Below are 56356 nucleotides of genomic sequence, written 5' to 3' on the forward strand. Positions count from 1 at the left end.
AATGTGGACTGTATAAGAGAATTTATCAGACTTAACAATTAAGAAAAGGATTTCTATGTGAAATTTTCTTGAGATGAGATTAAATATCTCTTTAACAGGCCCTTTCCAATCTTTCATTGCCTCTGATGAAGAGATGAGTTTTTCCATAAATTCAAGTTTTTTAAGTATTTCATTTTCTTTTTCTTCTACAAGATTCTGTAGATCTGTTAGTGATGATTTCTCTATACGGTCCTCTAAAATTTTGATAATTAATTTCTTTAGTTTTTTCTCATTTCCACCTGATATGCCTAACAGTTTGTAGTATAGAGCTTCAGGAAGTTTAAGGTTGAAGACCATTTCTCCCTCTTTATGAATAAGGAGTAAGGATTTCTACGAAATGAGGACATTATATCATAAAGGATATTTTATTAAGAATTCCTGAATAGGGAGTCCGGATATACTTGAGTTTGTTGGTAAAAATATTTAAACTAAAGCTATATTTTCAAATCGTTTTGTCTACTTTCTCTGTTAATGTCCTTTCCTGATTTTGCTGTTAAATACTTGAATTTTGCAATAAAATAAGGTATTCTTTATATAAGAAAATAGCCAGAAGGCGAGGTAAGGAATGAGCGTTCAAGAGCTCCTTTTAACCGGTGGAAGGGCCATTCTGGGATTGACAGTTTTACTGCTTGTTTTTGAACTTCTTTTGTTCTCCGTTATGAACAACTCTGCAAAGTAGCTCTCCTGCTCTTTTCCTTTGAATCTTAAAGAAATCTTCTGTTGAAAGGAGGATAAGTTGACTATTCGGAAGAGGCTGTTTGTGATAAATACTTTAATAGCTATTCTTTCATTGATTCTGATAGTATTTACGCTTAAATCATCGTATACTAATCTTAAGAATTTAAATAGGAATGAACTATTAACCAGATTGTCTGTAAGAATTAGTAATTTAATCCATGAACTTCAGAAGGAAAGAGGGGCAAGTGCCGGTTATCTTGGAAGTAGAGGGACAAAGTTTGTGAATATTCTTTCAAATCAGAGGCAAAACACTGATATTAAATATCAAAATTTGCTAAAGTTTATGGAAGATAGAAATGTGCTTGAGAGATTACCTCTTCCAATAAAACAAGAGTTAAGGCAGGCATTGGAAATGTTGAACGAATTAAGTAATAAGAGAAGACAGATTTCTTCTCTAAATATAACACCTGCAGAGGAGATAAGATTTTACTCTGAACTTAATAAACATCTGCTTAATGCAATAGCTTTAACAGCTAAATATGCTAATAAAGCTCAACTGGTTAAGCATCTAAAGGCTTATTCCTGTTTTCTTAAGGCTAAAGAAAGGTTGGGAATTGAGAGAGCTGTCCTAAGTAATGTGTTTTCAAGCAACCAGTTTTCTCCTCTTATGTATAGGTTGTGGCTTAAACTGTTAGCAGAACAGAGAGCTTACTTGGATTCTTTTTATCACATAGCAGATAAAAGGACACTGGATCTTTATCAACAGGTTCTTTCCTCTGATACTTACAGAGAAGTTGAAAGAATGAGAAAGATTGCCTTAGAAAAAGCAACTACCGGTGATTTTGGTGTGGATCCTGTTTTTTGGTTCAAGACAATGACAGACTTTATAAATAAGATGAAAAATGTAGAGAACTTTATGAGTAATGATAATTTAGCTTTAATAAGAAAATATAAACGTGAAATTTTGGTGGGATCAACTGTATCAATCGTATCACTTTTTGTTTTCTCAGTTGCAGTATTTGGAATACTTTACTCAATTAATAGATCTTTGGTAAGTAAGCTTGAGTTTTTTAAGGGAAGAATATCTCAACTGTCTTCTTTGAACTTTCATATAGATGTTAAACCTAAGGAAATTAAAGATGAAATTGATGAGATGCTTAATGATATCAGCTATTTTCTCTCTAATTTAAAAGATACTCTGATTACATCTAAGAATTTTTTAGAGTCAAATATTGAAAATAGTAAGAATTTAAAAGAATCTGTTGATGAGTTAAATAGTATTTCTTCTCAACTTTTGAATGTATATGAACGTGTAGAAAACCTTGCTACGGAGACAAAATTGGAAGCAGAAGATAATAAAGAAATATCTACTTCCATAAAGAATACCCTTTCTACTGTTGCTTTACTAATGGAAGAGCTTATTAGACAGGCTGAAAGTTTTAAGAAATTGCTGATTAAGAGTTCTAAAAGACAGTCTGAACTTAAGGAAATTTCTGATTTGACTTCTGAGAGAGTGAAAGAAATCACAAAAATTGTTGATATTATATCTGAAATAGCTGAACAGACCAATCTTTTAGCTTTAAATGCTGCTATAGAAGCTGCCAGAGCTGGTGAAGCTGGAAGGGGATTTGCTGTTGTTGCAGATGAAGTTAGAAAGCTTGCTGATAAGATACAAAAATCGTTGGAAGAAATACGATTGTCCGTTGAAAATATTTCTGAAGCTATGATGACCATATCTGAAAGTGCTGTTCAGTTTACAGGTGATCTTGAGAATATGAATGCTTCTTTTGAAGAGCTGGCTAAAAAGACACAAAATAGTAAACAAGACATTGATGATGCGTCTAAAAAAGCAGTTACTTTATACAGGAATCAGGAGGAGTTGGTTAATAGAATGGATGATTTAGAGAGAGAGGTATCACATCTCCACTCAAGCTTATCAGAACAGAGTAAAATTCTAAATTTACTTAACGGGATTGCTACAAATCTTCAAAAAGAGGCATTTAATTTGAAGTCTATAATTGATAAATTCAAATTTTAATGAAATAAAGCAGGAAGCCCCTACAGGGGCTTTCTTAATTTGCTCTATCGTTGTTGATTTCTTTACAGATTCCTCTGTAGCATATTTTTAATTTGTCCATGCTTTCGTTTGGTTTTGTTAATCTGTAGGGTCTAAATGGCAGACTTTTAAGTTTTTCTTCTTTCCCCTCTAATATCTGGAATTCCTGATAAATGATAAGACTTTCAAGACTTGAGGGAATGGCAGATGGGTGTTTTCTTAGAAGGTTTGATAGGCTCCTGAGGCTCTTTTCAAGGGTTTTCTTAAAACGAATTTCTCCTGTAAGGTGGTAGAGGAATGAGAGGTTCTGGAGCATAACGCTGTTTCCACAAGGGTAGGCGCCGTCTAAGAGTTCCTTCTGTTTTATGGGGAGCTCCCTTCCCGTAGAGATAAAAAAGTTTCCTGAAGTTTCGTCGTAGAAGAGCTTTACCGCCTTCTCGGTCAGCTCAACAGCTTTTTCAAGGAGCTCCCCTTCACCTGTTGCACAGTAGAGTTCCAAAATCCCCCTCACTGTAAAGGCGTAGTCGTCTAATATTCCCTTTTCTGTTGGTTGGCCGTTGTAAACTGTATGGTGGAGCTCCCCGTTTCTGTAGTGGTTTTTCAGAAGCTCAGAGTAAATTTTCACTCCAGATGCGAAGAATTCCCTGTTTCCAGTATTCCTGTATGCAGAAGTAAATCCCCATAGGAGATATCCGTTCCAGTCTGTCAAAATTTTCTCGTCCCTTGCCGGTTTAACCCGCTTTTCCCTTCTTAAAAGGAGTTTCCTGTCAACCTCTCTCTTCCTCTTGAGGAGCTCTTCAATTTCCATTCCAAGCTCATCTGCTACTCTTTCAAAATCCCTTCCGACAAATGGGAAGTTGTAGCCGTTCTCGTAGTTCCCTTCTGGCGAGAGGTTGTAGAGGTGCTTTGCAAATTCAAGCTCTTCTGGGCTTAGAACCTCTTTTAGCTCTTTCCATTTCCACAGGTAGTATTTCCCTTCTACTCCTTCAGAGTCTGCATCCTGTGCAGAGTAGAAAGTTCCGTAAGAGCTTTTCATCTCCCTTTTTAGATATTCAAATATCCCGTTTACAGTTTCCTCAAAGAGCCAATACTTACTGTAGCCAAAGGCTGTTGAGTAAGCTATGAGAAGCCCTGCCTGGTCGTATAACATCTTTTCAAAGTGGGGGACAAACCACATGCCGTCTACAGAGTACCTGTGGAAACCCCCACCAATCTGATCGTATATTCCGCCCAACCTCATTGCTTTCAGCGTGTATGCTGCCATTTCAAAGGCTTTTGTTTTGCCGTAGAGAGCTGAGATGTTTGTAAGGAGCCACAGGTTGTGGGGTTGGGGGAACTTTGGAGGAGGGGAGAAACCACCGTTGATTTCGTCAAAACGCCCTTCCATATCTGAAACGTAAAATTCTACTACCTCTTCAACCTCAGGAATCTCCCCCTGAGACTCTAAAGAGAAGCTCTTTAAATGTTTGACAACCTCTTCTCCTGCAGAAAGGAGTTTATCTCTTTCTTCTCTCCACATTCTTGCTATTTCGCTGAGAATTCTTAAAAGCCTACTTTTTGGAATGTAGGTTCCTGCAAAAAAGGGTTTTCCATCTGGAGTTGCAACAACGGTTAACGGCCAGCCTCCGCTACCTGTCATTGCCTGACAGGCTTCCATGTAGAACCTATCAACGTCTGGTTTCTCTTCCCTGTCAACCTTTACGGGAATAAAGCTTTCGTTTAGAACCCTTGCAACCTCTTCATCTTCAAAGCTTTCCTTTTCCATAACGTGGCACCAGTGACACGATGAGTAACCTATTGAGATAAAGAGAGGTTTGTTCTCTTTCTGTGCTTTTTTAAAGGCTTCCTCTCCCCACGGAAACCAGTCAACGGGGTTGTGGGCATGTTGCCTCAGGTATAAACTCTTCTCGTTTATCAGCCTGTTTGTTTTCTTCATAGCTTAACTCCTTCTTATCAGGAATGATTATCAATTTAGCATCATCTTTCAGAAATGTCTATAATCATTTCGTCAAATTTAGAAAAGGAGGTTGCTATGACTTTTGATGAGTATCTGAGGAACTTTGACTACGAAGAGAGAAAGAGAATGAAGATTGGAACGGAGGAGCTCCTTGAGCTCTACGCCAGAGGTGAAGCGGAAATTGTTGATATCAGGTTTCCTGAAGAGTATGAGGCGTGGCATTTTGGATTTGGAAAGCACATACCATTAAACGAACTTCCTGACAGGCTCAATGAACTTGATAAGGACAAAGTAATAATTACCGTCTGCCCCCACAAGGACAGGGCTGAGATTGCAAGGCTCTACCTGACTTTTAAGGGCTTTAGGGCAAGGTACTACACAGAGGGACTTTTAAAGCTTGCAGACTACCTGAGAGGAGACAGAGCTAAGAAGTTTATAGAGAGGATAAAGAAGGGTTAACGGTCTTCCATCACAAACCACTTACCGTTGAAGCTTTCAAACAGGTATTTTCCGTTTTCCACTCTGAACCTGTGGGGGAGGAGGGGAACTTTCCCGTATCCCCCAGGGCCGTCTACCGCGTAGTAGGGGATTGCAAGGGGAGAGAGCCTTTTAAAGAGCTCTTTGAGAATCTCAAGCCCTCTTGTTATAGAGGTTGAGAAGTGGATCACTCCCTTAACGGGGTCACAGTGGAAGAGGTAGTAAGGCCGAACTTTTATTTTCTGGAGGTTTCTGAAAAGTTTTTCAAGGGTTTCAACAGAGTCGTTTATTCCTTTTAGAAGAACCGTCTGGTTGTTTACGGGAGCTCCACACTTTAAGAGTGCCCTAACAGCCTCTTTTGCCTCTGGTGTTATCTCATCTGGATGGTTGAAATGGGTGTTTACCCATACCTTTTCTGACCTTTCAATGAGGAAAAGGAGATCTCTCCTTAGAACCCTCTCAGGGTCAACGACGGGAACCCTTGTTCCTATCCTTACAACCTCAACGTGGGGGAGCTTTTTTAGTTCTAAAAGGACTTTTTCAAGAAGATCTAAGGGTAGAGTTAACGGATCTCCCCCGGATATGAGAACGTCCCGAACCTGTGGATTTGACCTGATGTAGGAGAGAGCTCCCTCAACTTCATCTTCAGAGATCGTGAATGTAGGTCTTTTCCAGTTCCTCTTTCTCATACAGTATCGGCACAGAACGGGGCAGTAGTTTGTTGTTATTAGTAGAACTCTGTCGGGATACCTGTGGGTAAGATTGGGAACCTTTGAGTCCCTTTCCTCGTTTAAAGGGTCGTCCTCTCCGGCAGACTGAACATCCTCATCAATCTCTTCTAAAGAGGGTAAAACCATTTTCCTAACAGCTTCAGATTTTCTTGCCAGCCTTATGTAGTATTCGCTTGATGAGAATGGATAGACGGAAGAAACGCGCTCAAAAGCCTCTTTCTCTTCAGGAGAAAGAGGGAGGAGCTCCTCAAGTTCTGAGAGGGTTTTTATCACTCTACTCAAGCTTCCACCCGCAGGTCTCAAGCTCTCCGTATATGGAATCCCTCTGGCCAAACCTCACAAACTTAATCGTATCTCCCTCCATCTTCAGGTAGATAGCCCTGTACTCCCCATAAGGAGAAGTAACCCTTATTCTGTAGATGTCGTGTTTTGAATCTCTCTTAATTAGTTTTGACGTTGTATCTATTCGTGAGAGGGCAGAGATAAAGCTGTCAAATAGGAAAGGGCGGACGGATACCTCTTTAACCATATCTTTTCTAAATCTCTTTGAAAAGAGTACCTTTAACCTGTTTTTTCCTGCTGCAAGACCGGAAACGGAATTCAGAGCAACCTCTATGAAAAGTTCAACTTTTGGCTTTGGTACTTCCTGAGCTTTCAGGTTTTCTATCTGCCTTTCTTTTTCTGCAATTTCCCCTTTCAGTTTTGCTATTTCAGTTTGAAGGTTCTCAATCTTTTCCTTGTAGGTAGTTATCTGTTTAAATTCTTCTTCTTTTCTCTCAATCTCTTTCTGTCTCTTTCTGAAGCGGGAGAGTTCGCTTCGGAGCTCCCCTATTTCCCTGTAGAGCTCCTTAATCTTCCTATCCTTTCCCTTCAGCTTTTCATTCAGGTTTTTAATCTGGTTTATGAGGTTTTCTCTCCTTGGTAGCTGTTTCTGGTTCTTCTCCTTCTTTTCTCTTATCTCCTTTAGCCTCTTCTCCTCTGCCTCAAGGAAAAACTGTTCTATATCGCTAAAGCCCTTTTTCATTTCTCTTCTCCTTTGATGGGGTAAAATCAGAAACATGGCAGTACAGATAAAAAATTTAGGACACTCAACCTACCTGGTAAAGTTGGAGAGTTTGGAAATCCTAACAGATCCTTTTCTCACCACTTCTGCCGGCGGAATTCCAAGGGTCGTTCCTCCGGCCTGCAGGCCAGAGGATGTCTCACCACAACTCGTTCTCATCTCCCATGCCCACTACGACCACCTGGATTTAAAAACCTTGAGGAGGATTCCCGCTGATTTCATAACGGTTACCCCGGAAAACTGTTCACAAATCCTTAGAGAATGGGAAGTTGTTGAACTTAAGACCTTTAGCTCTTTCAACTACGGCGGCGTGAGAATAACCCTTGTTCCTGCAAGGCACAGCAGAGGAAGGAATCTTCTCTATCCCAGTACAGGGGTTGGAGGTTTCGTTATAGAATATGGCGGGATAACTCTCTACTTTGCAGGGGATACAGCTTTTTCGGAACACCTCTACGTCTCTATTGCAGAGCGTTTTAACGTTGATGTTGCCCTTCTCCCTATTGGCGGTTTTAAACCCTTCTTTCGGAAGTTTCACCAGACTCCAGAAGAGGCAGTTAAGGGGTTTAAGATACTGAAGGCTAAATGGCTAATTCCCATCCACTACGGGAGCTGGCACGTTGTTCCCTTCCTTGTAAAGAGGGAGAAAGCACTTGAAAGACTCCTCTCCTACAGCTATATTTCAAACGTTAGCGATAAGGTTGTTCCACTTAAAATTGGAGACTCTGTAAGTTTAGAGGTTTGATGAAGCTTAAAAAGCTTTTCATAGGTGTTCTTCTCATAACAGCAGTTGTCTGCGGAGGAGTAGAGTTTTCTTCCTTTAGCCACGGTTTTACAAGCCCCGTTGCAGCCGTTTCCATTTCAGTTTCCCACCACAGAGAAGCTGTTTCCACTGAAACCTCAGATTCCCTTGATAGAGAAGTTGAGACGGAGCTCCACTACAGGTTCACAGAAAAAATCTCCCACCGATTCAACTCTTCACCACCAAGGGCTTCACCTTTAGCCTGACTCTAATTCATTTTCTCCTGCACTTTAAACCAAAACTGGAGGTGAAGCCGTGATTAACGCTATTCTCACCAAAATACTTGGAAGTAAGAACGAAAGGGAAATAAAGAAATTAAGACCCATTGTTGACAGAATTAACGCTTTAGAGAAAGAGTTTGAGAAGAAGAGCAAGGAGGAGCTCCAGTCTTTAACTGCAAAGTGGCGCTCTGAACTTGAGAAGATAGGAGAGGCTGAAGAGCAGTTCAGATACATGGACAGGATACTCCCTGAAGCCTTCGCGGCAGTTAGGGAGGCTGCAAAGAGAACCCTCGGAATGCGCCACTACGACGTCCAGCTCATTGGTGGAATCGTTCTCCATCAGGGGAAGATTGCAGAGATGAAGACAGGTGAAGGTAAAACCCTTGTTGCCACGCTTCCCGTTTATCTTAACGCCCTTGCCGGTAGGGGTGTCCACGTTGTTACAGTAAACGACTACCTTGCAAAGCGTGACGCAGAGTGGATGAGTCCCGTTTACAACTACTTGGGGATAAGTGTTGGCTACCTCCAGAACCAGATGGAGAAAGATGAGCGAAAGGAGATGTACTCAAGGGACGTCACCTACGGAACAAACTCAGAGTTTGGATTTGACTACCTGAGAGACAACATGGTCTTTTCAAAAGAGGATAAAGTTCAAAGGGAGCTCTTCTACGCAATCGTTGACGAGGCAGACTCTGTTCTCATTGATGAAGCCAGAACTCCGCTTATTATCTCAGGGCCATCTGAGGAGAGCGTTGACGTCTACTACATTGCCGATGGAATAGTGAGACAGCTCCAGAAAGGGAAACACTTTAAGGTTGAAGAGAAGACAAAGACTGCAACCCTTACGGACGAGGGGATAAGAAAGGTTGAGGAGATAGTTAAGCAGATTACAGGAATGAAAGAGTTTAACCTTTACGACCCCAAGTTCTCAGACCTACTCCACGCAATAATCCAGTCCTTAAGGGCTCACCATCTCTTTCATAAAGATATTGACTACGTTGTGAAAGACGGCAAAGTGATAATCGTTGACGAGTTTACAGGCCGTATCATGCCGGGAAGGAGGTGGAGCGACGGCCTTCACCAGGCAGTAGAGGCAAAAGAGGGAGTAAAGATAGAGGCTGAAAACCAGACCCTTGCAACGATAACGATTCAGAACTACTTCAGACTTTACAAAAAACTTGCGGGAATGACGGGAACTGCAGAGACCGAAGCTGCAGAACTCAAAGAAATTTACGGCCTTGACGTTGTTGTAATTCCAACAAACAAGCCCGTTATAAGAAAAGACCATCCGGACCTGATATACAAGACGAAAAAGGCCAAGTTCAACGCCGTTATAAAGGAGATTGAGAAGAACTACAGAATTGGAAGGCCTGTTCTTGTCGGAACCAACTCCATTGAGGACTCTGAATACCTGTCAAGGCTCCTTAAGAGAAAGGGCATTCCCCATCAGGTTCTAAATGCAAAGCACCACGAGAGGGAAGCTGAAATTGTTGCTCAGGCTGGAAGGCTTGGAGCTGTAACGATTGCTACCAACATGGCGGGTAGGGGAACCGATATTCTCCTTGGTGGAAATCCTGAATTCCTTGCTAAGAGGGAACTTAAAGAGAAGGGAATAACCCCTGAAAAAGTTGGAGAGGAGAAGTATCAGGAGATTTACCAGGAAACCCTGAAAAAGTATAAAGAGATAACAGAGAAGGAGAAAGAGAAGGTTAAGGAGCTCGGCGGTCTCTACATCATTGGAACTGAGAGGAACGAGTCAAGGAGGGTTGACAATCAGCTGAGGGGAAGGGCCGGAAGACAGGGTGACCCTGGTGAGTCAAGGTTCTTCCTCTCTTTAGAGGACAACCTCTTGAGGCTTTTCGGTTCAGACAGAATTAAGAAGATGATGGAGATGATGAACGTTCCGGAAGACGAGCCCATAACCCACAAGATGGTAAGTAAAGCCCTTGAAAACGCCCAGAGGAGAGTTGAGGAGCAGAACTTTCAGATAAGGAAGAGGCTCCTTGAATACGATGAGGTTTACAACGTTCAGAGGAAGGTTGTTTACGAGCAGAGGAACAGGATTTTAGAGGGTGAGAGTGTTAAGGATGAGATTTTAGGTTTCTTTGAGGACGTTGCCTGGGAGCTTGTTGACTCCTTTGCTCCTGAGACCGTTCTTCCCGACGAGTGGAACCTTGAGGAGCTCAAGAAAACCCTTGAAGCAAGGTTTGGTTTTGAGTTTCCCATACCTACAAGATATGAAGAGCTGATGAACCTGCAGGTTGAGGGAGCTCCCACCGACCGGGAAAAACTGGCAAAACTCATCTACGACACCCTGGTAGAAAAGTACAAAGAGCTTGAAAAGTTGGTTGGAGAGGGTCAACTGAGAGAGATTGAGAGGATGATACTCCTTGACAGGCTTGATCACTATTGGAGAGAACACTTAAGAGCCCTTGACCACATAAAAGAGAGTATCGGCTGGAGAGGTTACGGCCAAAGGGATCCGGTAGTTGAGTTTAAAAAGGAAGCTTACCAACTCTTTGAGGAGCTCCTTTCAAACGTTGAAAACGGTGTTGTAGATTCCCTTATGAACTACTATAGGTACGTTAAGGAGCAGGTTGAAACAGAAGGAGCTTTGGCTTAAGTGTGTTAAAATGGTAGTTCACCGTATAGGGGAGAGACTGGAGTGAGGAAGCTGATTTTCGCCGTTGTTTTCTTCTTGGCCTTTTCTGTCCCCGCTTTTTCACAGATTTACATAGTCAAAAGGGGAGATTCTCTCTACAAAATAGCTAAGAGGTTCCACACAACTGTTTCAAAGATAAAGAGAGCTAACCATTTAAGGAGTTCCCGCATAAGAATAGGTCAGAGGCTCTACATTCCCCCTAAGTTTCACTCCGTTAGCTGGTACCGCCGGTTTAAACCAAAAAAGAGCCTTGAGACCATAGAGTTTTTAGAGGAGAAGTCGGAACAGGTAAAGTCAAAAGTAGTTTCTGAGGAGATCTACCCCATAACAGACGTGGTTTACAGAGAATCTGAAGCCCTTTCAGACGTTCTTTCAACTCCTTTGAACGTTAAGTACGATAACTGGAGTCTCTCAATACTTAATGATCCCCAATACAAGGGAACCTTTTTCCAGATACTGGCAGACATTTTTAAAACCTTGAAGAATACCCCTTACGTTTTTGGGGGGAGCTCCCCGAAGCTCGGCTTAGACTGTTCTTCCTTTACGATGTACGTTTATAGGAAGTTAGGGATAAACCTACCAAGAACTGCAAGAGCACAGTTTAACGTTGGGATGCCTGTAGATAGAAACCACCTAAAAGTAGGAGACCTTGTCTTCTTCAGAACTTACGCCAGCTACCCTTCCCACGTTGGGATTTACATTGGGAACGGTAAGTTTATCCACTTCTCTTCAATGTACCACGGCCTTGCTATTTCCTCTCTTAGTGACCACTACTTCAGGCGCAGGTTTATTGGAGCAAAGAGAGTTTTGAGTGAGAAAAAGGTAAAAGAGCTTATAGAGAAACTCTATGCTGAGAAAGGCAACTAAAAATAACAGAAAAGGAGGTAGTGCGATGAACACAAGACAGCTTCTAAAGTGTGCCCTAACAGTTGTTACAACGCTTTCACTTACCACCTCATCAGTTTTTGCCTCTGTTCAAGCTACTGAGAAGGATTACTCTGTAGCTGAGTCTCTCCAGCGGGTTTTTGAGACCGTTGCAGAGAAGGTAAAGCCTGCTGTTGTAAACATCAGTACAGTTTCTGAAGTAAAGATAAACCACCCACCTATTCCCCCTGAGTTTAGAGACTTCTTCCATCAGTTCGGTTTTCCGTTTCCTGAAATTCCCGACCATTTCCAGATGAGGGCCCTTGGTTCAGGTTTTATCGTTAAAGAGGAAAAGGGTTGGGCTTACATCCTTACAAATAATCACGTTGTTTCCCGGGCTAAGGTGATAAAGGTAAAGCTCAGCGACGGTTCAGTTTACAGGGCTAAAGTTGTTGGTAGAGATCCAAAAACAGACGTTGCCCTGATAAAGATCAAAGTTGGTAATAAGAAAGTTCCTACAGTTGAGTTGGGAGATTCTGACAAGATTAAAGTGGGAGAGTTCGTTATTGCTGTGGGCAACCCTTATGGTCTTAACTGGACAGTTACCCACGGGATAATTTCTGCTAAAGGAAGACACGGTTTAGGCCTTAACCCTATTGAAGACTTTATTCAAACAGACGCTGCCATTAACCCCGGAAACAGTGGTGGTCCTTTATGTGATATCCACGGCAGGGTAATAGGTATAAACACAGCGATAGTGAGAAACGCTCAAGGGTTAGGTTTTGCAGTTCCCATAAACATAGCAAAGAAGGTTATGAACGATCTTCTTAAGTATGGAAAGGTTATCAGGGGATGGCTTGGTGTTTACATTGAGGACGTTTCCCCTGAACTTGCCCAGAAGTTTGGAGTGAAACACGGGGTTCTTATTACCAAAGTTATGCCCGGTTCTCCTGCAGAGAAGGGTGGTTTAAAGAGCGGAGACATTATTGTTGAGTTTAACGGTGAACCTGTTAAAAACGTTACGGATCTTCAGCTCAAAGTTATAAATACTCCACCCGGAGAAAGGGTTAAAGTTACGGTTATCAGAGACGGTAAAAGGAAGGTTCTTACCGTTAAGATTGGACAGATGCCGGGAGGAACGAGCGTAGCTTCCGTAGATCTAATGGGCAAGTACGGTCTGTCTGTTCAGAAGCTTACACCAGAGCTCCGCAAGAAACTCGGCGTTCCGGACTGGATTAAACATGGCCTTCTGGTAACTTCCGTTAAGCCGGGATCTCCTGCAGATGATGCCGGTTTACGTGAGGGTGACATCATCGTTGAGGCCGGAATAACTCCGAGGACGATGAAACCTGTGAGGAGCATTGACGACCTTGTGAAAGCTCTCAGTCAGGCCGGTGATTCTGGAGTTCTCCTTAAGGTTATTAGAGGAGAAGGGGTTATCTATGTAGTTCTTAAGCCGGAGGAGTAGAATGGAAGAGAAAGAGTTCTTCTTGGAAGATGAGGAAAATCAGCTTTTTGACGATAACGTGGGAGTTCCTTCTGAAGAGGGGGAGCTCCCCCTTTTTGATCAGGAGATAGACCCTTCACTTATTGAATCTTTCGTTCCCGATAAAGACTCCTTAGACGCCTTTTTAAAGGCCATATCAAAAATTCCTCTCCTCTCACGGGAAGAGGAGATTGAGCTTGCAAAGAGGGCGAAAGCCGGAGATAAAGAGGCACTGAAAAAGTTAGTTGAATCTAACCTCAGGTTTGTTGTAAGCGTTGCAAAGAAGTATTTGGGATGTGGTCTTCCACTCCACGACCTTATAGCAGAAGGGATTTTAGGGCTTATAGAGGCTGCAAGGCGTTTTGACCCGGATAAGGGAGTAAAGTTTATCTCCTACGCCGTCTGGTGGATAAGACAGTCTATCATGCAGGCTTTAGCCCAGCAGACGGGAGCTGTGAAAATACCTGTAAAGCAGGCTGTTCTGGTTAATAAGATTACCCGATCTTACGGGGAGCTCCTCAAGAAACTGGGCCGTGAACCCACAACCGAAGAGCTTGCCGAGTACGTGGGTATGGATCCAAAAGAGATTGAGAGACTTCTTTCAATCTGTCAGGTTCCCCTATCCTTAGATACCCCGATTGGAGACGAAGAAGACACGACCTTTAAGGATTTCCTCAAAGGAGAGGGGACTGCAGAAGTTGAAGAAAAGGTTGTTCAGGAAGAATTGAAACAGAGCATTCAAGAGATGTTAGAGCAGTTAACTCCTCAGGAGAAGAAGATAATAATTATGCGGTTCGGTTTAGACGGGAATGAACCGAAAACGTTAAGGGAAATCGGCGAGAAGCTGGGTATCAGCCGCGAAAGGGTGCGCCAGCTTGAGACCAGGGCAAAGAAAAAGATGAAGGAGTATGCTTTAAGAAAAAAACTCAACGTTTTTTTGAATTAGTTCTTTCCTGCCCTTTTCCGGGCAGTTTCTCCTCTCTTTTCATCTCTATCTTGTTTTCCCTTTCCTCCTTTGGAACGGCGACCTTTATGTATATCTCAACTCTCCTGTTCCTCGCCTGAAGTATCGGATTATTCCAGGTATAAAGTGGACGTGTTGTGTCATATCCAACGGCTTCCAATTTTGACGGGTCAACACCTCTTGATACTAAGTACCTTACAACTGCAGTTGCTCTCCTTATTGATAGATCCCAGCTATCTTGAATATTTGGCATTGGAACGGAAGGTTCCCCTTTACTTGTATGGCCTTCAACAACAACCTGATAGTTTCCTTTCAACCCTTTTATCACTTCAGCTATTTTATTTAGAGCTTTTTTTGCCTGGGGTGTTAGTTCAAGGGAGTTTTCTTTGAATAAAATTCTGTTGAAAAGCCTCACCATTACGTAGTTCTTCGTTACAACTATCTGGTATCCCGAAATGGGTAATATCCTTTTAAGTATCTTTTTTATCTTCTTCGCAAGGTCTGTTGTGTATATCTGAATTGGTTTAACAACTGAAACCTGTTTAAACGCTTTTGCCTTTTCCCCCTGAAAGTACGACAAGAACTTCATGGCTTTTGTTATGTCTAAAGTAGACATAGAATAGAGGAGAATAAAGAAAGTGAGTAAAAGTGACATCAGGTCGCTGAAGCTTGTAAGCCACGCTGGAACCGACTTACACTCTTCCTGCTTCTTCCTTGCCATGGTTTTCTCACATCGGTAAGTGGATTACGATTTCTATTCTCCTGTTCTTAGCCCTACCTTCAGGAGTTGTATTTGGAGCTATTGGCCTGTAAGGACCACAACCTGCTGCCGAGAGTTTTTTTGGGTCGTATCCACACTGAATAAAAAGCCTCAAAATACTCGTTGCCCGTGCTGCAGAGAGCTCCCAGTTTGAAGGGAACCTCTTGCTCTTTATAGGTGTGTTATCTGTATGGCCTTCTATGGTTATTGGTAAGTCAAGTTCCTTTAGTTTTCGGCATATCTCCATAATTATCGGTATCGCCTGAGGATAGGGTTTATCGCTTCCCGGTGGAAAGAGCTTGTCTGTGTTAATCCTCAGCCTTATGCATGTTCCAAATTTTGCAACGTCCGACTTAATCCCCAGCTGCTTAAGTGTTTCTCTTATTTCGTGGAGTTTCTCTTCTATCTTCTTCCTGCTCCTCATTTTGGGGTACATATTTGGCATTTGAACAGGAACGTTCTTTCCCTGAATTACCTTCTCCTCGTAGATTACGTAGTGGCCTCCAAAAGCCTCAATAATTCCCTTTATAGCCTGCTGGAACTTTTCAAGGGAGATTGTTGACATTGAGTAGAGGAGAATAAAAAAAGTAAGGAGGAGGGACATCAGATCACCAAAACTTGTAAGCCAGGCTGGAGGAGCTTTGCACTCCTCCTTTTTTTTCCTTGCCATTACTGACCCTCTTTCAGTTCAACTCCAAAAAGACCGGCAAGTTTCTGACGGAGTATGTTGGGGTTTATTCCCTTCTCTATTGCCTCTGCGGTGAGTATGTATGCTTCAAGGAAGAGCATTTTGAGGTCTTTGTAGTATTTGAGTTTCTTTGCTACAGGAATGCAGAGGGTGTTTGCAAGTATTGCACCGTAGAGTGTTGTAATCATGGCAACGGCCATCCCGGGACCTAACGCTGAGGGGTCTGACAGGTTCTGGAGCATCTGGATGAGACCTATAAGCGTTCCTATCATACCGAAGGCCGGGAATAGATCTCCTAGGGATTCCCAGACCGATGCCTCTGTTGAGAGTTTTTGGTCTATCTGTGCCATGGAGCTCTCTGCGGTGCTCTTTATCTCTTCAACTTCAAGGCCGTCTATCAACATCCTCATAATGTTTCCCAAAAATGGATCTTTTGCGTAGAACTGATCTATGTCTGATTCAAGTGCCAGTATCCCTTCCTTTCTTGCCTTTTTGGCTATTTCTGTTAAGAACTCAACGGTCTCTATTGGATCTCCTACTTCGGGTTTTATGGCTTTTAGAATCGCTTTAAGGGCTCCTATGAATTCTCCCAATGGATAGCCCGCCATTCCTGCAGCAAGGCCACCACCAACAGTGATTAGGAGAGAGGGAACGTTTATGAAGGCTCCAGGGCTTCCACCAATGATTATTGAACCGATAATCAGTAGGTATGCTGCAGCAATACCGATTATCGTTGCTATGTCCATGTTTCACCGCCGTGTTTTTGGTTTTGGCCTTTAAGTGTCTCTATCCATTTTCGGCTTTATTTTAACGGTTTTTAGCCCCATTTGTGTCAAATTGTGTCTTAAAAGGGCGATAATATTTTTTAAAGCAGGGACTCTTTCCCTGATGCCCCACAAATAGCCGTCCCCTCGGCTGCGGAGCAGCCTGAAAGCCCCTCCTTCCGGAGGGGTTCCTTTAAGCTGTATAATTTCCCTATGGTTTTCTTAGTTATTTTCCTCCTTTTGATACCTTCCCTTTCTTGGGCTCTGACTTTAAAGAACGCTGAGCTTTTTGTCCATTCGGTTAAAAGGGGTAGTTTCTGTTCTGAGAGCTTTAAAGAACTTTTCAAAACGGATCTTAAAGAACCTGCCATCCTCCTTTATCTTGACAACTGTTCTATTTCTGAGCGTGTTCCTGAGCCTAAAAGCCTTTATGGAAAGCTCAAGTTGGCTTCTATTTTGAGAGAAAGGGGAAAAGAGAAGGAAGCGAGGGAGCTCTACCTGAAGGTTTTTTCACTTACCAACGACCTTGACGAGGACATTCTTACAGCCAACAGGAGAAATGTTTCTTTTCTGCTTAGACCTGAAGTTTTGAGGCAAAAGGTCTGGCTTGCTGCAAAAAATGGAAATACAGATACAGCCCTTTTTTACCTCTCTTTCTTAAGGGAGGACCCTCACTACACGTACCTCCTTGCCTATATTTTTTTGAAAGAAAAAAAAAGAGCTATTGCCAGAGAGCTCTTTTCTGCCTCTCTCCCCAATGAGCGTTACTTCTTCCTTATGTTTCTTTCCTCCGACCCAGTAGAGAAGTTTGACTTTTATACTAAGCTTATGAGAAGTTCTGATAGGGTTTCCTTTAAGAAAACGGCAACTATCTATATACTGGATAGGTTTTTCAGCAGAGATCTGGGCCTTTTCAGGAGAGCTCTCCCGTACGCCAAAGTTTTCCCGGAAATTTATAACTATTACCTTGCCCGCTACTATGCTTTAACTGGAAACTGTAGAGGTTTGAAATCTCTATCCAGCAGAAGCGAAACGGCAAGAGCTCTTTACTCTACTTGCTCTGGAAAGAGGTGGCGAGGTTCATCTATTGATTTCTACACTCTTCTCCTATCCCCTCTCCGGAAGTTTCCTTACAGTAAAAAGAGAGCTTTCTCAGGACTTAGGCTGAAAAATAAGGGATTGGAATTCCTATACAAGCAGGGTTTTTGTAGTGCAATTTCCTTTATAGACGAACCTTCTCCTCAAAACGCCCTTGCTCAGTATTTGTGTGGTAATTACACTGAAGGGATAAAGTTGGCAGCACCTTTTAAGAAAGAACTTAAGAAATATCCCTATCTCCTTCCCGTTCTCTATCCAAAACCTGCTGTTTTTGGAAACGATATCTTTTCTCTGGCCATAGCCCGTCAGGAGAGCCTCTTTGACGGGAGGGCCCTCTCAAGGAGCGGCGCCATTGGCCTTATGCAGATAATGCCATTTACGGGAAAGTACATAGCTAAAAAACTCAGAGTGAAAAATTTTAAAATTCATCACCTCTACAGGCCGGAAGTTAACTACAAGTTTGGTTCATTCTACATCCATTCTTTGATAAAGCAGTTCCGACTCTTTCCTCTGGCAGCTGCTGCTTACAACTGTGGCCCTACAAGGGTTAAAAAGTCTTTGGAAAGGTTCGGAAAAGTAAAAACCCCTGAAGACCTCATCATCTTTACAGACATTTACCTTCCCTTTCAGGAGACAAGGGATTACGTTAAAAGAACGTATGTTAACCTATATTACTACTCAAACCTGTATGGAAAAGGGACGGAGTGGAAGATTTTCTCTCATCGCTGATAGAGGATGGGTATAAAAAGAACACTATAGACACCTACAGGCGGGTTCTCAGGTATTTCAGGACGTTTTTAGACCTCTACGGCTACGACCTTACAGACTTTGACGAAGACAAACTCTACGGCTACTTCTCTTCCCGCTACAGGACTGAAAAGAGCTTCAGGACTGCAATGTCTGCAATTCAGCACTACCTGAAATTTAAAGGGATAAAGAGAAGGCTGAAGTTCGTTCCGCCGGAATCGGGGGAGTTTCAGGAGTTCAGACCTGTTAAAAAGGAAGAGTTTGACGCCCTTTACAGCCAGCTCTCAAGGTTAAAGTCTGAAGACCTCCAGACCGCACTACTTATGATTTTCAGGCTTGGCCTTTCTCCTGCAGAAATAGGGAAGCTGAAGGTAAGTTCTTACGGCTACTTTATGGGAATTCCTGTCCTTACTGAAAAAAAGATAAAAAGGTTTATTATTGATAATGAGTTAAAGGAAAGGCTTGAGTCAATAAGGCAGGAGAAGTTGCCTATAGCTCCGCTTTTAAACGTTAGGCCTGCCACTGTTAAGGTTACGTTTCACAGAATAATGAAACAGTTAGGCTTCAACCTTACGGTTGCCGACTTTAAGGATAACTACGTGGCGGAGCTCCTCAAAATCGGCCTTCCCATAGACATTGTTGTTGAATACTCAGGGAGGAGTTTAGAACGGGTTTCGTACATAAACAGGGTTTTAAACCTTCGGAGTAAGGCCGAAGTAATTGAGAAGAAACTTAAAAAGAGAGATTAAGCAGAAGCTACTGTGAGTTTGACGCTTCTGTTAAGTGGGAAGACCCTTGAGATGAAAATTTCCTCTCCGTCTGTAAAGGTCGCTATTTCTCCCTGTTTTGTGAGCTCTAAAATGGCCAGGAAATAGGTTATTGCCTCAAGTTTACAGGAGCTCTTTTTCAAAAGCTCAGAAAAGGGAACGAGGTAATTTTCCCTCATAAGGTTCTTTATCTCTTCCACTTTATCCGAGACTTTAAAGCTTTCTGAGGATAGAGTAAGGCCAATTTTCAGCTTTTTGGGCTTTTTCCTTTCAAAAATTCCAATAAGTGCTTCCTTTAAATCTTCTACCGTGTTTGCTATTTTGATCTTGTCCTGAAACTGGAAGATCAGATCTGAAGGGTCGTGCTTTAAGTATTTCGCCGCCTCTTCCTCTAACTTCTCAAGCTCCTGGGCGGCTTTCTTTGACTTTAGATACTCCTCAATAATCTGAACCAGATCTTTCCGTGGGTCTTCCTCTTCTTCCCTTGGAATCAGGTATTCAGACTTTATCCTTGCAAGGGTCGCCGCCATAAGGAGGAACTCTGAGGCCAAGGGGATGTTTAGCTCCTGCATTCTGTAGATGTAGTTGAGGAACTCCTCTGTAATTTCGGCTATGGGGATGTCGTATATGCTGACTTCCCTTTTCTTTATCAGGTATATCAGCAGGTCTAAAGGCCCTTCAAAGACCGGCGTTTCAACCTTTATAGCCAAACCTATCCCCTTATGGCAGCTATCAGGTTTGCAAATTCGGTTGTGAGGAGCTCCATCACGTCGTCTATTGAGATAAGCCCTACCAGTTTTCCGTCTTTATCAACAACTATTAACCGCCTTACTGCTGCGTCCCTGAAAGTTTTTGTAAGCTCAAAGAATGTGGCATCTTCGTTAATAGTTATCGGATCCTTTGTCATCACTTCCCTTACGGGAGTATCCGGGGATTTCTCGTTTCCAACAACCCTGAGGGCTATGTCCCTGTCAGTTATTATCCCAACAGGCCTGTCTCCCTCAATTACAACCAGGCTCCCCACCATCTTGTCTTCCATTCTCTTTGCCGCCAGCTTAACAGGGTCATCTGGTTCAATAACAACAACTTTCCTCTTTATCAGGTCTTTAACAGGCATCTCTCCCTCCTAAAGCCGTTCTACTCTTAATATTAAATCAGAGGGAGAGATGGTGTAAAGGAGGGCAGGGAAACCCTACCCTTTGGAAATTCCCTTCAGGATGAGAACGTAGCGTGGATGGTTGATGTTGTACATTGCAGGGAACTTCTGGTAGATGGGACCTGCGTAGATTGTTTTCCCGTTCTCCTTAACCTCAACTAAGATTGCAGGGTTCTGGGGCTCGTTTGAGCCGGAAGTGTACCCGTTGTCAAGAACTAAGTGGGGAACGATGTAGAGAACCTTAATCTCAAGGCCGCCATACTTAACGGTCTCTCCGTTGTGAACTTTAAACTCTTTAACAACCTTCCCTGAGGCCTTGTCTACAACGTCAACAGTTGCAGTCTTCCACGTTTTTGTAACCTCTTCAGGAATCCTTATAGGCCTGTCAAACTTTGTCATGTTCTTGCTTGAGTGCATTGACATCAGGTCTTTGTTGACCGGCGGGTGACCTGGAGGCATTTTTCCGTTGAGTGGTGGGTGGCCTGGAGGGAGTTTAGGGTGCCCCGGAGGAAGATTTGAGTTCTGGCTCTCAAGTGATGTTAGGGGTTTTGGCATGGGAGCTCCCTTTTCAGCCTTTGGAGCTTCACCCTTCTTAACCTCTTCCTTCTTCCCGCATGAAGAGACGGCGGCGGTTGACAGCCCGACTAAAAGGGCAAGAACTGCTGCTCTCAGTTTCATCGCACTCTCCTTTGAGCTTTGATTTAGGAAACAATTCTATCAAACGCGGAATCTAAACTTATAGTTATTTTCTATTCCAGCTATTGATTAGTAAAATTCGCTAATAAAGTGTTTCTGGAGGAGGTATGGAGAGGAGAGAGTTCTTAAAGATTGCCGGATTGACCGTTCTGATTGGTGCCGGCCTGAAAGTTAAAGACTCTTCCGGCAGAGAGGAGGTATTCAAGCCCGTTCTCATATTTGACCAGGGAAAGTGTATGAGCTGTAAGGCCTGCATGGCCGCCTGCCAGCTTGAGCACGGCCTCAACGAAACACCAGAGATTAACCTCTTCTGGATAAAAGAGAAGGAGATTGGGGAGTATCCGAAGGCAAAGCTGGTCTTCAGTCAAGAGAAGATCTGCGTTCAGTGTTTTGACCACCCCTGTGTCTCTGCCTGCCCCTTTGGAGCCATTTCCGTTAAAGACGGCGGAGTTGTCGTTATAGATGAGAAAAAGTGCACGGGTTGTGAGAAGTGCGTTCCTGCCTGCCCCTTTGACGGCATAGTTATGGATAAGGGGAATAAGGCAAGGAAATGCGACCTCTGTTTTGAGAGGGCTGTTAAGGGAGGAGACATCCCAAGGTGCGTCTCTGTGTGCCCCAGCGGAGCTCTCGTCTTCGGAAACCTCTACAGACCTACAGGGCCTCTGGCACAGCTCCTTAAAGCAAGGCCGGAGGTGAAGAGAGTTCTCCTTAAAAGCCACCACGCAGAGATAGTTCCAGAAGTTGAGAAGGTTGACCCCTACGCCTACCCTGAAACTAAGAAACCGAAAGGAGACAGGATTGTTAATACCGTTTGCCTTGCCTGCAACGCCCGCTGCGGATTAAGGGTAACCGTTAAAGACGGAAAGCTCGTTCAGGTTGACGGAAACCCCTACCACCCCTACAACCGCTCAGGAAAGGAGATTCCGTACAACACCCCTGTAGAGAAAAGCTTTAAAGCCGTTGCAACAACCTGCGCAAAACCACAGATGGACAACGACTACCTCTACAACCCTTACAGGATTACACAGCCTCTTAAAAGGGTTGGAAAGAGGGGAGAGGGCAGGTTCAAGCCCATAAGCTGGGAGCAGCTCATAAGGGAGGTTTCTGAAGGAGGATACCTCTTTAAAGAGATTGGAGACAACCGTTACTACCCGGGAATAAAGGACGTCCTCTCAGACGAACTTGTTGATCCGGGAGCTCCAGAGCTCGGCCCAAAGAGGAACCAGCTTGTCTGGTTTACAGGCCGCTCTCAGGGTGGAAGGAGCCACTTCATAAAGAGGTGGGTTTTCAACGCCATAGGCTCAAAGAACTACATGGCCCATACAGACATCTGTGGAATCGGATTCAGGATGGGTAACTACGCCCTATCAGATGGAAAGCAGGTTGAGTTCAAGGCAGACTACTGGAACAGCAAGTATATGCTGGTCTTTGGTTCAAACATCTACTCTGCACAGCAGCCGGGAGTTAACACCTCTGGAGCAGTAATTGCAAGGAGGATTGCGGCAGGAGAGCTGAAACTTGTTCTCATAGACCCGAGAGCTCCAAAGGCCGTTGCCCACGCCCACAGGTGGCTCCCCGTCAAGCCCACAAAAGACGGAGCCCTCGCAATGGGCTTCATAAGGGTGATGCTTGAAAACGGCTGGTACGATAAAGACTTCCTCTCTATTCCATCTATGAAAGCTGCCAGAAAGGCCGGGAGGAACGTCTACACAAACGCCACCCACCTTGTAATCGTTGATGAAAACCACCCTGAAGCCGGAAGGGTTTTGAGGGTTAAAGACGTTAAGGGACTTAAAGGAAAGCCGGGCGAAGAGGTTGTTATAGACCCTGAAACGAAGAAGCCTGTTTCGGCGGGGAGTGTTGAGAGAGCTCTCCTTGAGTGGGAGGGAGAGGTAAACGGCATTAAGGTGAAAACCGCTTTTTCTCTTATGAAAGAGAGCGTAATGAAACACCCCCTCTCTTTCTACGCTGAAGAGTCTGGAATTGATGAGAAAACAATTAAGGAGGTTGCAAAGGAGTTCTGGGAGCACTCCCCTTATGCTGTTGCCTTTGCATACCACGGAGGTGGGAACTACGTTGGGGGAACCTACGCAAGCTACGCCCTTGCGATGATGAACGCCCTTGTTGGAAATATAAACAGGAAGGGAGGATACCTGTGCAGGGGTAAAGGAGCGGCCAGCTGGCAGAATGGCCTCTATGACCTCAAACACTTTCCCGGAATGAAAAAGCCGAAAGGAGTGAAAATTTCAAGGGAGAAAGCCCGCTACGAGGACTCAACGGAGTTCAAGAAGAAGGGATACCCCTCAAAACTTCCCTGGTTCCCGTTTACTAAAGGCGGCCTTTCTGTCTCCGCAATCTCCGGAATTGACCAGAAATACCCCTACCCTGTTAAGGTTGTTATCACCTACTTCTCAGACCTCATCTACAGTATGCCCGGTGGAAGGCGATTCATTGAAACCTTAAGCAACCACGATAAAGTTCCCCTCTACATCTCAATAGACACAACCATAAACGAGACCAACATCTACGCCGACTACATAGTCCCAGACGTTACCTACTTAGAAGGGCACTACGGTTTCCTGACTCCACATGCGCCCGGCTGCTGGTTTACTGCAGTTAGAACCCCTGTTGTTGAGCCTTTAACAGGAAGAACCAGAGACGGAAGGTCATTCTGTATGGAGACTTTCCTTATAGACGTTGCCCGCTACCTGAAACTTCCCGGATACGGAGAAAGAGCAATTCCCGGAAAAGACGGAAAACTCTACCCCCTCATTACTCCTGAAGACTACTACCTGAGGGGAATTGCAAACCTTGCCGAGAACGCGAAAGTGAGGAGAGCTCCCAAAAGCGAAATCAGATACGTTGAGGAGAACTACTACGTTGCAAAGTTCAAGGGAATCCTTCCAAAGGAGCAGTGGGAGAAAGTCTGCACAGTTCTTTCAAGGGGCGGAGTCTTCAGGCCTTACGAGGAGACCTTTGATAGGAACGGAAACTTCAGGTTTGGCATTCCAAAGGTCTGCATCTGGAACGAGAAGTTAGGAACTACCAGGAACTCTCTAACCGGAGAGAAACTTTGGGGAACGCTCCGCTACTACCCATCAACCACATACTTTGGAAAGCCCGTTGAGGAGGTTGATAGAGACTATCCGTTCAACATCATTACCTACAAGTCTGCACTCCATACCCAGTCAAGGACTATTGTTTACAACCAGGCCCTCGTTTACGACCCCGACTTTGAGCTGAAGATAAACCCGAAAGACGCTGAGGAGTTGGGCCTTAAGGAAGGTGATAAAGTTAGACTCTACTCAAGGAGCAACCCGAAAGGGGTTATCACGAAGGTTAAGATTACAAACCTTGTCCGCCCCGGGACTGTTGCCTACTCCCATCACTTCGGCCACTGGCAGCACGGGGCTTCTCCCGTCTATATAGAAAATGCTGAAAAGGTTCTTGTTGGCGGCAAAAAGGTTGCGAACGGCAACTGGACAAAGGTTGACCCAAGGCGCGGCGTCGGCGTTACGATGAACAGGCTCACAAGGAGGGACGAGGAGCTCTTCAACCTTCCATTGGTTGAACCTATCGGCGGAATTCCAGACTTCAGCAGCACGAGGGTTAGGATTGAGAAGATTGAGGAGGGTTAGTATGAAGAAACTCTTGACTGTAGTTGCCACTGTTCTGATTTCAAACTCAGCTTTTGGAGCAACCTACCAGCTTATAGAAACCGTTGACGTTAAGCCCCAGCCCAATGCAAAACTCGTTGAGATATGGATACCCGTTCCTTACGAAAACAGGTGGCAGAAAATAGAGAAGATAGAGGTTGACTCTCCTTACTCATTTACTCTTCAGAAAGAGGGCGAGTATGGTAACCGATTTATCTACATAAGGAAGGAGGGGGGAGTAAAGGAGCCCTTTAGAGTAAAAGTGAAAGTGGTTGTTGACAGAAAAGAGGTTTCACCCACTAAGAGAAACTGTCCCGTTCCACTTCGCTACTACCTTTCAGACAGGTTGGTTCCCGTAGAGAAGTTCAAAAAGCTTGCTGAAACGATAACCGCAGGGAAGAAGACAGACCTTGAGAAGATGAGGGCGATTTACGATTACGTTGTCTCCCACATGAAGTATTTAAAGGTTGGAAAAGGCTGGGGAAGGGGAGACGCCATCTGGGCCTGCTCTGCAAAGCACGGAAACTGCACAGACTTCCACTCCCTCTTCATAGCCCTCTGCAGGGCTGCCGGCATTCCTGCCCTCTTTGAAATAGGAATTCCCGTTAACGGAGATGGAACTGTTAAGGGATACCACTGCTGGGTTCTTGCATTCCCTAAAGGCTACACCTACGGTATAGACGCCTCTGAAGCTGCCAAGCACCCTGAAAAGAGAGAATACTACTTCGGACACCTCTGCGACCACAGGATCGGTATAACCAGAGGTAGAGACCTTCTACTCTCACCGGCCCAGCACGGAGACAGAATAAACTTCCTCTACAAGGCCTACGAAGAGGTTGACCTTCAGCCCGTAAACGGCGTTTCAACCACCTATACAGTTAAGAGGCTTAAGTAGTTTTCGGGGGAGCTCCATCTCCCCCTTCAACTTTCATCTTCCTTTTTAAGAATTTCAGGAACCGGCGGCAAAATGCCATTTCTTTTCCACAAATTCCCTCTCTAACCCCTTGACAACACTCTGCCTTTCCATATCTTTATTACCAGCAATTAGCACTCTCTTTAGGTGAGTGCTAACAAAACTAAGGGAAGAGGAGGGCGAGATGAAGCTGAAGCCGCTCTACGACAGGGTTGTTGTTAAGAAGATAGAGATGGAGCAAAAAACTGCCGGTGGAATCATTCTTCCAGACACAGCAAAGGAAGAGTCTCAGATTGGAGAGGTTATCGCCGTAGGAGAGGGAAGGCTCCTTGAGAACGGTGAAATCAGGCCCCTCAAGGTAAAAGAGGGAGACAAAGTTCTCTTCAGCAAGTATGCAGGAAACGAAGTGAAGATTGACGGCGAGGAGCTCCTTGTAATCAGAGAAGAGGACATCCTCGCAATTGTTGAGGAGTAATCAAAACTAAGAGAGGGAGGTGAGAGATGGCTGGAAAGGAAATAATCTTCAGCAACGAGGCAAGGCAGAAGATAAAGGCAGGTGTAGATAAACTTGCAAACGCCGTTAAGGCTACAATGGGTCCTGGCGGTAGGAACGTTGTTCTTGAGAGGAAGTTTGGCTCTCCACTCGTTACAAAAGACGGTGTTACCGTTGCCAAGGAAATTGAACTTCCAGATCCTGTTGAGAACATCGGTGCTCAGCTTGTTAAAGAGGTAGCTCAGAAAACTGCTGACAAGGCAGGCGACGGAACAACAACTGCTACAGTTCTCGCTCAGGCTATCTACAGCGACGGCCTCAAGTTCGTAACGGCAGGCGAGAACGCAATTGAGATTAAGAGGGGAATTGACGAGGCCGTTAAGGTTATCGTTGACGAGCTCAAGAAGATTGCGAAGCCTGTTGAGACCAAAGAGCAGATTGCTCAGGTAGCCACAATTTCTGCGAACTACGACCGTGAAATCGGTGAGCTCATCGCCGAGGCTATGGACAAAGTAGGTAAGGAAGGCGTTATCACCGTTGAAGAGGCTAAGGGTCTTGAGACAACCCTTGAAGTTGTTGAGGGTATGCAGTTTGACAGGGGTTACCTCTCTCCATACTTCGTAACAGACCCTGAGAAGATGGAGTGTGTTCTTGAGAATCCATACATCCTCATCTACGGTAAGAAGATCAGCAACATCAGGGAGCTCCTTCCAGTCCTTGAGCAGGTAGCAAGGGAAGGAAGACCGCTCCTCATCATTGCTGAGGATGTAGAGGGTGAAGCTCTTGCAACACTCGTAGTCAACAAGCTTCGTGGAACACTTCAAGTATGTGCAGTTAAGGCTCCTGGATTTGGCGAGAGAAGAAAGGCTATGCTCCAGGACATTGCAGTTCTCACAGGCGGAACTGCAATCCTTGAAGACCTTGGAATCAAGCTTGAAAACGTTACTCTTGACATGCTTGGTCAGGCCGACAAGGTTGTTGTTGACAAAGAGCACACAACAATCATCGGCGGTAAGGGTAAGCCAGAAGACATTGAGGCAAGGATCAAGCAGATTAAGGCTGAGCTTGAGAAAGCAACATCTGAGTACGATAAGGAGAAACTCCAGGAAAGGCTTGCCAAGCTTGCAGGCGGCGTAGCAATCATCAAAGTTGGTGCCGCAACAGAGGCTGAGCTCAAGGAGAAGAAGGCAAGGGTTGAAGACGCTCTCCACGCTACAAGGGCTGCAGTTGAGGAAGGTATCGTTCCCGGTGGTGGAACAGCACTCCTTGCAGCATCCCAGAAGCTTGACGACCTTGCAAAAGAGCTTGACGAGAAAGGTGAGATTGACAAGAAGCACGGCGTTGAAATAGTTAAGAAGGCTGTTGAGGCTCCACTGAGGCAGATTGCCGACAACGCAGGATATGCCGGACAGGTAATTGTTGAGAAGGTTAAGGAGCTCATCAAGGAGAAAGGCGTAGAGTGGGGCTTCAACGCAAGGAAGGGTGAGTTTGAGAACCTCGTTGAAGCCGGAGTAATTGACCCTGCTAAGGTTGAGAGGGTTGCTATCCAGAACGCTGCATCTGCAGCAGGTCTTCTCCTCACAACAGAGGCTACTGTAACTGAGATACCTGAGAAAGAGGAGAAGGCACCAGGGGCTGGAATGCCTGAGTTCTAAGCCTGACTGCTACAAAAACTTTGGGGCGCCTTCGGGCGCCCTTTTGTTTTTAATCTGAAACTACTCTGTTCTTGCCTGCCCTTTTGGCTTTATACAGCCTTTCATCTGCAAGTTCAATTACTTCTTTAGGACACTTAGAACACTTTGCTTCTCTACATTCAGCAACTCCAAAACTTACCGTTATCCTTTTCCCCGGATAGTTAAAAACGCTGTTTTCAATTATTTTTCTCAGTTTTTCAGCTACGAACTTTGCGTTTTCTTTTTCAGTTTCCGGAAGGACTATGAGGAACTCTTCACCGCCATATCTTCCGACAAAGTCTTTTCTTCTGAGGTTTTCTTTAAAGATTTTTCCTAATTCTTTTAGAACCCTATCTCCTGCCTGATGGCCGAAGGTGTCGTTAATCTGTTTGAAATTGTCTATGTCTGCCATTATTACGGAGTAGGGAGAACTTTCACAGTTTACAGCTTTAAGGCGAGAGAAGAGAGCTCTCCTTGTTAAAACTCCTGTTAAGTAGTCTTTGTCTAAGAGGAGGCGGAGCTCCTCTCTGAATCTGTCTAAAATAAACCTGTAAACGGCAGCTACCGTTGAGAAAACTAAATATGCTGTAAAAGCACTGAGTCCTAATTTGTATGTTTCTTTAGTAAAAAGAACGTAGCTACTATCAAAGAGCTGAAATGAAAAAATTAACGAAACTAAAAAAATTGGGGAGTAAGTAAAAAAGAGAAAAAGTTTAAAATCAAACAACATACTGGAAAGAAGAGGAATGAGAGGGAACCAGTAGAGGCTGTAAATTTCTCCTTTTATTAAGTGAAAACATAAAGCTAATGTGAGGGCAACTATAGAAGTTAAAGAGGATAAAAATGGTTTTCGGAAGAATTTAAGGAGGATAAGCGCAATAAAGTAAGCAGAAATAGTTAAGATATTTCCCCAGAAGAAGAGTTTGTTCCCAATGAAGTATTCTAAACTGATGAAAACAGATTCAACTATCAGCCCTGTTATTAAGGTAAGGAAACTTAAGAAAATTTGGCAGCCTTCTGAAAGCTCTGTGGAGGTGACAGTTCTTGAAAAACAGTCAGATGTAGCCCTGAGCATGTAGAACTCCGGTTAAAAGGGGGAAAACTCCCCCGGAAAATTTAACTTAGGAGTAGAGCTCGGAGAGCTCCGGGTAGAGCGGATGCTTTCCGCATATCTCTATGACTTCTGATTTTACCCTTTCAATGACTTTCTCGTCGTTGATATTCTTCAAAACTTCAGCTATCAGCTGGGCAATTTTCCTGGCCTCGTCTTCTTTAATTCCCCTTGTTGTTACTGCAGGAGTTCCAATTCTGATTCCGCTCGTTACAAAGGGGCTTCTTGTGTCAAAGGGTATTGTGTTCTTGTTTACAGTGATGTTCGCCCTTCCAAGGGCAGCTTCGGCCTCTTTTCCTGTGATTCCCTTGTCTGTCAGGTCAACCAACATCAGGTGGTTGTCCGTTCCTCCAGAAACGAGTCTGAAGCCCTGGCGCTGGAGCTCCTCAGCCATCGCTTTTGCGTTCTTAACAACCTGCTCCTGGTATTTCCTGAACTCATCAGTTTGAGCTTCTTTAAACGCAACAGCTTTGGCTGCAATTACGTGCATCAGAGGGCCACCCTGAAGTCCCGGGAATACGGCTTTATCAATATCCTTTGCAAACTCCTCTTTGCACATTACAACGCCGCCCCTTGGACCCCTGAGGGTTTTGTGGGTTGTTGTTGTGACGAAGTGGCATGCCTCAATAGGTGATGGGTGCAGTCCTGCAACGACCAGCCCTGCAATGTGGGCGATGTCTGCAAGGAGGAGAGCTCCCACCTCATCTGCAATTTCCCTGAACTTATCAAAGTCAATAACCCTCGGGTAGGCGGAGGCTCCGCAGATTATAAGTTTAGGCTTGTGTTCCTTTGCCAGCTTGTAAACCTGATCAAAGTCAATCGTTTCTGTATCTTTCCTTACTCCGTACTGAACAACGTTGAAATACTTTCCGGTCATGTTTACAGGTGAGCCGTGGGAGAGGTGGCCGCCGTGTGAGAGGTTCATTGAGAGGATTGTGTCTCCCGGCTTTAGAACTGCTAGATAAACGGCCTGGTTTGCCTGTGAGCCTGAGTGGGGTTGAACGTTAACGTGGTCTGCCCCAAAGAGCTCCTTACACCTCTTTATTGCAAGCTCCTCTGCAATATCAACACACTCACAGCCCCCGTAATAGCGCTTACCCGGGTAACCCTCTGCGTACTTGTTTGTAAGAACAGACCCTTGAGCTTCCATAACAGCAGGAGAGGTAAAGTTCTCAGAGGCTATGAGCTCAAGGTGCTCGTTCTGCCTCTTGTACTCGCATTTGAGCGCTTCAAAGATTTCAGGATCAACTGTTTTAAGGTGCTTCATCGTCTATTCCTCCACATTCGTTTTCTTCAATCTTGTGAATCTTGTTGATTCTCCTCTCGTGCCTTCCTCCATCAAAAGGAGTTTCAAGCCACGCCTTAACTATCCTCTTTGCAAGTTCCTCTCCCAAAACCCTTCCACCTAAACAGAGGACGTTTGCGTTGTTGTGTCTCCTGCTCATCTCTGCTGCGTAAACGTTGTAGCACAGTGCTGCCCTTATTCCCTTTACCTTGTTGGCAGCGATGGAGATGCCTATTCCCGTTCCGCAGATGAAGATTCCCCTGTCTGCTTCTCCGTTTACAATTCCTTTAGCGGCCTTGTAGGCAAAGTCCGGGTAGTCAACAGAGTCTTCTGAGTAGGTTCCGTAGTCAACGTATTCAATTCCAAGCTCCTCAAGGTAAGATTTGATAACCTCTTTCAGTCTGAATCCTCCGTGGTCACAGGCAAGGGCTATCTTCATAACTTTCCTCCTTGAGAGTTGACCGAATTATATTACTTCAGGGAGAGCGAATGAGACTGAAACTTTACGTAACCGGCCTTGTTCAGGGTGTTGGCTTCAGGCCTTTCGTCTACCGGCTTGCAACAGAGCTTGGTCTTAAAGGCTACGTTTTAAACAGTGAAACGGGAGTTGTAATAGAGGTTGAGGGGGAGAAAGAACGTTTAGAGGAGTTTCTAAAGAGGCTCCAGAGTGAGAAACCTCCCGCTTCTCAAATTTTCAGCATAGACAAGAAATTTTTAGATGAAGTTGGCTACACCAATTTTGAGATAAGGAAGAGCGAGAAAAGAGGAGAGGTTAAGGTTGCTGTCCTTCCAGACCTATCAACCTGCAAGGAGTGTCTCTCTGAGCTCTTTGACCCTGAAAACCGGCGATACAGGTATCCCTTTATAAACTGCACAAACTGTGGCCCAAGGTTCACAATCATTCTCTCACTCCCCTACGACCGCCCCAACACAACTATGAAAGACTTTAAAATGTGTGAAAAGTGCAGGGAAGAGTATGAGAACCCTTTAGACAGGAGGTTCCACGCCCAGCCCAACGCCTGCCCTGTGTGTGGTCCCCACGTCTGGCTTGTAAACGGGGGAGGAGAAACTGTTGCAGAGAGGGATGAGGCACTGAAGCTTCTCGTTGAGTGGCTGAAAGAGGGGAAGATTCTGGCTGTTAAGGGGCTCGGCGGGTTTCACCTTATCTGCGATGCAACGAACGAGGAGGCGGTGGCGGAGCTCCGCCGGCGAAAAAGACGCCAGGAGAAGCCCTTTGCCGTTATGTTTAAAGACCTTGAGCAGATTAGGGAGTTTGCAGAAGTTTCCCCTTTAGAGGAGATAGCCTTGACCTCTGTTGAGTCTCCCATCGTTATCCTGAAACAGAGAGAGGAAAACGACCTTGCTCCGTCCGTCTCCCCAGATACAAAAACAGTAGGGGCTTTTCTTCCCTATACTCCACTCCATCACATAATCCTCAAGGATTTTGGAAAGCCCATAGTTGCAACGAGCTGTAACGTTACAGATGAACCGATAATGTTTAAGAACTCTGAAGTTGAGAATGTTCTGGGAAATTTGGTTGACGGAGCTCTCCTCCACAACCGTGAAATTGCAAGGCGGTGCGACGACTCAGTTGTAAAGGTTATGGGAGGGAGAGTCGTTCCTTTCCGCCGCTCCCGTGGTTACGCTCCACTTCCCGTTCTCCTTCCGTTTGAACTGAAACGCCCCGTTCTGGCCTTAGGCCCCCACATGAAAGTTACTGTAGCCCTTGGTAAGGGAAACAGAGTTTACATCTCCCAGCACATTGGGGACATAGACAATCTTAAGGCTGAGGAATTTTTCAGAGAAACAGTTAAAGACCTTCTGAACCTGTTTGAAATTGAGCCTGAAGTTGTCGTTTCAGACTACCATCCCGGCTACTTCACAACGAAGTTCGGCAGAGAGGTTTTCAGAGAGAAGCTGGTTCAAGTTTACCACCACCACGCCCACGCAATTTCCGTAATGGCAGAGAACGAGGTTCCCCTTTCAGAAAAGGTTATAGCCTTTTCCTTTGACGGAACAGGCTACGGAACAGACGGTAAAATCTGGGGAAGTGAGGTTCTCATTGCCGGATATACAGAGTTTGAGAGAGCTCTCCACCTCAGGTATTTTCCCCTTCCCGGTGGAGACAAGGCGGTTAAAGAACCCTACAGAGTTGCAGTTTCACTTCTAAAGGCTGTTGGGGAAAATCCTGAAGACTACTTAAGGATTGAACCTAAAAAACTCTACTTCATTTCTCAGATGGTAGATAAGGGAATAAACTCCCCCTTGACTTCAAGTATGGGGAGACTATTTGACGGAATCTCTGCACTACTTGGAATCCGTTACACCGTTAACTACCACGCTCAGGGGGCAATTCTCCTTGAGGAAATCTCCTCAACTTCTAATGAGAGCGGAAGCTATCCTATTAAAATAGAAGACGGTGAAATTGACTGGAGAGAGACTCTCCTTGCTGTTCTCTCTGACATTAAGAAAGGGATTTCCCCTTCAGATGTTGGAATGAAGTTCCACAACACAGTGGTAAAAATGGTTCTGGAGTCTGCCCGAATTCTTAGAGAGAAAACGGAAATTGATACGGTAGCCCTTTCGGGAGGGGTTTTCCAGAATAAAATTCTTACTGAGAAGTGTTTGAGGGAGCTCCCTTCAAAAGGCTTTAAAGTTCTGGTTCACCAGGTTGTTCCACCTAACGACGGCGGCCTCTCTTTAGGGCAGGCTGTTTACGGAGGTCTAATTTGAGGAAAGTTGTGAAATTGGAGGGTATTCCCCTTACAGAAGGTCATTCCGGCCTTTACCTTGAAGTTGAAGATGGTATCGTAGAGAGAGGAATCTACTACGCTCTCGTTCCTGTAAGGGGATTTGAGACTCTCCTTCTTGGTAAGGACTCAAGGGTTGCTCCTACCATAACTACAAGGATTTGCGGTCTCTGTCAGGTTACCCACGCCATAGCCTCTGTAAGGGCAATAGAAGACGCTGCCGGTATTGAAGTTCCCCCAGAGGCTGAAAAGTTGAGAGAAGTTTTAGGTCTTGCTGTTCGAGTCTATAACAATCTTCTCCACCAGATAATTATTTCTGAGGATCTGTTCCCGGAGAAAAAGGAGCAGCTTGGTTTTATCAGAGAAGTTCAAGAAGTTAGAAAATTTGCCGGAATGGTTCTTGAAACGATAGGGGGAGAGATTATTCACTCTCCAAATGTGAAAGTAGGGGGAATCTCTGAACCTCTGGAAGAGTTTGTTAAAGACAAAATACTCTGTAGACTTTCGGATATTCTGCTTAAACTTCAGGCAAGTTTTTCACTTTTCAGAGAAAAACTTGATGACCTCTGGAAAAGGGAAGGTCTTGACGAGGAGTTTGGGAAGCACAATCTAAGCTTTTTTGCTACGGATCCTTACTACGGGAAGAAAATTGATTTTGAGAGGTTCTCTTTTGTCCTTCCTCAGGAAATACTTGAAGCCGGTCTTAAACGTAGAGCTTCTAATCTTTTCCCTGTAATTGACGGAAAGCCTTTTGAAACTGGACCAAGGGCGAGAGCTGTTCTCTTTCGCGGTTATAAACCTAAAGGTGGAGTTAAGGAGCTCCACCTGTTAAGAGCTCAGGAAAATTTAGACGCTCTAAAGAGAATTGGAGAGATACTGGAAAGTGGGAGGTTTGACGGGGAACTCTGGAACAGGAAAACCCCTTCTTCAGATGGAGAGACGCTTGGTATAGGGGTTCATGAAGCCCCCAGGGGAACCAACGTTCATGCTGTAAAAATTGATAAATCAGGAAAAATTATATATTATAAAATCGTAGTACCGACAGAGATAAACTTCTTTGCCGTTAGTGAGGCTTTAAGGGGAGTTCCCGCAACGAAAGTGGAGTTTATAGTTCGGGCTTACGACCCGTGTATTGTTTGTGCTGCTCATTGAAGAGGTTGGGATGTTTTACAGAGATAGACTCTCCTTTGAAGAGGAAGACTTCAAGCTAAAGGTGGGGTTTCTCCACTTCTCCAGCTGTTCGGGATGTCAGGTAGCCTTCCTGGACATGTTTGAGGAAGCTGTTGAAATCCTTGATACCGTTGAGCTTGTCTACTCAAACATGCTTACCAAAAGGCGGGATATCCCCCGCATGGATGTGGCTTTCGTTGAGGGAGCTCTCTGTGTTGAAGACCCCCACCACATAAATCTGTTAAGGGAAGTTGGAAAAAAGGCTAAGGTTATAGTAGCAATTGGTGGCTGTGCAGCTTTCGGTGGAGTCAGGAGACTTTCCTGTGGAAACCAGCTTCCTCAGCCCCAAAGCCAGACCTTTGTTCCCGTTACAGAAGTTGAGTTCTTGAGGACAAAGGTTAAGTATGCAATTCCTGGATGTCCACCCAACCCTTCTCTACTTTACAGCTTCCTGTTAGCCCTTTTAGAAGTTAATGAAGATTTCCTCCTTCCCTTTGAGCTTATGACCTCATCAACCAAAGCTTCCGGTTTTGACATAATTTCTGAAGTGGTTAACAAAGGTTTCTGCGTGGGTTGTGGTACCTGCTCTACGGCCTGTCCTACCCGTGCCATATCCTTTAACAGAGAGTGCGGTAAACCGTCCTTTAACTCAAACTTGTGTGTTCACTGCGGTTCCTGTTTGGCTGCCTGTCCGCAGAGCTTTAAGCCTTATCCTCAACCAGTTTACGTGTAGGAGCGGAAGATGGTTGGTTTGAACCGCCGTTTTCTGATAGGAGATTTTCGTGGGGCTTTTGTCGTTGAAGGGAAGGGCAAGAACCCTATTGAATCCATTTTCAGGTTAATGATTAAGCACAAGTTTATAGATGGTCTTCTGACCTGCAGTAAAACAGGAGACAGTCCAAAACTGATTCTGAAGAGTGATGAGGTGGAGCTTCCTTCCAGAAACACCTGTTTCGGTGTTAACTCTCTTCTTAAAAGAGCCATCCAGAAGTATAGATTTTCAAGGCTTGCTGTTTATGCTCCTGCCTGTACCTTTGACGGCCTCAACAAAACCCAGTACTTCGGTATAGGGTGCAACTGGACAAAAACTGCTATTTCTTTAAAAGTGGGTTTCCTCTGTCCCGGACTTTTAACAGAGAACGGTTTTACTGCAGAAGTTTCAGACATAACTGGGAAACCCGGCAAAGTGGAAAGGTTTTACTTTGATCGTGGAGAACTCTTTTACCTCCTTGAAGATGGGAGTAGTGTGAAAGTTTCTCCATCTATTCATCACCACTACATTAATAGCGCCTGCCGATACTGTTTGAACATGGCTGCAAAGGGGACAGACATTACCTGTGTAAGCCTTAAAGAAGAAGACAAAGTTCTTTTTATCGTTAGAAGTGAAAGAGGCTGGAGTACGCTTGCTCATCTTCAAAAGGTGTCTCCTGGAGAGGTTCTCTTCCGTAAGGCTGATGGGGAGCTCCTCACATCTGTTGAAAATTTCCTCAGAGAGAAAATTCTTCTCAATATAGCCGATATTGTTGAGAGAGTTGAGCTTGGGCTTCCTGTTCCTAAGTGGAACGACAACAAACTCAGGAAGTTTTATCGTATTTGGAACTCAGTTGATGTAAACTTTGAAGAGGAGGTGTTCTGATGACTACTTTAGCAGAAGTAGAGGAGAGAGAGCTACTTGAAAAAGCGGAGCTCCTTAAAGTTTTAGGTCATCCCGAAAGACTTGCAATCATACTTTTGACCCTTGATAGGGAGCTCTGCGTGAAAGAGCTGGTAGAGATTTTAGGTATATCTCAGCCAAAAGTTTCTCAACACGTTGGTCTTATGAAAGAGCTCGGTATCCTCTCTTACAGAAAAAAAGGAACTAAAGTTTTATATAGAACCACCAATGAAGCTGTTAAAGAGTTAATAGAAATACTTTTTTAAATTTTAATAGAATTAAGCTTAAATCTGTTTAAGGAGGGTTCTATTAGGGGGGATATGTTTCCTTTTCTTTTTCTGGTTTCTCTTGTTTTTAAATAGACTTTAGATAAAGAATTCTTTATATTATCATCTATGTTAAGCACTAAATTAATTTCTAAAAATAGAAAATTAGCATACCGTTGACATCTTAATAAGCTTATTCTAAAATGAAAAACAGACAGCAAATAAACTTATCTTTAGGAGGGCACCATGAACAGAAGCCTCTTTATGGGGGGAATACCGGGGACGATGTCCCGTAGGGGTTTCCTCAGGGCCTGTGCCATAGCTACAGCTGCAATGGGACTTCCCATGGAGATGGTTCCAAAGGTTGCCGAAGCGGCCTCAGACCCCAAAAGACCAAGTGTTGTATGGCTCCAGTTTCAGGAATGTACTGGTTGTTCCGAGAGCTTACTTAGAGCTTCACATCCTGATGTAGCAACTTTAATACTTGACCTTATCTCCTTGGACTACCACGAAACACTTTCTGCAGCAGCAGGAAAACAGGCAGAGGAAAACCTTGAGAAGGCCATTGAGAGAGGCAACTACGTTTTAGTGGTAGAAGGTGGAATACCTCTCAAAGACGGTGGAGTTTACTGTAAGATTGCAGGAAAAACAGCTGTTGAAATCCTTAAGCGTGCAGCTGAAAAAGCCCTTGCCATCATCTCTATTGGAACGTGTGCTTCCTTTGGAGGTATTCAGGCTGCAAAACCAAACCCAACCGGTGCTGTTGGCGTTTCAGATATCATTAAAGACAAGCCCATAATCAACGTTCCAGGATGTCCTCCAAACCCTGAAAACTTCCTATCAACAGTTCTCTACTTCTTAACATTTAAGAAACTTCCACCTACAGATAAGTTTGGAAGGCCACTATTTGCCTACGGAAGGAAGATTCACGACCACTGTGAAAGAAGACCCCACTTTGATGAAGGCCGCTATGCAGAGCAGTTTGGAGATGTTGGTCACAGGTTAGGATTCTGCCTCTACAAGGTTGGATGTAAAGGACCTGAGACCTACTCCAACTGTCCTGTTATCAGGTTTAACGACGTAGAGGTGTGGCCTGTTTCTGTAGGTAACGGATGTTACGGTTGTACAGAGCCCAACTTCTGGGATACTATGACTCCATTCCACAAGAGACTGCCTAATGTTAAGATACCTGGAGCCGGTGAAGGTATCCAGGCAAGTGCCGGTAAGATTGGAAAGGCTGCACTTGGCGTTACGGCAGCAGCAGTTGCAATCCACGCCGGTGTTGGTATAGCTAAAAGACTTGCAACAGGTTCAAAATCTGAGGAATAAATAAAAACCCGGATGGGGAGGTAAGAAATGGCTAACAGAGTGGTAGTTGACCCGATTACCAGGATAGAGGGTCACCTTAGGATAGAGGTTGTTCCTGAAAACGGATACATAAAAGACGCTTACTCCTCTTCTCAGATGTGGAGGGGAATTGAGGTTATCCTTCAAGGTAGAGACCCAGATGATGCATGGATGTTTGCCCAGAGAATCTGTGGTGTGTGTACAACGGTTCACGCAATAGCTTCAGTAAGGTCTGTTGAAAACGCTCTTCAATTAGAAGTTCCTTATAATGCTCAAATGGTAAGGAACCTTATAATTGCTGGACACTTGCTTCACGACCACATCGTCCACTTCTACCACCTTTCTGCTTTAGACTGGGTAGACGTTGTCTCTGCCCTTAAGGCAGATCCACACAAAGCTGCAAAGATCGCTGAGAGCTATCAGAACTGGAAACTGAACGGAGTTCCTATCTTTAAGGCAGTTCAGGATAAGCTTAAGAAGTTTGTTGAGAGCGGACAATTAGGTCCGTTTGCCAACGGTTACTGGGGCCACCCTGCAATGAAACTTCCACCTGAAGTAAACCTGATAGCAGTAACCCACTACCTCCAGGCCTTAGACTTCCAGAGGAAGGCCGACCAGGCAATTGCAATCCTTGGCGGAAAGAACCCGCACATCCAGAACCTTGCAGTAGGTGGCGTTTCAACTGCCATCAACCCAGACAACGAAGCAACCCTCAACATGGAGCGTCTCTACTACATTAAACAGCTCCTTGAAGAGGTCAGAGACTTTGTCCACAACTGCTACGTTCCAGACGTTATCGCAATTGCTGCTTTCTACAAAGACTGGCTCCAGTACGGTAGGGGAGTTGATAACTACCTCGCAGTTCCAGATCTTCCTCAGGATACAAAAGGTGAAGTCTTTGACCTTCCTGGGGGAACTATCTTCGGTGGAGACCTTTCAACAGTTAGGCCTATTAAGAGCTTCAACGATGAGTACTTCATTAGGAACGTAAGGGAGAACATTACCCACGCCTGGTATAAGGGAGACTGGACAAGGCATCCCTGGGATGAGGATACAGTTCCAGACTACACTGGAATGCCGGGCGGCTACGTTGATCCCAACGGTAAGTACTCCTGGACGAAAGCTCCAAGGTTTATGAAGGGGAACGACTACGTCCCAATGCAGGTTGGGCCTCTTGCTCAGATTCTTGTCGGATACGCTCAGGGCCATAAGCTCATTAAGAAGTACGTTGACCAGGCACTCTCTGACCTTAAGAGCGTTCTTTCCCTTCTTGGAGAAAGCTCTGACGGTATTGACATTAATGTTCTCCAGTCCACTCCAGGAAGGCACCTTGCAAGGGCCCTCAGGGCTAAGGTTGCTTCTGATCTTGCACTGAAACAGTGGGAGCAACTTGTTGACAACATTGGCCGTGGCGACCTTGAGATCTACAATCCGCCAAGCTACCCTGCCGGTGAGATTAAGGGCTGTGGTTTCCACGAAGCTCCGAGGGGAACCCTCTCCCACTGGTGTGTAATTGAAAACGGTAAGATTAAGAACTACCAGGCAGTTGTTCCTTCAACCTGGAACTCCTCTCCGATGGACGATAAGGGACAGCACGGTCCATACGAGGCATCCCTCATCGGTAACCCACTCGCAGATCCTGAGAAGCCCCTTGAAGTCCTCAGAACTGTCCACTCCTTTGACCCCTGTATCGCCTGTGCCGTCCACCTTGTTGATCCGGAAGGAAATGAGATTACGAAGGTTAAAGTCCTTTAATTTCAGGGAGGGAGCTCCCCTCCCTCCTAAAGCTAATGAGGAGGGAAAAAATGGCTGTTTACGAGAAGAAATACGTCTGGAGCATACTCCTGAGGCTCTTTCACTGGACGTTTGCTCCTTCAATATTCACCCTCATAGTTACAGGTCTTTACATCCACTGGCCCTGGACAAACACCTGGCTTGAAGGAAGCCACCAGTTCACGATGGCCACAATGCGCTGGATCCACTTCATAGCTGGAATGCTCTTTACCTGCGCAGTCCTTGCAAGGCTCTACCTGTGGTTCTTCGGCAACAAATACGAAAGGGTCTGGGACTTCCTCCCAATAACCGGCAGGAACATTAAGAACCTCTTTTCAACTCTCCTTTACTACGCATACCTTACAGACCACCACGAGGAGAGGCTTGGCCACAACGCCCTTGCCGGAACGGCCTACTTCTTCACAATTCTCCTTGCCATCGTTCAGTTTTTAACAGGCCTCTATCTCCTTTACCCTGAGGGAAGCATCTTCACATCAATTGGTGCTTCACTCTTTGGAACACAGCAGGAAGCAAGGTTTATCCACTACATCCTTAACTGGTACTTCGCATGGTTTGCAATGGTTCATATCTACATAGTTGTCTGGAACGATATTAAACATCCAGAAGGTCTTATTTCCTCTATCTTTGACGGATTCAAGTTTGCAAAGAAAGAGCAGTAAATCCGGTTGTTCTACAAAAGGGAAGGGGGAGTTTTGCTCCCCCATTTTTAATTTGGAGGAAGAATGAAAATCGGTGTTATGGGAGTTGGAAATGTTCTTCTGAGAGATGAGGGCTTTGGAGTAAAGCTTCTCTATCTGTTAAAGGCAAAGTACGATTTTCCCGAAAATGTTGTTCTGATAGATGGTGGAACTGCAGGAATTTTCCTCTCTCCTGAAATAGACTACCTTGACAAACTCTTAATCATTGACGTTGTAAAAGCTAAAGGAGAGCCCGGGGAAATAAAAATATACGAAAAAGAGGATTTCTTCATAGATAAACTTCCCTTAAAGCTCTCTCCCCACCAGTTGGGACTTCAGGAAGTTCTCCTTCTTAATGAAATTAAGGGAACCTGTCCGGAAGATGTAAAACTGATAGGGATTATTCCAAAATCTATAGAGACTGGAACAGGATTGACACCTGAACTTGAGGCAAAACTTCCAGAAGTTGAAGGAAGAGTTTTAGAAATTCTTAAAGAGTGGGGAGTAGAGCCAAAGTTAAAGGAAAAGCCGGAAGACCCAAACATCTGGTGGGAAGAAAAGGTAAAGGAGGCTTAAATGTGCGTGGGAGTTCCCATGAAGGTTGTTGAGATTAACTACCCTATGGCCGTTGCAGAGGCTAAGGGAGTTAGGAGAACCATAAGCCTTATGCTCCTTCCTGAGGATGAGGTGAAGGAGGGAGACTACGTGATGGTTCACGTTGGAAACGCCATAGAGAAGATAGACGAGAAGGCGGCAGAGGAGATATGGCAGGCCTTGGATGAAGTTCTTGAAGCCCTTGAAGGGGAAGGGTGATGCATGAAACTTCTATAGCCATGGGTCTTCTTGACTCACTGAACCAGATGGCAGAGAGGGAAAAGGCTAAAAAGGTTCTAAAAGTTCGTGTAAAGATAGGAAAACTCTCAGGGATTGTTGTTGATTCCTTCGTTTTTGCCTTTAATGCACTAAAAGAACAGTTCCCGAAACTATCTAAAACTGAGCTGATAGTTGAGGAGACGCCGATTCTCTACAGGTGTAACGAGTGTGGTAAGGAGTTTGAAGTTGAGACGGTTTTCTTTCCTGAGTGCCCCCAGTGTGGTTCTATAAATTTAAAACTCCTCTCAGGTGAAGAGCTTGAAGTTGTAGATGCTGAAATAGAGGTGTAGATGAGGGTTAAGGAGATATTCAACAGCGATTTTGCCGTTTACTATGAAAAGTTTATAAACAGGCTTTCAAGCCCTGTTCAGGTCAACAGATGGAGGAGAGCTCTAATAAGGGGAGCTCTCTCTGTAGTTCCAGAGCCTGAGGTTATAGTTGACTTCTGCTCCGGTGCCGGGAATATGGGGGAGCTCCTCCTTGAAGAAAAACCGGGAGTGAAAATTCTGAACTGTGATATAAGCAAACCGCTTCTTCATCTTGCCAGAGAGAGACTGGAAAATAGCGGCTATTATATATGTTCTGATAACAGATTTTTCCCTTTAAGAAATTCTGTAGTTGACGTTCTCTTTTCCTCTTTTTGCGTCAGGAATTCACCAGAACCGCCCCTTACAGTTTCAGAGTCTTTGAGAGTTTTGAGAAAAGGTGGTGTTTGGGCTGTTCTTGATTTCTTCAAGCCCAATAAAGGAGACATGTTGTTTAAGTTGAACAACTACCTGTTTAAAAGCTTTATGAATTTGAGCCGCCTTATAACAAAGAGCAAAGAGGCCATTGATTACCTGTTTGAGTCTATAGAGAACTTCTTTACAATGTCTGAATTTGTTGCTCTCCTCAATAAAAGCGGCTTCAGGGTTCTGGCAGCTCAGGAATTCATGGGAGGGGTTGCAGGGGGAGTAATAGCGATAAAGGAGGTAGAAAATGTGTGATGTATGCGGGTGCGGACAGCACGACCACAGCCACGAACACGACCACTTTGTAGTTTCAGACGACACAACTAAGAGGAACGTTGAGATTAAGAAGAGTCTTTTGAGTGAGAACGAAAGGGTTGCACAGTCAAACAGGGAACACTTTGACCGCCACGGGATTCTTGCCATAAACCTTATAAGCTCTCCCGGTTCTGGAAAGACGACTCTCCTTGAGAAGACCGTTGAAGCTCTAAAGGACGAGCTGAAGATAGGAGTCCTTGAGGGAGATATTGAAACAGAGAGGGATGCTGAAAGGGTAAGAGCAAAAGGGGCTGCTGCTGTTCAGCTAACAACTGGAGGCGCCTGCCATTTAGAAGCTCCTTTAGTCCATAAAGGTTTCCACGCTTTAGAAAAGCAGATGGAAGGCTACCCGGACATTCTCTTCATAGAAAACGTTGGAAACCTCGTCTGCCCATCATCTTTCTACTTAGGAGAGCACATAAGGGTTGTTCTCATCTCCGTTCCTGAAGGAGAGGACAAGCCGGCTAAATACCCGAAGGCTTTTAAAACGTCTGATGTTTTCATCATCACAAAGTCAGACCTTCTTCCCTACTTTGACTTTGACGTTGAGAAAGTAAAAAAAGAAGCCCTTTCACTTAATCCCAACCTGAAGATCTTTGTTCTTTCGGCAAAAACCGGTGAGGGTCTTGAAGATTGGTTCAACTTCCTGAGGGAGAAGGTTCAGGAGAAGAAAGCTGCGAAGGTTGAGGGGTAGGAGCTCCCTCCCCTCTTTTGTATCATTACCTCTACAAATAGAGAAAAGAGGTAGAGGTTGAAGCTTCTAACCGCCGCACTTACCCTTCTTATTCCCGTTAACGCTTTTGCTTTAACACCTTCTCAGTTGAAAGTTCTAATACTGAAACGCTCTTTAAAGCTAAAAGTTAAGGAAGAGCAGGTTAAATCTCAGAAATTCAGAGAAAAGGCTACCTTCAGGTCTTACTTCCCGAAAGTTAACCTTACCGCCTCTTTTAACGAGTTCTATCCTGATATTTTCCAGAACTGGAACCAGAACTACTCCTATGGCGTTTCAATCACGGCAGAGCCTTTAAACCTTCAGAGGAACATAGAGCTCTCTATAGATAAGGAGAAAGTAAGGGAGCTCCGCTACGCCGTCAGCTCAACACTTCTTGACGTCTACTCTCAAGCTCTCTCTTACCTGTATAAACTGAAAGCCCTTGAGAGGGAGATTGACCTCAGGAAGAAGCAGGTTGAGAGCTCCGAGAAAATCCTCTCAGTTGCTAAAGAGAAGTTCAAAAAAGGCCTTGTGATGATTACAGACGTTCTGAAGGCGAAATCTGAGGTTGAGAAGAGGAGAGCTCTCCTCTCTCGGGCCGAGAACGAATACAGGAAAACTTTTAACTCCCTCAACGCCCTTCTTGACTTTTCACTGAAAGAGAGAGAGAAGCCAGAGGTAAACTTGATAGAGAAGAGATTGCCTCTATACTCCGGCGAGCTGGTTAAGAGAGCTCTTCTCCTGAGGCCAGAGGTAAAAGAAGCGAAACAGCAGGTTGAGATAGCAGAAAAGAACGTTCAGCTTGCAAAGAGAAATCTCTCTCCAAAGCTCTCTTTGAACTTTTCAGCCCAGAGAACAGGAACAGAGTTTCCCGGAGATAAGAACTACTCAGCCGGCTTTACCTTCAGCTTTCCGGTTTTTGACAGCGGTTTAACCAAATTTCAGACTTTGGAGCAGGTTTCACAGCTTAAAAAGGCGCAGCTAAACCTGAAAGAGACAGAGAACAGCGTTAAGCTTGAGGTTCTAAATGCCCTGAGCGATGTTAATTACTCCTACTCTCAGCTGAAATCTTCAGAGAGCTCCCTCAAATACGCTAAAAAAGCCTACGAGAGGGCTCTGAATGAGTATAAATTGGGCGTTTCAGACATTGTGGCTCTCCTTCAGGCCTTTGACTTCTACTGCCAGTCTCAGGAAGATTACGTCCAATCTCTCTTAAACTACAACCTCTCAATTGTTTCCCTTAGAAAGGCCACAGGGGAGCTCCTTGGAGGTGAGAATTGAAAAAGTGGATAGCCCTTCTCCTGATTCTCATAGCTGGAATTGGAATTTTCCTGAAGTTCGGAAGGAAAAAAGAGGTTCTCTTTCCCGGGAAAGTTGTTGAGGTTAAAAAAGGAACGGTTAAGAAGGTAATAAACGCAACGGGAATCATAAAGCCTCAGGTAGGGGCTGAGATAAAAGTTGGGGCAAGGATTTCCGGAACCGTTGTTAAGGAGAACGTTAAAGTTGGAGATCGGGTTAAGAAAGGAGACCTGATTGCCGTGATTGACAACAGGGAGCTCCGCGCATCCCTTAAAAGGGCTGAGGCCAACCTGAAAGAGATTGAGGAAACTTACCCGAAAAGGATAAGAGAGCAGGAGCTAAAGGTTAAGTCTGCACAGGCAGAGCTCTCCTCAGCCCTTTCAAAGCTCAAGGCGGCACGGGAGGATTACAGGGTAAAGAAGTGGGAGTTTGAGAGACAGAGGGAGCTCCTCTCAATCGGCTACACAACAGAGGAGAAGTTCAAAAACGCAAAGGCACGGCTTTTTGCCTCAGAGAGCTCTTTAAAGGCCGCAGAGGAAGAGGTTAAAAGGGCAAAGTTTAACCTGAAAGCCCAAAAGGCAGAGCTTGAGAGGTTAAAGGCCGAGTTCAGAGAGAACCTGAAAAAGGCAGAGGCAGACCTGAAACAGGCAAAGGTGCGCTACTCCTACTCCTACATCTACGCTCCCATGAGCGGAGTAATTTCCTTCGTCTCAACCCAGGAAGGAGAAACTGTAGTTGCAGGCCTCAACGCTCCACAGTTTGTAACCATCTTAGACCCCAAAAGGCTTGAAAACTGGATATATGTTGACGAGACAGAGATAGGAAAGGTTAAGAAAGGGATGCCCGTTGAGTTTACAGTTGACGCTTACAGAGATAAAGTCTTCAGGGCAAAGGTTGTTGAGATATACCCAAAGCCCAAAATCCTCAACAACGTTGTTTACTACATAGTTGTGGCAAGGGGCTTTAACGGAGAGAACTACTTAAGGCCTGAGATGACAACCCACAACAGAATAATTGCAGGGATTAAGAAAAACGTATTGGTCGTTCCAAACGGAGCCGTTAAGTGGAAGAATGGCCACTACATTGTCTATAAAGTTGTTGGGAAAAAAGTTGTTGAAGTTCCCGTTGAGGTCGGCTGGAGCGACGACACCTATACAGAGATAGTAAAAGGGCTGAAAGAGGGAGATAGAGTAGCTCTGACACTTGTTAAAAGGTAGAATTTCCTTTCTAAAACACATTCAGAACTGCTGAACTTCTGGAACGTTTTTTGCAGAAAGCGTTTAAGCGGTCAGCTTATAGCTTCCTTTAACTTTCCTGACGAGCTGATAAGCTCTATTCCTTCTTCCTTACACGGTTTCTCAAAGTCAGAGTCAAGGGATATCAAATAGGGAACGCCGTAGTATTTACAGGTTGAGAGAATAATGGCGTCGTTCGGTTTAAGTTTGTATTTTTCTACGAAATCTTTGAATAGAGATTGTATGTTTTTGTTAGCAGATAAAAATTCAAAGAAGTCAAGAAATTCCTCAAGTTCACGCAAATTTAGTTTTCCTTTGCCTTTTGTTATCAGGTAAAAGACTACTTCACTTTCAACAATAATGTTAATAAAGCAGATAACATTTTCCTGCAGTATGAGGTTTAAAATTTCAGAAGCCTCCTCAGACCCTCTCTTTTTAAAGGCCTCAATAATTATGTTGCTGTCAATAAGGTTTCCATATTTTCTCCTATGAGTAGAGTTCCTCTTCATTAATCTCTTCAATTTCAATGCTATGTTTATATTTTTCCAGAATTTTCAAAGCATTTTCTCTTTTTTTTTCTTTCTCAAGCTCTTCAAGTTTCTTCTTGATTTCCCGGTAGGGGAGCTCCGTCTCAATAACCTCCCTTACGTCTTCTGGAACTTTAATGATTATCTCTCCCATCGCCAACCTCCTTTTGAAGATTCTATCAATCTCTAATCTATATCGGGTTGACTTTAGTTGCCCATATCTATAACTTGATTACTGAGAATCATTCCTACTAAGAGGAGGGTATAATGAAAAAATACGTATGTGTTCCCTGCGGATACATTTACGACCCGGAGATTGGAGATCCTGAGAACGGAATTCCTCCGGGAACGCCTTTTGAGGAGCTCCCCGACGACTGGACCTGCCCCTGGTGTGGAGCAGGGAAAGAGGACTTTGAACCACTGGAGGAGTGATGGCGGCAAAGAAGATAAAAGAGGGCGTCTACTGGGTTGGAGCCGTTGACTGGGACAGAGTTCTCTTTGACGAGCTTGTAAGCCTGCCTGAGGGAACGAGCTACAACGCCTACCTTATAAAGGGAAGCGAAAAGACAGCCCTCATAGACACGGTTGAGCCTCATAAGAGAGAGGAGTTCTTCAGAAATCTTGAGGAGCTTGGGGTTGAAAGGATTGACTACGTAGTCTCAAACCACGCAGAGCAGGACCATTCCGGAACGATTCCAGACGTTCTTGAGAGGTTTCCCGATGCAAAGGTCGTTACAAACAAAAAGTGTAAAACCATGCTCATAGACCTTCTCCACCTGCCGGAAGAGGTTTTTCAGGTTATTGATGAGGGAGAGGAGCTCCCCTTAGGAGACAAAACCCTTCAGTTCTTCATGGCTCCTTGGGTTCACTGGCCGGAAACCATGTTTACATGGCTTAAAGAAGACAGAATCCTCTTTACCTGCGACTTCTTAGGCTCCCACATAGCCACCTCTGAGCTCTTTGACACGACAGACGAGAACAGGGCAAAGGTTTACCTTGAAACAAAGCGCTACTACGCAGAAATCATGATGCCCTTCAGGAACTTCATAAAGAAACACTTAGCCCTTATAGACAGACTCCAGCCTGAGATAATCGCCCCAAGCCACGGAGTTGTTATAAAGGACGTTGAGTTTATGACGGGAGCCTATAAGAGGTGGGTTTCAGACGAAGTGAAGCCCATGGTTATTATTCCCTTTGTCTCAATGCACGAGAGCACCCGCCACATGGTTGATTACTTAACGTCGGAGCTCTCCAAAGAGGGTGTAATCGTCAGGCCTTACAATTTGATAACTGCAGACATCGGAAACGTTGCGATGGACCTGGTTGACGCTGCTGCCGTCGTTATCGCCTCTCCAACAGTCCTTGCAGGTGCCCACCCGTCGGTTATCTCCTTTGCCTACCTGATGAACGGCCTGAGGCCGAAAACGAAGTTCCTCTCTGTAATTGGTTCCTACGGATGGAACGGTAAAGTTATGGTTAAGCACGTTCAGGATACGCTGAAAAACGTTAAGGCCGAGTGGTTAGAGCCAGTTCTTGTTAAAGGCCTTCCAAAAGAGGAAGACTATGAAAAACTCTCTCAGTTTGCTAAAGAACTTGCCGCTAAAGTTAAGGAAGTAAGCACCCTTTAAACTTTCTGCCCCTTCGGGGGCTTATTTCCTACCTGTTTAAACCTTCTACAGTCTCCTTTGCCCTTAAAACAGGGGAGTCAATCTTTACAACGGGGCAGACCCTTACGCAGTTTAAACACCTTAAACAGGCTGGGGAGTTGGGATCTTCGTATATCGGGTAGTTAACAGGGCAGGATTTCTTACACAGGTTGCACTCTATACAGTTCTCCTTTTCAACCTTAAAGTCAACGATGCTGAGCTTGTTGAAGAGAGAGAAGAGAGCTCCCAGCGGACACACATACCTGCAAAATGGCCTCTTTATGAAGATTGATCCGTAGAGGAACATACTTCCAAAGGCCAGCTTGAAGAGGAAAAAGGCTCCCGCCATGTTAGCAATCATTGAACTTACGGCAACCCAGTAGATTCCCGCCTCTATCGTTCCCGTGGGGCAGACCATACAGAAGTAGTGCTCTTTAAAGAAGTAGGGAAGAAGAATCACTCCAAATATGAGCATCAGGTATTTCAGGTAGACAAAAGGCTTTGGCAAGTCAAACTTGAAAGAGGGGATTTTGTTGAGGAGATCCTGAATCAGTCCGAATGGGCAGACCCATCCGCATATCCACCTGCCGAAAGAGGCTGAGACTGCAGAGATAATTCCCAGAGTTAGAAGCGGGATTTTGCTGATTACGAAGAAGTGGGAGATCGTTCCAATGGGGCAGGAGTAGAGGGAGGCAGGGCAGGCGTAACAGTTCATTATGGGAAAAGGAATGGCCTTGAGCTTTCCCGTGTAGAGCCTTGCAGTTATGAAGTTCCACATGGGCAGGTTCGCCGTTATTCCTGTTAAAAACTGATAAACCCGCCTGTTCTTCAGAAAGGGAACTTTTAGCATAGCCTCTCCTACTTGATGCCTATACAGGTGAGGCAGAGGATTTTCCCGTTGCTCCAGATGATTCTGGGCTCGCCCAAAAGGATTCCGATGATTATAAGAAGGAGGGAGAGGAGGAGAGCTCCCCCCGCCAGAACTTTCTTAATTGGCAGCTTCAACCTTCTCTCCCACTTCTTTAAGGAGCTTGTCTGTAATCTCTTCAAGCGCCTTTGCAGAGTGGCTTTCAGGGTGGGAGACAACTATCGGAACGCCCTTGTCTCCGGCCTCAACAACTGCAGGCTCAATGGGAACCCTTCCAAGAAACGGAACACCAAGCTCCTCGGCGGCCTTCTCTCCTCCACCTTTCTTAAAGAGGTCAATCTCCTTTCCGCAGTGGGGACAGATAAGGCCGCTCATGTTCTCAATAATTCCAAGGACCGGAACGTTCATCATTTTGGCAAAGCTGATGGATTTCCTGGTGTCAAGGAGTGAAACTTCCTGTGGAGTTGTAACGATTACAAATCCGTCCATAGGCTTAATGAGCTGGGCAACGCTCAGTGCCTCGTCTCCCGTTCCAGGCGGCAGGTCAACGATGAGGAAGTCAAGGTCTCCCCAGTCTATATCTGCAAGGAACTGCTTTATAACCTGGTGCTTTAAGGGGCCTCTCCAGACAACCGGCTGGTCGGCGTTTTCAAGGAGAAAGGCCATGGAGACGATTTTCAGGTTTGGAATCCCAAGGGGAATAAAGGGCTTAATCGTTTGAGTGTTCGGATCTGCAAAGAGCCTCTGTCCTTCAGCTCCAAGCATCTTGGCAACGTTAGGCCCGTGTATATCTGCGTCTAAAAGGCCAACTTTGTAGCCTCTCTTTGCAAGTTCAGCTGCAAGGTTCGTTGCAACCGTTGTCTTTCCAACACCTCCCTTACCGCTCAAAATCCCGATTCTGTGTTTTATCTTAGAGAGGTTGCAGGTGAGCTTTACGTCCATAGGGTCTTGAGCTGTCTGGCACTTATCCTTATGTGCACAGCCTTCACACTTCTTCTCGTCAAAGGCCATTCTCTACCTCCTAAGTTAGATGTCTCTGAACTATCTCAAGGAGCCCTCTGTAGGTGTTTGGTGAGGCTCCTACGATGTTTCCGCTTCTTAGATACCCGTCTTTGCCCTCAAAGTCTGAAACCTTACCGCCGGCCTCTTCAATCAGAAGAACTCCTGCGGCTATATCCCACGGGTGGAGGGACATCTCCCAGAAGCCGTCAAAAACCCCCTTTGCTGTGTAGGCAAGGTCTAAGGCGGCAGAGCCGCACCTCCTTATTCCTGAAACTTTGAGGAATACCTCTTTAAAGCACTTCAGGTAGCTGTCTAAGAGCTCCTTTCCTCTGAAAGGAAACCCTGTTGCAACAAGTGCCATCTCAAAAGGCCTTGAACTGACTCTCATCCTCTCTCCGTTGCAGTAGGCACCGCTTCCCTTCTCGGCGATAAAGTTTTCGTCCAGAACAGGAGCCTTTACAACAGCTGCTACCAGCTCTCCCTTAAACTCAACTCCTATAGAGATGCAGAAGACCGGTAGGCCGTGGATAAAGTTCTTCGTCCCGTCCAACGGGTCTATATACCACTTCCAGTCGTTTCCCGAGTGGAGGCCGCTTTCCTCTGCAACTATAGTGTGTTGTGGGAAAACTTCCTGTATAGTCTTAATAATAATCATTTCTGATTTTTTGTCAGCCTCGGTTACAAAGTCGTTCTTTGCCTTCTCCTCAACGTCTGAGGCTTTAATCCTTCCAAAGTAGTCTAAGAGGACTTCTGAAGCCCTATCTGCCGCTTTTACTGCCGTATCAATAACCTTTTCCATACATATCTCCCGGAACCGGTCTATAGGATAGGGAAATGAGGTTCCCGTTCTCTAATAGGAATTCCACCTTAAATGTGTGGTGGAAAGAGACGTAGCCAATACCGTGTTCTGAGATGAGGCTCTTTGTGTGGAATATGGCCTCGTCCCAGGTTTCAAGGTCTTGAAACTCTACGTTCAGATCAAAGCCTTTAACGGTAAACGTTTTCTCAACTGCTGCTATGAACTCGTCTGATAACATCTTAACAGTTCCTTAAGGTTTTTGTCCTATTTTAAACCTTAATGTAGTTCCGGAGGAGCTTTGAGAGTAGCAGTTGTTGAGGATGACCTCTCTATTGTAAACCTTTTAAAGCGGGTTCTGATTAAAGAGGGGTTTTCTGTCAGGGAGTTCTCAACGGCCGAGAAGTTCCTCAGTGCCGTTTTTGACTACGGCGAGGAGTTTGACGTTGTTATCTTAGACGTAATGCTTCCCGGATTGAACGGCGTTGATGCGTGCAAATTTTTAAGAAATAGGGGAAGCGATGTTCCGGTTCTGATGCTTACAGCCCTTTCTGAAGAAGACGATAAGGTGAAAGGGCTTGACAGCGGGGCAGACGACTACCTGACAAAGCCCTTCAGTATAAGGGAGCTCCTTGCCCGTTTAAGGGCACTTTTAAGGCGGAGAGGTAAAGTGGCACTTAATCTTGAGACCTCTGGAATAGTGATAACAGACGTTGGAGTTCTCGTTGACGGAAAGGAGGTTAAACTGACGGGCAGGGAGAGGGAGCTCCTCAGAGTTCTTTTGGAAAACAGGGGAAAGGTTGTTTCAAAGGAGGAGCTCCTTCAGAAAGTGTGGAAAGGGGAGGCCGTTTCAAAGAGGGTTGTTGACGTTCACGTAAAACACCTGAGGGATAAGATAGGAGACAGGATTGAGACGGTTTGGGGAGTTGGATACAGGCTGGTTGAGGGAGCTCCAGAGTAAGTTCCCCGAGATAAAGGTTGTTGACGAAAAAGGGTTTGTTCTGGGCGAGGACTTTAAAAAGCTGTGGGACGTTTACCCGTTTCAGGAGGTTGTTAAAGCCTTTGAGGAGGCAGTAAAGGAGGGGGAGAGCTCTGCAACCTTTACAGAGGGAGATAGGACTTACCTTCTAAAGCTCTCTAAAGTTGGCAGTTTAATAGTTGCCCTGAAGAAAGACATTACGCTTGAGGTTGAGATAGAGGAGCTGAAAAAGAACGTTGTTTCAACCCTCTCCCACGAGATAAAGACTCCTCTAACGGCCATAAAAGGGAACGCAGAGTTCCTCCTGCTCTACGGTGAGTGCTCAGATCCCGATGCTGTAAAGGAGATTTACGAAAAGGCCGAAAAGGTGGAGTCCATCCTGTCTGGCATCGGGAAGCTCTTTTCCTCTAAAGTTTCTAACTTTGAGTGGGTGAACCTGAGGCCTTTAACGGAGGAGGTTGTTGCCTCTTTTAAGAAGAGGGCAGGTAAAAAGGGAGTGGAGCTCCGCTATTTCCTTGAAGACGTGAGTCTTCCAGCCGACAAAGTCCTGTTTCAGCAGCTTTTGAGGAACTTAATTGACAACGCACTGAACTTTACAGACAGGGGAAGAGTGGAAGTTGAGCTCACTTCCGACTACCTGAGGGTTTCAGATACCGGAAAGGGAATACCGGAGGAGCTCCTTCCGAAAATTTTTGAGAGGTTTGTTAAGGGTGAGGGGAGCTCCGGTTCAGGCATAGGCCTCTCTGTAGTTAAAGAGATTGCCCGTTTCCACGGCTGGAAGGTTCAGGTTGAGTCTGAGGAGGGGAAAGGAACCGTTTTCACCGTTTACTTTCAAGGAGATACCCGATAATTTCGGCCAGAAAGTCAACGAAGTAGAAGAGCTTTAGAAAGTTCTCTTTAGTCCCAAACTCAACGGCAACTCCGTGCTGGATGGCGTGGCGGTTTAAGAGTCCCTCTCTGTAGTCAACAAAGGGGTGCCAGTCTAAAAAGGGGGGAATCTCCTCTTCCGAGAAGACCCTTTCAACAATCAGTTTTACTGCATACTGAATTGTTACAAACTTCCTGTTCCTCTTCCTAATAAGGGCTTCAATGTCTGCCTCTAACGTGTTTTCTCTTACAAAAGCATCCCACACAACGCCTTCAGAGAGGGGAAAGAGGCCGTAGATTCCAAGTTCTAAACAGTTGAGCCGGTAGGCCTTCAGAATGTCTTTAACTATCTTTTCCCGCCTTTTGAAAGGCGGGAGCTCCATCCACTTCTCAACCCTTTTTCTTAGGAACTCCTCTGTTGAGATTTTTGCTATCCAGTCTTCAAATTCCTCAGTTTTTCCCTTAAATCTGTTGAGAACATCCGACGGCAGTAGCCACTCCTTCCTGTAGAGCTCCCTCATCAGCTCCCAGTTTTCAACCTTCAGCAGATACCTGCTTGCAGCCCTGTGGAGTTTTTCCTCAAACTCCTCTCGCCAGTTCTTAATCTTCCTGTTCCATTCCCTTTCAACTTCACTCCTTAACTTCTGCCTGAACGCTTTTCTGAGGGCGCTGTAGATGTTCTTGTTCTTTGAGGGGAAGAAGACCTCCTCTAAACGGTTGGCCTTAACTATCTCCTTTATGAGCCTTTCGTGGTTAAGCTCCTTTACCTCGCTCCGGTTTAAACCTGTAAGGAGCTCCACCAGTTTAAAGAAGAACTCGCGGGAGCTCCCTTCCTTTTCCGCCTCTTCCAGAACTTCCTTTCTAACGGTCAAGGACGTGTTTTGACGGAACGAAGCAGGTAAACCGTCCTTTGAAAACTTCCTCTCCATCTCTGTAGCCTACAACGTCAACAACCCTTTTCTTGTTTCCCGTTTCACCTTCTGCAACGAACTCAACAGTATCTCCTACCTTTACAGGTTTTAAGAACGAAACCTCTGCGAAGCCAAGAACTACGTTGGGGTGGTTTACAGAGAGCATTGCTGCGTAGTCTGCCGCAGAGAAGAGGAAGCCGCCGTGAACCAGCCCTTTCTCATCTGCGGCCATAAAGGGCTTTGTTTTCAGAACAACTCTGGCGTAGCCCTCTTTAACCTCCACAGGCTCTCCGGAAATCTCCCTGTCAATCTTTTGGTGCGTCTTAATCTCCATCTCAACCTCTACTTACAGTTTTTAACGCAGAACTTGTATGGAATTATCTTTCCACCGCAGGAGGTAAAACAAGCGTTGTAAGTCTCTTTACAGCCGCAGTCTGCGTTACAGGAGGCGGAGAGCTCCGAGATTATCTCTGAAAGCTCCGGCTTTTTCGGAGGAACTGGCGCTGTAGGCTTTGTGTTGTTGAGAGTGTCTAAAGCCTCTTCAAGCTGGTCTCTCCTGTCGCAGGCGTAGTAGTCCTTTGTCTTCTTGCAGGCCTTCTTAAAGTAGAGGTAGTCCCTGTAGAGTTTCCTGTAGTTGTTGTTCCAGTCAAGGAGATTCCTCTGGTAGTTCTCATAGGCCCTGTTGTAGGCAGAGAGCTCCTTTTGGTAAACGTCAAGCTCCTTCTGATAGATAGCCTCTGCCCTTACTCTGACATCCTTCAGGCACTTTTCTCTCTTCTCCATGCACCTCCTTTTGCACTCTACAAACCGTGAGTCGCAGCTCTTCAAACAGGTTTTGTTGTTCTCAGGGGGAACATACCTGTAGCCTACACTGAACTCTGGGCCTCCGCAGGAGAGAAGAAGGGGAACTACTGAGATAGCGGTTAGGAGCAGTTTTTTCATCTCTTCCTCCTTTTCCTGTCCTTGAAAAACTATTTTATAGGTTAATCTTTTTAAGGCGAAAACGGAATTGAGGGGTTGTTATGGAGAAGGCTATTGAGACGAGGCTTGAGAATATCGCTAAGAAGTTTAAAGAGATAGAGGAGAGCCTGGGGAAACCTGAAGTAATTTCTGACCAGAAGAAGTTTCAGGCACTTGCAAAGGAGCACAAGGAGCTCCAGCCCATCTACGACACCTACATGGAGTATAAGAAAGCCAAAGAGGGGATAGCTGAAGCCATTGAGATGATAGAGGCCGGAGAGGATGAGGAGCTTGTGGAACTTGCAAAGGAGGAGAAGAAGGAGCTTGAGAAGAAGGTTGAAAGGTTAGAGGAAGAGCTTAAGAAACTCCTAATTCCTAAAGACCCCAACGACGAGAAGAACGTTATTTTAGAAATAAGGGCAGGAGCAGGCGGAGAGGAGGCTGCCCTATTTGCTCAAGACCTCTTCCGCATGTATTCCCGCTACGCAGAGAGGAAAGGCTGGAAGGTTGAAATCCTCTCACTTAACGAAACGGGGCTCGGCGGTTTTAAAGAAGTAATTGCAATGATTTCCGGTAAGGGAGCCTACTCAAGACTTAAATACGAGTCCGGCGTCCACAGGGTTCAGAGGATTCCTGTTACAGAATCCGGCGGAAGGATTCACACTTCAACCGCTACCGTTGCAATCCTTCCAGAGGCTGAAGAGGTTGATATTGAGATAAACGAGAAAGACCTGAAGATTGACACCTACCGTTCTTCCGGTGCCGGCGGACAGCACGTCAACACAACTGACTCTGCCGTCCGCATCACCCACATTCCAACGGGAATTGTGGTTACCTGCTCAAACGAGCGCTCACAGATTCAGAATAGGATTAAGGCAATGAAGATTTTGAGAGCAAGGCTAAAAGAACTCTACGAGAGGGAACAGAAAGAGAAACTTGACTCTGCCCGCCGCTCTCAGGTTGGAAGCGGAGACAGAAGCGAGAAGATAAGGACTTATAACTTCCCCGAGGGGAGGGTGACAGACCACAGAATTAAGCTCACCCTCTACAACCTGCAGGAGTTCTTAGACGGTGATCTGGACGAGATGATAGACGCCCTTGCAGCGGCCGAACAGGCTCAGAAAATAGAGGAGCTTGCAAAGGCTGAATAGTTATTTGAATTTATAATTTACAAAACATAAAAAATCAATAATTTGAGAAAGTGACATAAATCAATTACTCCCCCTCCAGAAACTGGAAAGATAGAAAAGAACCATATCTAAGGAGGGGGAGCTATGATAAGAAAGCTCCTGCTTTTCTCTGCTGTAGCATCTGCCTTCATACTACCCCAGGCCTCTCTGGCCAAGAGCCGGTGTATTGAATGTCACGAGAAGGTGACACCCGGCATCGTCAAGCAGTTTCTCTCCGGGAAGATGGGGAAGGCCGGAGTTGACTGCTCTGCCTGTCACGGCAGTGAGCACATGACGTCAACCGACTACAAAAAGGCCAAGTTCCCAACGCCGGACACCTGTAAGAAGTGCCACCCTGTTCAGGTTCAGCAGTTCAGGGCTGGAAAGCACGACCTTGGCTGGATAGCCTTCAACGCAATGCCTATGGTTACCCACCAGCCAAGGGCAATTGTTGGGCCCGGCTACAAGGGATGTTCAGGGTGCCACAAGATTGGGAGGAAGCCCCCAGAGGTCATGGCACACTACAGGTATGGAAACGCACAGTGCGATGCCTGCCACACCCGCCACAAGTTTAGTGTTGAAGAGGCCAGGTCTCCAAGGGCCTGTTCAAACTGCCACATGGGATTTGACCACCCTCAGTGGGAGATGTACGAGTCCTCTAAACACGGGATAATCTGGGACATAGACGGGAGGAAGCCCAACGGGAGAGCTCCCACCTGCCAGTTCTGCCACATGCCGGAGGGAACGCACAACGTTGTTACTCCGTGGGGCTTCTTAGCTCTAAGGATTCCGACGAAAGAGAACGTTCTTGCCTTGATTAAAGTTGCTCCTCAGCTTGAGAAACAGCTCAGGTCTCTGGCCGCTAAACTCCCCTCTGGCCACTACATTGACCTTGACGACGACCCACAGTGGACGTTTGACAGGGCTGTAATCCTTCAGGGAATCGGAGTCCTTGACGAGAACCTACAGCCGACAGAGAGGCTGGCAGTTGTTTTGAAGGCGAGGGTTGTTAGAGGGCCTGAAGAGTTTAACAAGCTCAGGATGGCAATGAAGAAGCGCTGTTACACGTGCCACTCAAAACCTTACATAGACAGCCAGTTCAGGGCAGCAGACGAAGTTGTTAAGGCTGCAGACCACGAGTTTGCAAAGGCAATACTCACCGTTAAGAAGCTCTACGACGACGGAATACTTAAAAAACCCAAGGGCTGGAAATATGCCCCAGACATACTCCACTTCTACGACTCACCTTCAGAGCTTGACCAAAAACTCTACCTCATCTTCCTTGAGTACAGACAGAGGGCATTCCAGGGTGCTTTCCACATAAGCAACGACTACATGCACTGGTACGGCTGGGCTCCGTTAAAAGAGACCGTTGTTGAGATCCAGCAGAAGGCTAAAGAGCTGAGGGAGCTCCACCAGCTTGAGGAAAAAGAGTAGTTTTTCAGTTCTGGGGAGGGGAGCTCCCCTCCCTCCATTCCTTGATGAATATTCCCTTCCTCTATAATTTCAATTAAACCAATCCATTAAACTATCAGGAGAGAGAGAATGGCCGTAAAAGAGGAGTTTCTGCCAAAGTGGATAGCTTGGGAGATTACAAGACGCTGCAACTTGGAGTGTATCCACTGCCGTTCCGCTTCAACTATAGAGTCTGAGCAGGGAGATTTCTCAACCGAAGACGGGAAAAAACTCCTTGACGATATAGCAAAACTCTCAAAGCCTACCGTCGTTCTTACAGGAGGTGAACCGCTACTGAGGGAGGACATCTGGGAGCTTGCAGAGTACGGAACAAAACTTGGATTCAGGATGTGTATAGCCACAAACGGAACGCTGGTTGACGACGAAGTGTGCCGTAAGATGAAAGAGGTTGGAATAAAGATGGTCTCCCTCTCTTTAGACGGTTCAACCCCAGAAATCCACGACGACTTCAGGAAGCAGCCGGGAGCCTACGAGGGGGTTATAAAGGCGGCAGAGCTTTTCAACAAGCACGGAATCCCTTTCCTCATT

Annotated in this window: 60 protein-coding genes (1 of these 60 cut by a window edge); 36 read left to right on the plus strand and 24 right to left on the minus strand. The window is 45.2% G+C overall.

Annotated features, from left to right (window positions below):
* Positions 1–336, minus strand: a 336-nt coding sequence (locus tag F8H35_RS08760) for a hypothetical protein (RefSeq protein ID WP_472573163.1), incomplete at its 3' end; no start/stop codon positions are given.
* A gap of 439 nt (positions 337–775) precedes the next feature.
* On the opposite strand from F8H35_RS08760, the gene F8H35_RS08765 reads away from it, so the two are divergent.
* Positions 776–2755, plus strand: a complete 1980-nt coding sequence (locus F8H35_RS08765; protein WP_472573164.1) for a methyl-accepting chemotaxis protein — start codon at positions 776–778, stop codon at positions 2753–2755.
* A 34-nt stretch (positions 2756–2789) separates the two neighbouring features.
* Here F8H35_RS08765 and F8H35_RS08770 read toward each other — a convergent pair whose 3' ends face one another.
* Positions 2790–4709: a thioredoxin domain-containing protein gene (locus tag F8H35_RS08770; RefSeq protein ID WP_472573165.1), complete on the minus strand. Its 1920-nt coding sequence runs from the start codon at positions 4707–4709 to the stop codon at positions 2790–2792.
* A gap of 54 nt (positions 4710–4763) precedes the next feature.
* On the opposite strand from F8H35_RS08770, the gene F8H35_RS08775 reads away from it, so the two are divergent.
* A complete protein-coding gene (locus tag F8H35_RS08775) occupies positions 4764–5189 on the plus strand; it encodes a rhodanese-like domain-containing protein (protein ID WP_472573166.1) in 426 nt (141 codons plus the stop codon).
* Here the strand turns inward: F8H35_RS08775 and F8H35_RS08780 are convergent.
* Together F8H35_RS08780 and F8H35_RS08785 are read right to left on the minus strand one after the other, a co-directional pair.
* Positions 5186–6211 carry a KamA family radical SAM protein gene (locus tag F8H35_RS08780; protein WP_472573222.1) on the minus strand — a complete coding sequence of 342 codons (1026 nt, stop codon included), beginning with the start codon at positions 6209–6211 and terminating at the stop codon, positions 5186–5188. The genes F8H35_RS08775 and F8H35_RS08780 overlap by 4 nt on opposite strands.
* 1 nt (position 6212) lies before the next feature.
* Positions 6213–6962, minus strand: a complete 750-nt coding sequence (locus F8H35_RS08785; protein ID WP_472573167.1) for a hypothetical protein — start codon at positions 6960–6962, stop codon at positions 6213–6215.
* A gap of 34 nt (positions 6963–6996) precedes the next feature.
* Between F8H35_RS08785 and F8H35_RS08790 the strand changes: the two genes are divergently transcribed.
* From F8H35_RS08790 to F8H35_RS08815, 6 genes are read left to right on the plus strand one after another with little or no spacing between them, the layout of a single operon-like run.
* Positions 6997–7743, plus strand: a complete 747-nt coding sequence (locus tag F8H35_RS08790; protein ID WP_472573168.1) for an MBL fold metallo-hydrolase — start codon at positions 6997–6999, stop codon at positions 7741–7743.
* Entirely contained in the window at positions 7743–8006 is a 264-nt protein-coding gene (locus F8H35_RS08795) for a hypothetical protein (RefSeq protein ID WP_472573169.1), read from the plus strand. Before F8H35_RS08790 ends, F8H35_RS08795 begins: the two co-directional genes overlap by 1 nt.
* A 49-nt stretch (positions 8007–8055) precedes the next feature.
* On the plus strand, positions 8056–10644 hold the full coding sequence (gene secA / locus F8H35_RS08800; protein WP_472573170.1) for a preprotein translocase subunit SecA: 2589 nt from the start codon (positions 8056–8058) through the stop codon (positions 10642–10644).
* Between the two features lie 42 nt (positions 10645–10686).
* Complete coding sequence (locus F8H35_RS08805; protein WP_472573171.1) at positions 10687–11550, plus strand: C40 family peptidase; 864 nt, start codon at positions 10687–10689, stop codon at positions 11548–11550.
* Between the two features lie 25 nt (positions 11551–11575).
* The gene (locus F8H35_RS08810) at positions 11576–13015 is read left to right on the plus strand and encodes a DegQ family serine endoprotease (RefSeq protein ID WP_472573172.1); all 1440 of its coding nucleotides are present in this window, start codon (positions 11576–11578) and stop codon (positions 13013–13015) included.
* A 1-nt stretch (position 13016) separates the two neighbouring features.
* Positions 13017–13979 (plus strand): sigma-70 family RNA polymerase sigma factor, encoded by a 963-nt coding sequence (locus F8H35_RS08815; RefSeq protein ID WP_472573173.1) that lies wholly within the window; start codon positions 13017–13019, stop codon positions 13977–13979.
* Here F8H35_RS08815 and F8H35_RS08820 read toward each other — a convergent pair.
* The 4 genes from F8H35_RS08820 to F8H35_RS08835 form a co-directional block, all read right to left on the minus strand.
* Positions 13960–14718 carry an OmpA/MotB family protein gene (locus tag F8H35_RS08820; protein ID WP_472573174.1) on the minus strand — a complete coding sequence of 253 codons (759 nt, stop codon included), beginning with the start codon at positions 14716–14718 and terminating at the stop codon, positions 13960–13962. The genes F8H35_RS08815 and F8H35_RS08820 overlap by 20 nt on opposite strands.
* Before the next feature lie 7 nt (positions 14719–14725).
* The gene (locus F8H35_RS08825) at positions 14726–15427 is read right to left on the minus strand and encodes an OmpA/MotB family protein (protein ID WP_472573175.1); all 702 of its coding nucleotides are present in this window, start codon (positions 15425–15427) and stop codon (positions 14726–14728) included.
* Positions 15427–16191 carry a motility protein A gene (locus F8H35_RS08830; protein WP_472573176.1) on the minus strand — a complete coding sequence of 255 codons (765 nt, stop codon included), beginning with the start codon at positions 16189–16191 and terminating at the stop codon, positions 15427–15429. The genes F8H35_RS08825 and F8H35_RS08830 overlap by 1 nt, the downstream gene beginning before the upstream one ends.
* 119 nt (positions 16192–16310) lie before the next feature.
* Entirely contained in the window at positions 16311–16580 is a 270-nt protein-coding gene (locus tag F8H35_RS08835) for a hypothetical protein (RefSeq protein ID WP_472573177.1), read from the minus strand.
* A gap of 73 nt (positions 16581–16653) precedes the next feature.
* Here F8H35_RS08835 and F8H35_RS08840 point away from each other — a divergent pair, with 73 nt between their 5' ends.
* Both F8H35_RS08840 and F8H35_RS08845 read left to right on the plus strand, forming a co-directional pair.
* On the plus strand, positions 16654–18036 hold the full coding sequence (locus F8H35_RS08840) for a lytic transglycosylase domain-containing protein (protein ID WP_472573178.1): 1383 nt from the start codon (positions 16654–16656) through the stop codon (positions 18034–18036).
* Complete coding sequence (locus tag F8H35_RS08845) at positions 18012–18803, plus strand: site-specific integrase (protein WP_472573179.1); 792 nt, start codon at positions 18012–18014, stop codon at positions 18801–18803. Before F8H35_RS08840 ends, F8H35_RS08845 begins: the two co-directional genes overlap by 25 nt.
* Here F8H35_RS08845 and F8H35_RS08850 read toward each other — a convergent pair.
* From F8H35_RS08850 to F8H35_RS08860, 3 genes are all read right to left on the minus strand, one after another.
* A complete protein-coding gene (locus F8H35_RS08850) occupies positions 18800–19531 on the minus strand; it encodes a segregation and condensation protein A (RefSeq protein WP_472573180.1) in 732 nt (243 codons plus the stop codon). The genes F8H35_RS08845 and F8H35_RS08850 overlap by 4 nt on opposite strands.
* A 2-nt stretch (positions 19532–19533) precedes the next feature.
* A complete protein-coding gene (locus tag F8H35_RS08855) occupies positions 19534–19938 on the minus strand; it encodes a CBS domain-containing protein (protein ID WP_472573181.1) in 405 nt (134 codons plus the stop codon).
* 75 nt (positions 19939–20013) lie between these two features.
* Positions 20014–20655, minus strand: coding sequence for a DUF2155 domain-containing protein (locus F8H35_RS08860; RefSeq protein WP_472573182.1), 642 nt, complete (start codon positions 20653–20655; stop codon positions 20014–20016).
* A gap of 125 nt (positions 20656–20780) precedes the next feature.
* Between F8H35_RS08860 and F8H35_RS08865 the strand changes: the two genes are divergently transcribed.
* The 4 genes from F8H35_RS08865 (at position 20781) to groL (ending at position 27390) form a co-directional block, all read left to right on the plus strand.
* Entirely contained in the window at positions 20781–24311 is a 3531-nt protein-coding gene (locus F8H35_RS08865; RefSeq protein ID WP_472573183.1) for a 4Fe-4S dicluster domain-containing protein, read from the plus strand.
* Position 24312: 1 nt separating this feature from the next.
* Complete coding sequence (locus F8H35_RS08870; protein WP_472573184.1) at positions 24313–25224, plus strand: transglutaminase-like domain-containing protein; 912 nt, start codon at positions 24313–24315, stop codon at positions 25222–25224.
* 202 nt (positions 25225–25426) lie between these two features.
* A complete protein-coding gene (gene groES, locus F8H35_RS08875; protein ID WP_013537972.1) occupies positions 25427–25717 on the plus strand; it encodes a co-chaperone GroES in 291 nt (96 codons plus the stop codon).
* A gap of 26 nt (positions 25718–25743) precedes the next feature.
* Complete coding sequence (groL, locus tag F8H35_RS08880) at positions 25744–27390, plus strand: chaperonin GroEL (protein WP_472573185.1); 1647 nt, start codon at positions 25744–25746, stop codon at positions 27388–27390.
* Between the two features lie 49 nt (positions 27391–27439).
* Here the strand turns inward: groL and F8H35_RS08885 are convergent, their stop codons facing one another.
* The 3 genes from F8H35_RS08885 to rpiB all read right to left on the minus strand — a co-directional run bounded on the left by F8H35_RS08885 (position 27440) and on the right by rpiB (position 30243).
* Complete coding sequence (locus F8H35_RS08885) at positions 27440–28138, minus strand: GGDEF domain-containing protein (RefSeq protein ID WP_472573186.1); 699 nt, start codon at positions 28136–28138, stop codon at positions 27440–27442.
* 391 nt (positions 28139–28529) lie between these two features.
* The gene (locus F8H35_RS08890; protein ID WP_472573187.1) at positions 28530–29786 is read right to left on the minus strand and encodes a serine hydroxymethyltransferase; all 1257 of its coding nucleotides are present in this window, start codon (positions 29784–29786) and stop codon (positions 28530–28532) included.
* Positions 29773–30243, minus strand: a complete 471-nt coding sequence (rpiB, locus tag F8H35_RS08895) for a ribose 5-phosphate isomerase B (RefSeq protein WP_472573188.1) — start codon at positions 30241–30243, stop codon at positions 29773–29775. Before rpiB ends, F8H35_RS08890 begins: the two co-directional genes overlap by 14 nt.
* 50 nt (positions 30244–30293) lie before the next feature.
* Here rpiB and hypF point away from each other — a divergent pair, with 50 nt between their 5' ends.
* The 15 genes from hypF to F8H35_RS08970 all read left to right on the plus strand — a co-directional run bounded on the left by hypF (position 30294) and on the right by F8H35_RS08970 (position 44609).
* Entirely contained in the window at positions 30294–32537 is a 2244-nt protein-coding gene (gene hypF / locus F8H35_RS08900) for a carbamoyltransferase HypF (RefSeq protein ID WP_472573189.1), read from the plus strand.
* A complete protein-coding gene (locus F8H35_RS08905; RefSeq protein WP_472573190.1) occupies positions 32534–33706 on the plus strand; it encodes a nickel-dependent hydrogenase large subunit in 1173 nt (390 codons plus the stop codon). The genes hypF and F8H35_RS08905 overlap by 4 nt, the downstream gene beginning before the upstream one ends.
* A 10-nt stretch (positions 33707–33716) precedes the next feature.
* Positions 33717–34457, plus strand: coding sequence for a coenzyme F420 hydrogenase subunit gamma (frhG, locus tag F8H35_RS08910; RefSeq protein WP_472573191.1), 741 nt, complete (start codon positions 33717–33719; stop codon positions 34455–34457).
* A 9-nt stretch (positions 34458–34466) separates the two neighbouring features.
* A complete protein-coding gene (locus F8H35_RS08915; protein ID WP_472573192.1) occupies positions 34467–35360 on the plus strand; it encodes a Coenzyme F420 hydrogenase/dehydrogenase, beta subunit C-terminal domain in 894 nt (297 codons plus the stop codon).
* A complete protein-coding gene (locus F8H35_RS08920; RefSeq protein WP_472573193.1) occupies positions 35360–35644 on the plus strand; it encodes an ArsR/SmtB family transcription factor in 285 nt (94 codons plus the stop codon). Before F8H35_RS08915 ends, F8H35_RS08920 begins: the two co-directional genes overlap by 1 nt.
* A gap of 246 nt (positions 35645–35890) precedes the next feature.
* Positions 35891–36973 carry a hydrogenase small subunit gene (locus F8H35_RS08925; RefSeq protein WP_472573194.1) on the plus strand — a complete coding sequence of 361 codons (1083 nt, stop codon included), beginning with the start codon at positions 35891–35893 and terminating at the stop codon, positions 36971–36973.
* A 27-nt stretch (positions 36974–37000) separates the two neighbouring features.
* Positions 37001–38746, plus strand: a complete 1746-nt coding sequence (locus tag F8H35_RS08930; protein WP_472573195.1) for a nickel-dependent hydrogenase large subunit — start codon at positions 37001–37003, stop codon at positions 38744–38746.
* A 50-nt stretch (positions 38747–38796) separates the two neighbouring features.
* The gene (gene cybH, locus F8H35_RS08935) at positions 38797–39444 is read left to right on the plus strand and encodes a Ni/Fe-hydrogenase, b-type cytochrome subunit (protein WP_472573196.1); all 648 of its coding nucleotides are present in this window, start codon (positions 38797–38799) and stop codon (positions 39442–39444) included.
* Between the two features lie 63 nt (positions 39445–39507).
* Positions 39508–40038, plus strand: coding sequence for a HyaD/HybD family hydrogenase maturation endopeptidase (locus tag F8H35_RS08940; protein ID WP_472573197.1), 531 nt, complete (start codon positions 39508–39510; stop codon positions 40036–40038).
* On the plus strand, positions 40039–40275 hold the full coding sequence (locus F8H35_RS08945; RefSeq protein ID WP_472570364.1) for a HypC/HybG/HupF family hydrogenase formation chaperone: 237 nt from the start codon (positions 40039–40041) through the stop codon (positions 40273–40275).
* Positions 40275–40625: a hydrogenase maturation nickel metallochaperone HypA/HybF gene (locus F8H35_RS08950; RefSeq protein ID WP_472573198.1), complete on the plus strand. Its 351-nt coding sequence runs from the start codon at positions 40275–40277 to the stop codon at positions 40623–40625. The genes F8H35_RS08945 and F8H35_RS08950 overlap by 1 nt, the downstream gene beginning before the upstream one ends.
* On the plus strand, positions 40626–41321 hold the full coding sequence (locus F8H35_RS08955) for a class I SAM-dependent methyltransferase (RefSeq protein ID WP_472573199.1): 696 nt from the start codon (positions 40626–40628) through the stop codon (positions 41319–41321).
* Complete coding sequence (gene hypB / locus F8H35_RS08960) at positions 41314–42075, plus strand: hydrogenase nickel incorporation protein HypB (protein WP_472573200.1); 762 nt, start codon at positions 41314–41316, stop codon at positions 42073–42075. The genes F8H35_RS08955 and hypB overlap by 8 nt, the downstream gene beginning before the upstream one ends.
* Positions 42076–42132: 57 nt before the next feature.
* On the plus strand, positions 42133–43374 hold the full coding sequence (locus F8H35_RS08965; protein WP_472573201.1) for a TolC family protein: 1242 nt from the start codon (positions 42133–42135) through the stop codon (positions 43372–43374).
* Positions 43371–44609, plus strand: a complete 1239-nt coding sequence (locus F8H35_RS08970) for an HlyD family secretion protein (RefSeq protein ID WP_472573202.1) — start codon at positions 43371–43373, stop codon at positions 44607–44609. Before F8H35_RS08965 ends, F8H35_RS08970 begins: the two co-directional genes overlap by 4 nt.
* 71 nt (positions 44610–44680) lie before the next feature.
* Here the strand turns inward: F8H35_RS08970 and F8H35_RS08975 are convergent, their stop codons facing one another.
* Both F8H35_RS08975 and F8H35_RS08980 read right to left on the minus strand, forming a co-directional pair.
* The gene (locus F8H35_RS08975; protein ID WP_472573203.1) at positions 44681–45136 is read right to left on the minus strand and encodes a PIN domain-containing protein; all 456 of its coding nucleotides are present in this window, start codon (positions 45134–45136) and stop codon (positions 44681–44683) included.
* A complete protein-coding gene (locus F8H35_RS08980) occupies positions 45114–45308 on the minus strand; it encodes a hypothetical protein (protein ID WP_472569028.1) in 195 nt (64 codons plus the stop codon). The genes F8H35_RS08975 and F8H35_RS08980 overlap by 23 nt, the downstream gene beginning before the upstream one ends.
* Positions 45309–45421: 113 nt before the next feature.
* Here F8H35_RS08980 and rd point away from each other — a divergent pair, with 113 nt between their 5' ends.
* Both rd and F8H35_RS08990 read left to right on the plus strand, forming a co-directional pair.
* Positions 45422–45586, plus strand: coding sequence for a rubredoxin (gene rd / locus F8H35_RS08985; RefSeq protein WP_472569029.1), 165 nt, complete (start codon positions 45422–45424; stop codon positions 45584–45586).
* Positions 45586–46782: an FprA family A-type flavoprotein gene (locus F8H35_RS08990; protein WP_472573204.1), complete on the plus strand. Its 1197-nt coding sequence runs from the start codon at positions 45586–45588 to the stop codon at positions 46780–46782. The genes rd and F8H35_RS08990 overlap by 1 nt, the downstream gene beginning before the upstream one ends.
* 28 nt (positions 46783–46810) lie before the next feature.
* Here F8H35_RS08990 and F8H35_RS08995 read toward each other — a convergent pair whose 3' ends face one another.
* Genes F8H35_RS08995 through F8H35_RS09015 form a run of 5 tightly spaced genes read right to left on the minus strand, consistent with a single transcriptional unit; the run spans position 46811 to position 49707 of the window.
* Positions 46811–47650 carry a 4Fe-4S binding protein gene (locus F8H35_RS08995; RefSeq protein ID WP_472573205.1) on the minus strand — a complete coding sequence of 280 codons (840 nt, stop codon included), beginning with the start codon at positions 47648–47650 and terminating at the stop codon, positions 46811–46813.
* A gap of 8 nt (positions 47651–47658) precedes the next feature.
* Entirely contained in the window at positions 47659–47805 is a 147-nt protein-coding gene (locus tag F8H35_RS09000; protein WP_472569032.1) for a hypothetical protein, read from the minus strand.
* Complete coding sequence (locus tag F8H35_RS09005) at positions 47789–48679, minus strand: P-loop NTPase (protein WP_472569033.1); 891 nt, start codon at positions 48677–48679, stop codon at positions 47789–47791. Before F8H35_RS09005 ends, F8H35_RS09000 begins: the two co-directional genes overlap by 17 nt.
* 10 nt (positions 48680–48689) lie before the next feature.
* Positions 48690–49469: an inositol monophosphatase family protein gene (locus F8H35_RS09010; protein WP_472573206.1), complete on the minus strand. Its 780-nt coding sequence runs from the start codon at positions 49467–49469 to the stop codon at positions 48690–48692.
* Positions 49453–49707: a hypothetical protein gene (locus F8H35_RS09015; protein ID WP_472573207.1), complete on the minus strand. Its 255-nt coding sequence runs from the start codon at positions 49705–49707 to the stop codon at positions 49453–49455. The genes F8H35_RS09010 and F8H35_RS09015 overlap by 17 nt, the downstream gene beginning before the upstream one ends.
* Positions 49708–49767: 60 nt before the next feature.
* On the opposite strand from F8H35_RS09015, the gene F8H35_RS09020 reads away from it, so the two are divergent.
* Positions 49768–50427 (plus strand): response regulator transcription factor, encoded by a 660-nt coding sequence (locus F8H35_RS09020; RefSeq protein ID WP_472573208.1) that lies wholly within the window; start codon positions 49768–49770, stop codon positions 50425–50427.
* Positions 50375–51295 carry a sensor histidine kinase gene (locus F8H35_RS09025; RefSeq protein ID WP_472573209.1) on the plus strand — a complete coding sequence of 307 codons (921 nt, stop codon included), beginning with the start codon at positions 50375–50377 and terminating at the stop codon, positions 51293–51295. The genes F8H35_RS09020 and F8H35_RS09025 overlap by 53 nt, the downstream gene beginning before the upstream one ends.
* On the opposite strand, the gene F8H35_RS09030 is transcribed toward F8H35_RS09025, so the two are convergent.
* From F8H35_RS09030 to F8H35_RS09040, 3 genes are read right to left on the minus strand one after another with little or no spacing between them, the layout of a single operon-like run.
* Complete coding sequence (locus tag F8H35_RS09030; protein WP_472573210.1) at positions 51264–52241, minus strand: hypothetical protein; 978 nt, start codon at positions 52239–52241, stop codon at positions 51264–51266. The genes F8H35_RS09025 and F8H35_RS09030 overlap by 32 nt on opposite strands.
* Complete coding sequence (locus F8H35_RS09035) at positions 52174–52557, minus strand: hotdog domain-containing protein (protein ID WP_472573211.1); 384 nt, start codon at positions 52555–52557, stop codon at positions 52174–52176. The genes F8H35_RS09030 and F8H35_RS09035 overlap by 68 nt, the downstream gene beginning before the upstream one ends.
* Before the next feature lie 8 nt (positions 52558–52565).
* Positions 52566–53165, minus strand: a complete 600-nt coding sequence (locus F8H35_RS09040; protein WP_472573212.1) for a hypothetical protein — start codon at positions 53163–53165, stop codon at positions 52566–52568.
* Positions 53166–53245: 80 nt separating this feature from the next.
* On the opposite strand from F8H35_RS09040, the gene prfA reads away from it, so the two are divergent.
* The 3 genes from prfA to F8H35_RS09055 form a co-directional block, all read left to right on the plus strand.
* Positions 53246–54334 (plus strand): peptide chain release factor 1, encoded by a 1089-nt coding sequence (gene prfA, locus F8H35_RS09045; RefSeq protein ID WP_472573213.1) that lies wholly within the window; start codon positions 53246–53248, stop codon positions 54332–54334.
* A gap of 123 nt (positions 54335–54457) precedes the next feature.
* A complete protein-coding gene (locus tag F8H35_RS09050) occupies positions 54458–55789 on the plus strand; it encodes a multiheme c-type cytochrome (RefSeq protein WP_472573214.1) in 1332 nt (443 codons plus the stop codon).
* 108 nt (positions 55790–55897) lie between these two features.
* Positions 55898–56356: the 5' portion of a radical SAM protein gene (locus F8H35_RS09055; RefSeq protein WP_472573215.1), read on the plus strand. The gene runs 651 nt beyond the window's last position; only the first 459 of its 1110 coding nucleotides appear in the window; it begins with the start codon at positions 55898–55900; its stop codon lies beyond the right edge, outside the window.

It is taken from the genome of Thermovibrio sp. (assembly GCA_015488335.1).
Taxonomy (GTDB): Bacteria; Aquificota; Aquificia; order Desulfurobacteriales; family Desulfurobacteriaceae; genus Balnearium.

Bases quoted from the DNA above. Each gene is read 5' to 3' on its own strand.
- F8H35_RS08945 (WP_472570364.1), top strand. From the start codon at position 40,039: ATGTGCGTGGGAGTTCCCATGAAGGTTGTTGAGATTAACTACCCTATG.
- F8H35_RS09035 (WP_472573211.1), bottom strand. From the start codon at position 52,557: ATGGAGATTAAGACGCACCAAAAGATTGACAGGGAGATTTCCGGAGAG.
- F8H35_RS08835 (WP_472573177.1), bottom strand. From the start codon at position 16,580: ATGGCAGGTTCTTTAAGATCCGTTTTGAAAAGTTCTTTAAAGCTCTCA.
- F8H35_RS08860 (WP_472573182.1), bottom strand. From the start codon at position 20,655: ATGAAACTGAGAGCAGCAGTTCTTGCCCTTTTAGTCGGGCTGTCAACC.
- F8H35_RS08825 (WP_472573175.1), bottom strand. From the start codon at position 15,427: ATGGCAAGGAAAAAAAAGGAGGAGTGCAAAGCTCCTCCAGCCTGGCTT.
- groES (WP_013537972.1), top strand. From the start codon at position 25,427: ATGAAGCTGAAGCCGCTCTACGACAGGGTTGTTGTTAAGAAGATAGAG.
- F8H35_RS08975 (WP_472573203.1), bottom strand. From the start codon at position 45,136: ATGAAGAGGAACTCTACTCATAGGAGAAAATATGGAAACCTTATTGAC.
- F8H35_RS08915 (WP_472573192.1), top strand. From the start codon at position 34,467: ATGGTTGGTTTGAACCGCCGTTTTCTGATAGGAGATTTTCGTGGGGCT.
- F8H35_RS08930 (WP_472573195.1), top strand. From the start codon at position 37,001: ATGGCTAACAGAGTGGTAGTTGACCCGATTACCAGGATAGAGGGTCAC.
- rd (WP_472569029.1), top strand. From the start codon at position 45,422: ATGAAAAAATACGTATGTGTTCCCTGCGGATACATTTACGACCCGGAG.
- F8H35_RS08785 (WP_472573167.1), bottom strand. From the start codon at position 6,962: ATGAAAAAGGGCTTTAGCGATATAGAACAGTTTTTCCTTGAGGCAGAG.
- F8H35_RS08810 (WP_472573172.1), top strand. From the start codon at position 11,576: ATGAACACAAGACAGCTTCTAAAGTGTGCCCTAACAGTTGTTACAACG.
- F8H35_RS09030 (WP_472573210.1), bottom strand. From the start codon at position 52,241: ATGGAGAGGAAGTTTTCAAAGGACGGTTTACCTGCTTCGTTCCGTCAA.
- F8H35_RS08995 (WP_472573205.1), bottom strand. From the start codon at position 47,650: ATGCTAAAAGTTCCCTTTCTGAAGAACAGGCGGGTTTATCAGTTTTTA.
- hypB (WP_472573200.1), top strand. From the start codon at position 41,314: ATGTGTGATGTATGCGGGTGCGGACAGCACGACCACAGCCACGAACAC.
- F8H35_RS09040 (WP_472573212.1), bottom strand. From the start codon at position 53,165: ATGAAAAAACTGCTCCTAACCGCTATCTCAGTAGTTCCCCTTCTTCTC.
- F8H35_RS08920 (WP_472573193.1), top strand. From the start codon at position 35,360: ATGACTACTTTAGCAGAAGTAGAGGAGAGAGAGCTACTTGAAAAAGCG.
- F8H35_RS09015 (WP_472573207.1), bottom strand. From the start codon at position 49,707: ATGTTATCAGACGAGTTCATAGCAGCAGTTGAGAAAACGTTTACCGTT.
- F8H35_RS08990 (WP_472573204.1), top strand. From the start codon at position 45,586: ATGGCGGCAAAGAAGATAAAAGAGGGCGTCTACTGGGTTGGAGCCGTT.
- groL (WP_472573185.1), top strand. From the start codon at position 25,744: ATGGCTGGAAAGGAAATAATCTTCAGCAACGAGGCAAGGCAGAAGATA.
- F8H35_RS09050 (WP_472573214.1), top strand. From the start codon at position 54,458: ATGATAAGAAAGCTCCTGCTTTTCTCTGCTGTAGCATCTGCCTTCATA.
- prfA (WP_472573213.1), top strand. From the start codon at position 53,246: ATGGAGAAGGCTATTGAGACGAGGCTTGAGAATATCGCTAAGAAGTTT.
- rpiB (WP_472573188.1), bottom strand. From the start codon at position 30,243: ATGAAGATAGCCCTTGCCTGTGACCACGGAGGATTCAGACTGAAAGAG.
- F8H35_RS08815 (WP_472573173.1), top strand. From the start codon at position 13,017: ATGGAAGAGAAAGAGTTCTTCTTGGAAGATGAGGAAAATCAGCTTTTT.
- F8H35_RS08795 (WP_472573169.1), top strand. From the start codon at position 7,743: ATGAAGCTTAAAAAGCTTTTCATAGGTGTTCTTCTCATAACAGCAGTT.
- F8H35_RS08870 (WP_472573184.1), top strand. From the start codon at position 24,313: ATGAAGAAACTCTTGACTGTAGTTGCCACTGTTCTGATTTCAAACTCA.
- F8H35_RS08790 (WP_472573168.1), top strand. From the start codon at position 6,997: ATGGCAGTACAGATAAAAAATTTAGGACACTCAACCTACCTGGTAAAG.
- F8H35_RS08890 (WP_472573187.1), bottom strand. From the start codon at position 29,786: ATGAAGCACCTTAAAACAGTTGATCCTGAAATCTTTGAAGCGCTCAAA.
- cybH (WP_472573196.1), top strand. From the start codon at position 38,797: ATGGCTGTTTACGAGAAGAAATACGTCTGGAGCATACTCCTGAGGCTC.
- hypF (WP_472573189.1), top strand. From the start codon at position 30,294: ATGAGACTGAAACTTTACGTAACCGGCCTTGTTCAGGGTGTTGGCTTC.
- F8H35_RS08865 (WP_472573183.1), top strand. From the start codon at position 20,781: ATGGAGAGGAGAGAGTTCTTAAAGATTGCCGGATTGACCGTTCTGATT.
- F8H35_RS08940 (WP_472573197.1), top strand. From the start codon at position 39,508: ATGAAAATCGGTGTTATGGGAGTTGGAAATGTTCTTCTGAGAGATGAG.
- F8H35_RS08925 (WP_472573194.1), top strand. From the start codon at position 35,891: ATGAACAGAAGCCTCTTTATGGGGGGAATACCGGGGACGATGTCCCGT.
- frhG (WP_472573191.1), top strand. From the start codon at position 33,717: ATGTTTTACAGAGATAGACTCTCCTTTGAAGAGGAAGACTTCAAGCTA.
- F8H35_RS09010 (WP_472573206.1), bottom strand. From the start codon at position 49,469: ATGGAAAAGGTTATTGATACGGCAGTAAAAGCGGCAGATAGGGCTTCA.
- F8H35_RS09005 (WP_472569033.1), bottom strand. From the start codon at position 48,679: ATGGCCTTTGACGAGAAGAAGTGTGAAGGCTGTGCACATAAGGATAAG.
- F8H35_RS08950 (WP_472573198.1), top strand. From the start codon at position 40,275: ATGCATGAAACTTCTATAGCCATGGGTCTTCTTGACTCACTGAACCAG.
- F8H35_RS08955 (WP_472573199.1), top strand. From the start codon at position 40,626: ATGAGGGTTAAGGAGATATTCAACAGCGATTTTGCCGTTTACTATGAA.
- F8H35_RS08770 (WP_472573165.1), bottom strand. From the start codon at position 4,709: ATGAAGAAAACAAACAGGCTGATAAACGAGAAGAGTTTATACCTGAGG.
- F8H35_RS08775 (WP_472573166.1), top strand. From the start codon at position 4,764: ATGTCTATAATCATTTCGTCAAATTTAGAAAAGGAGGTTGCTATGACT.
- F8H35_RS08830 (WP_472573176.1), bottom strand. From the start codon at position 16,191: ATGGACATAGCAACGATAATCGGTATTGCTGCAGCATACCTACTGATT.
- F8H35_RS08855 (WP_472573181.1), bottom strand. From the start codon at position 19,938: ATGCCTGTTAAAGACCTGATAAAGAGGAAAGTTGTTGTTATTGAACCA.
- F8H35_RS08980 (WP_472569028.1), bottom strand. From the start codon at position 45,308: ATGGGAGAGATAATCATTAAAGTTCCAGAAGACGTAAGGGAGGTTATT.
- F8H35_RS08885 (WP_472573186.1), bottom strand. From the start codon at position 28,138: ATGTTGTTTGATTTTAAACTTTTTCTCTTTTTTACTTACTCCCCAATT.
- F8H35_RS08820 (WP_472573174.1), bottom strand. From the start codon at position 14,718: ATGGCAAGGAAGAAGCAGGAAGAGTGTAAGTCGGTTCCAGCGTGGCTT.